Source organism: Corynebacterium sp. ACRPO, from assembly GCF_022347205.1.
Lineage (GTDB): Bacteria > Actinomycetota > Actinomycetes > Mycobacteriales > Mycobacteriaceae > Corynebacterium.
Genome location: NZ_JAKRNE010000008.1, coordinates 57,672 through 101,755 on the forward strand (window position 1 = coordinate 57,672; position 44,084 = coordinate 101,755).

39 protein-coding genes and 2 pseudogenes (1 of these 41 only partly in view) are annotated in these 44,084 nt (G+C 62.1%); 20 read left to right on the top strand and 21 right to left on the bottom strand.

The annotated features are described in order from the left end of the window. From MHY22_RS06990 to MHY22_RS07000, 3 genes are all read left to right on the top strand, one after another. A protein-coding gene (locus tag MHY22_RS06990) for a hemolysin family protein (protein WP_239278681.1) crosses the window boundary here: on the top strand, nucleotides 1–940 show its 3' portion. Its footprint begins 458 nt before the window's first position; 940 of the gene's 1,398 nt are visible here — the last part of the coding sequence; its start codon lies off the left edge, out of view; it ends in the stop codon at nucleotides 938–940. Further along, nucleotides 940–1,998, top strand: coding sequence for a CNNM domain-containing protein (locus MHY22_RS06995; RefSeq protein WP_239278682.1), 1,059 nt, complete (start codon nucleotides 940–942; stop codon nucleotides 1,996–1,998). Before MHY22_RS06990 ends, MHY22_RS06995 begins: the two co-directional genes overlap by 1 nt. A 233-nt stretch (nucleotides 1,999–2,231) precedes the next feature. After that, nucleotides 2,232–3,104: a hypothetical protein gene (locus MHY22_RS07000; RefSeq protein ID WP_239278683.1), complete on the top strand. Its 873-nt coding sequence runs from the start codon at nucleotides 2,232–2,234 to the stop codon at nucleotides 3,102–3,104. 225 nt (nucleotides 3,105–3,329) lie between these two features. Here MHY22_RS07000 and MHY22_RS07005 read toward each other — a convergent pair whose 3' ends face one another. The 3 genes from MHY22_RS07005 to MHY22_RS07015 form a co-directional block, all read right to left on the bottom strand. Next, entirely contained in the window at nucleotides 3,330–5,138 is a 1,809-nt protein-coding gene (locus tag MHY22_RS07005; RefSeq protein ID WP_239278684.1) for a hypothetical protein, read from the bottom strand. A 343-nt stretch (nucleotides 5,139–5,481) separates the two neighbouring features. Beyond that, a complete protein-coding gene (locus tag MHY22_RS07010) occupies nucleotides 5,482–6,162 on the bottom strand; it encodes a hypothetical protein (protein WP_005324183.1) in 681 nt (226 codons plus the stop codon). Between the two features lie 253 nt (nucleotides 6,163–6,415). Further along, nucleotides 6,416–8,248 (bottom strand): long-chain fatty acid--CoA ligase, encoded by a 1,833-nt coding sequence (locus MHY22_RS07015; RefSeq protein WP_239278685.1) that lies wholly within the window; start codon nucleotides 8,246–8,248, stop codon nucleotides 6,416–6,418. Between the two features lie 94 nt (nucleotides 8,249–8,342). Between MHY22_RS07015 and malQ the strand changes: the two genes are divergently transcribed. Then, nucleotides 8,343–10,466: a 4-alpha-glucanotransferase gene (gene malQ, locus MHY22_RS07020; RefSeq protein ID WP_239278686.1), complete on the top strand. Its 2,124-nt coding sequence runs from the start codon at nucleotides 8,343–8,345 to the stop codon at nucleotides 10,464–10,466. A 35-nt stretch (nucleotides 10,467–10,501) separates the two neighbouring features. Here malQ and MHY22_RS07025 read toward each other — a convergent pair whose 3' ends face one another. Next, on the bottom strand, nucleotides 10,502–10,741 hold the full coding sequence (locus MHY22_RS07025) for a hypothetical protein (protein ID WP_150851274.1): 240 nt from the start codon (nucleotides 10,739–10,741) through the stop codon (nucleotides 10,502–10,504). Continuing rightward, the gene (locus MHY22_RS07030; RefSeq protein WP_005324176.1) at nucleotides 10,734–10,949 is read right to left on the bottom strand and encodes a hypothetical protein; all 216 of its coding nucleotides are present in this window, start codon (nucleotides 10,947–10,949) and stop codon (nucleotides 10,734–10,736) included. Before MHY22_RS07030 ends, MHY22_RS07025 begins: the two co-directional genes overlap by 8 nt. A gap of 38 nt (nucleotides 10,950–10,987) precedes the next feature. Here MHY22_RS07030 and MHY22_RS07035 point away from each other — a divergent pair, with 38 nt between their 5' ends. Then, complete coding sequence (locus MHY22_RS07035; protein ID WP_239278687.1) at nucleotides 10,988–12,292, top strand: alpha/beta fold hydrolase; 1,305 nt, start codon at nucleotides 10,988–10,990, stop codon at nucleotides 12,290–12,292. 13 nt (nucleotides 12,293–12,305) lie between these two features. Here MHY22_RS07035 and idi read toward each other — a convergent pair whose 3' ends face one another. After that, a complete protein-coding gene (idi, locus tag MHY22_RS07040) occupies nucleotides 12,306–12,842 on the bottom strand; it encodes an isopentenyl-diphosphate Delta-isomerase (protein ID WP_239278688.1) in 537 nt (178 codons plus the stop codon). Next, a complete protein-coding gene (locus tag MHY22_RS07045) occupies nucleotides 12,839–13,387 on the bottom strand; it encodes a hypothetical protein (protein WP_239278689.1) in 549 nt (182 codons plus the stop codon). Before MHY22_RS07045 ends, idi begins: the two co-directional genes overlap by 4 nt. 190 nt (nucleotides 13,388–13,577) lie before the next feature. Here MHY22_RS07045 and MHY22_RS07050 point away from each other — a divergent pair, with 190 nt between their 5' ends. The 4 genes from MHY22_RS07050 to MHY22_RS07065 all read left to right on the top strand — a co-directional run bounded on the left by MHY22_RS07050 (nucleotide 13,578) and on the right by MHY22_RS07065 (nucleotide 19,491). Next, nucleotides 13,578–15,488, top strand: a complete 1,911-nt coding sequence (locus tag MHY22_RS07050) for an ABC transporter ATP-binding protein (RefSeq protein ID WP_239278691.1) — start codon at nucleotides 13,578–13,580, stop codon at nucleotides 15,486–15,488. Between the two features lie 52 nt (nucleotides 15,489–15,540). Then, nucleotides 15,541–16,671, top strand: coding sequence for a MalY/PatB family protein (locus MHY22_RS07055; protein WP_239278692.1), 1,131 nt, complete (start codon nucleotides 15,541–15,543; stop codon nucleotides 16,669–16,671). 202 nt (nucleotides 16,672–16,873) lie between these two features. Further along, entirely contained in the window at nucleotides 16,874–18,274 is a 1,401-nt protein-coding gene (gene brnQ / locus MHY22_RS07060) for a branched-chain amino acid transport system II carrier protein (protein ID WP_239278693.1), read from the top strand. Between the two features lie 197 nt (nucleotides 18,275–18,471). Continuing rightward, complete coding sequence (locus MHY22_RS07065; protein ID WP_239278694.1) at nucleotides 18,472–19,491, top strand: LLM class flavin-dependent oxidoreductase; 1,020 nt, start codon at nucleotides 18,472–18,474, stop codon at nucleotides 19,489–19,491. Here the strand turns inward: MHY22_RS07065 and MHY22_RS07070 are convergent. Further along, nucleotides 19,488–20,024, bottom strand: a complete 537-nt coding sequence (locus MHY22_RS07070; protein ID WP_179386845.1) for a hypothetical protein — start codon at nucleotides 20,022–20,024, stop codon at nucleotides 19,488–19,490. The two genes, MHY22_RS07065 and MHY22_RS07070, sit on opposite strands and share 4 nt — an antisense overlap. A 202-nt stretch (nucleotides 20,025–20,226) precedes the next feature. On the opposite strand from MHY22_RS07070, the gene MHY22_RS07075 reads away from it, so the two are divergent. The 6 genes from MHY22_RS07075 (at nucleotide 20,227) to MHY22_RS07100 (ending at nucleotide 27,607) form a co-directional block, all read left to right on the top strand. Further along, nucleotides 20,227–20,991 carry a GntR family transcriptional regulator gene (locus tag MHY22_RS07075; RefSeq protein ID WP_239278695.1) on the top strand — a complete coding sequence of 255 codons (765 nt, stop codon included), beginning with the start codon at nucleotides 20,227–20,229 and terminating at the stop codon, nucleotides 20,989–20,991. Between the two features lie 39 nt (nucleotides 20,992–21,030). Continuing rightward, a complete protein-coding gene (locus MHY22_RS07080) occupies nucleotides 21,031–22,611 on the top strand; it encodes an ABC transporter substrate-binding protein (protein WP_239278696.1) in 1,581 nt (526 codons plus the stop codon). Then, nucleotides 22,608–23,576, top strand: coding sequence for an ABC transporter permease (locus MHY22_RS07085; RefSeq protein ID WP_239278697.1), 969 nt, complete (start codon nucleotides 22,608–22,610; stop codon nucleotides 23,574–23,576). Before MHY22_RS07080 ends, MHY22_RS07085 begins: the two co-directional genes overlap by 4 nt. After that, nucleotides 23,576–24,397: an ABC transporter permease gene (locus MHY22_RS07090; RefSeq protein ID WP_239278698.1), complete on the top strand. Its 822-nt coding sequence runs from the start codon at nucleotides 23,576–23,578 to the stop codon at nucleotides 24,395–24,397. The genes MHY22_RS07085 and MHY22_RS07090 overlap by 1 nt, the downstream gene beginning before the upstream one ends. Then, entirely contained in the window at nucleotides 24,394–25,848 is a 1,455-nt protein-coding gene (locus MHY22_RS07095) for an ABC transporter ATP-binding protein (protein WP_239278699.1), read from the top strand. The genes MHY22_RS07090 and MHY22_RS07095 overlap by 4 nt, the downstream gene beginning before the upstream one ends. Nucleotides 25,849–25,915: 67 nt before the next feature. After that, on the top strand, nucleotides 25,916–27,607 hold the full coding sequence (locus MHY22_RS07100; protein WP_239278701.1) for an FUSC family protein: 1,692 nt from the start codon (nucleotides 25,916–25,918) through the stop codon (nucleotides 27,605–27,607). Here MHY22_RS07100 and thpR read toward each other — a convergent pair. From thpR to MHY22_RS07110, 3 genes are all read right to left on the bottom strand, one after another. After that, nucleotides 27,604–28,146, bottom strand: coding sequence for an RNA 2',3'-cyclic phosphodiesterase (gene thpR, locus MHY22_RS07105; protein WP_239278702.1), 543 nt, complete (start codon nucleotides 28,144–28,146; stop codon nucleotides 27,604–27,606). The two genes, MHY22_RS07100 and thpR, sit on opposite strands and share 4 nt — an antisense overlap. 3 nt (nucleotides 28,147–28,149) lie before the next feature. Beyond that, nucleotides 28,150–28,272, bottom strand: coding sequence for a hypothetical protein (locus tag MHY22_RS11555; protein ID WP_255342548.1), 123 nt, complete (start codon nucleotides 28,270–28,272; stop codon nucleotides 28,150–28,152). An 85-nt stretch (nucleotides 28,273–28,357) separates the two neighbouring features. Beyond that, nucleotides 28,358–29,740, bottom strand: coding sequence for a YeeE/YedE thiosulfate transporter family protein (locus MHY22_RS07110; RefSeq protein WP_239278703.1), 1,383 nt, complete (start codon nucleotides 29,738–29,740; stop codon nucleotides 28,358–28,360). 275 nt (nucleotides 29,741–30,015) lie between these two features. Here MHY22_RS07110 and MHY22_RS07115 point away from each other — a divergent pair, with 275 nt between their 5' ends. Further along, nucleotides 30,016–31,848 (top strand): BCCT family transporter, encoded by a 1,833-nt coding sequence (locus tag MHY22_RS07115; protein ID WP_239278713.1) that lies wholly within the window; start codon nucleotides 30,016–30,018, stop codon nucleotides 31,846–31,848. Continuing rightward, nucleotides 31,848–32,228 carry a hypothetical protein gene (locus MHY22_RS07120; protein WP_239278704.1) on the top strand — a complete coding sequence of 127 codons (381 nt, stop codon included), beginning with the start codon at nucleotides 31,848–31,850 and terminating at the stop codon, nucleotides 32,226–32,228. Before MHY22_RS07115 ends, MHY22_RS07120 begins: the two co-directional genes overlap by 1 nt. Before the next feature lie 6 nt (nucleotides 32,229–32,234). Here the strand turns inward: MHY22_RS07120 and MHY22_RS11635 are convergent, their stop codons facing one another. The 6 genes from MHY22_RS11635 to MHY22_RS07150 form a co-directional block, all read right to left on the bottom strand. Further along, nucleotides 32,235–32,888, bottom strand: coding sequence for a response regulator transcription factor (locus tag MHY22_RS11635; RefSeq protein WP_239278705.1), 654 nt, complete (start codon nucleotides 32,886–32,888; stop codon nucleotides 32,235–32,237). Continuing rightward, a complete protein-coding gene (locus tag MHY22_RS07130; RefSeq protein ID WP_239278706.1) occupies nucleotides 32,885–34,096 on the bottom strand; it encodes a sensor histidine kinase in 1,212 nt (403 codons plus the stop codon). The genes MHY22_RS11635 and MHY22_RS07130 overlap by 4 nt, the downstream gene beginning before the upstream one ends. A 66-nt stretch (nucleotides 34,097–34,162) precedes the next feature. After that, nucleotides 34,163–34,828 carry a response regulator transcription factor gene (locus tag MHY22_RS07135; RefSeq protein ID WP_239278707.1) on the bottom strand — a complete coding sequence of 222 codons (666 nt, stop codon included), beginning with the start codon at nucleotides 34,826–34,828 and terminating at the stop codon, nucleotides 34,163–34,165. Next, complete coding sequence (locus tag MHY22_RS07140; RefSeq protein WP_239278708.1) at nucleotides 34,825–35,436, bottom strand: hypothetical protein; 612 nt, start codon at nucleotides 35,434–35,436, stop codon at nucleotides 34,825–34,827. Before MHY22_RS07140 ends, MHY22_RS07135 begins: the two co-directional genes overlap by 4 nt. Then, nucleotides 35,433–36,680, bottom strand: coding sequence for a histidine kinase (locus MHY22_RS07145; protein WP_239278709.1), 1,248 nt, complete (start codon nucleotides 36,678–36,680; stop codon nucleotides 35,433–35,435). Before MHY22_RS07145 ends, MHY22_RS07140 begins: the two co-directional genes overlap by 4 nt. 42 nt (nucleotides 36,681–36,722) lie before the next feature. Then, nucleotides 36,723–38,099 (bottom strand): M20 family metallopeptidase, encoded by a 1,377-nt coding sequence (locus MHY22_RS07150; protein ID WP_005326385.1) that lies wholly within the window; start codon nucleotides 38,097–38,099, stop codon nucleotides 36,723–36,725. 156 nt (nucleotides 38,100–38,255) lie between these two features. Here MHY22_RS07150 and MHY22_RS07155 point away from each other — a divergent pair, with 156 nt between their 5' ends. After that, a complete protein-coding gene (locus MHY22_RS07155; RefSeq protein WP_239278710.1) occupies nucleotides 38,256–39,245 on the top strand; it encodes an HNH endonuclease signature motif containing protein in 990 nt (329 codons plus the stop codon). 132 nt (nucleotides 39,246–39,377) lie between these two features. On the opposite strand, the gene lepA is transcribed toward MHY22_RS07155, so the two are convergent. Continuing rightward, a complete protein-coding gene (gene lepA / locus MHY22_RS07160) occupies nucleotides 39,378–41,228 on the bottom strand; it encodes a translation elongation factor 4 (protein WP_005324118.1) in 1,851 nt (616 codons plus the stop codon). A gap of 18 nt (nucleotides 41,229–41,246) precedes the next feature. On the opposite strand from lepA, the gene MHY22_RS07165 reads away from it, so the two are divergent. Both MHY22_RS07165 and rpsT read left to right on the top strand, forming a co-directional pair. After that, nucleotides 41,247–41,783 carry a type II toxin-antitoxin system PemK/MazF family toxin gene (locus tag MHY22_RS07165; RefSeq protein ID WP_200435326.1) on the top strand — a complete coding sequence of 179 codons (537 nt, stop codon included), beginning with the start codon at nucleotides 41,247–41,249 and terminating at the stop codon, nucleotides 41,781–41,783. A gap of 226 nt (nucleotides 41,784–42,009) precedes the next feature. Next, complete coding sequence (gene rpsT / locus MHY22_RS07170; protein WP_005324114.1) at nucleotides 42,010–42,273, top strand: 30S ribosomal protein S20; 264 nt, start codon at nucleotides 42,010–42,012, stop codon at nucleotides 42,271–42,273. Nucleotides 42,274–42,379: 106 nt separating this feature from the next. Here the strand turns inward: rpsT and MHY22_RS07175 are convergent, their stop codons facing one another. The 3 genes and pseudogenes from MHY22_RS07175 to MHY22_RS07185 all read right to left on the bottom strand — a co-directional run. Further along, on the bottom strand, nucleotides 42,380–43,282 hold the full coding sequence (locus MHY22_RS07175; RefSeq protein WP_239278714.1) for an IS30 family transposase: 903 nt from the start codon (nucleotides 43,280–43,282) through the stop codon (nucleotides 42,380–42,382). 114 nt (nucleotides 43,283–43,396) lie between these two features. Beyond that, a pseudogene (locus tag MHY22_RS07180) lies at nucleotides 43,397–43,579 on the bottom strand (integrase core domain-containing protein); the annotation flags it as partial. Between the two features lie 41 nt (nucleotides 43,580–43,620). After that, nucleotides 43,621–43,959: pseudogene (locus MHY22_RS07185) on the bottom strand (integrase core domain-containing protein); the annotation flags it as partial. Nucleotides 43,960–44,084: the final 125 nt, after the last annotated feature.

Consider the following 44,084-nt stretch of genomic DNA (forward strand, 5'->3'; position numbering starts at 1 on the left):
GATTTTCGGCTGGCTCATCCACTTCTTCGAGTACTCCTCCAATGCCATCCTCAAGCTCTTTGGCATCGAACCGGTAGAAGACGTCGATTCCTCTGCCACCGCCGATGACCTGGAATCCATCGTGGATTCCTCCCACGAGGCCGGCGATCTGGATGAAAATACCTACATGGTGCTCGACCGCCTGCTGGACTTTCCCGAGCATGATGTCGAGCACGCCATGATCCCGCGCTCCCGTGTGGACGTCATTGACCCGGAAACCACCCTTGGTGAGGTCCGTGAGATGATGTCTACCGACCACACGCGCTACCCCGTCATCGACGATGAGCACAATCCAGTCGGCGTGGTGCATCTTATCGACGTCCTGGGAAGCAACCTGCCCGCCGCCACCAAGGCCACCAGCATCATGCAGGAGGCCGTCGTGGTCCCTGAGCTGATGCCGCTGCCGGATGTGGTGGAAGAGCTGCGCGATAGCGACCAGAAGATGGCGTGCGTTATCGATGAATACGGCGGCTTCGTGGGAATCGTGACCATGGAGGACTTGGCCGAGGAAATCTTGGGCGATGTCACCGATGAGCACGATATCGAAGAAACCGAGGAAATCACCGAGCAGGACGATTCCCACTGGTTGGTCGACGGCGATACGCCGATTGATGAGATCGAGCGCGCCATCGGCCACGACCTGCCTGAGGGCGACTTTGAGACCGTCGCCGGCCTCGTCATTGCGCACTCCGGTGCGCTGCCTGAGGTAGGCGAGGAACACACCATCCAGCTCGAGGCCGAGCCCGAGGACTGGGTGGACCACGATGAGGCCCCCGTTCGCTCCCTCCGCCTGCGTGTGCAAGAGGTGGACCGCCACGTGCCGTCCGTGCTTGCCATCGAGCTGGTGGAGGATTACTCCGACCACTCCGATGATGATGCCGCTAAGAAGGAGGATGCATAATGACCGAATCTTGGTGGTTTAACCTCCTCGTTACCCTGCTTATCATCGCCGCTTCCGGCTTCTTTGTGATTATCGAGTTCTCCTTGATGGGCGCTCGCCGCAACCGTTTGGAAGAGGATGCGGAAAACTCCCGCACCGCGCGTGCTGGTCTGCGCTCGCTCAATGAGCTGACCATCATGCTCGCCGGCGCGCAGCTGGGCATTACCGCCGCCACCTTTGTGCTCGGTGCTGTGACCAAGCCGTGGGTGCACCACCTGCTCATGGCACCGCTGGAGGCCGCGGGCCTGCCGCTGGGCATTGCCGACGTCGTCAGCTTCCTCCTCGCCCTCTTCATCGTCACCTTCCTCCACCTCGTGCTGGGTGAGATGGCACCGAAGTCTTGGGCTATTACTCACCCGGAGACCGCCCTGCAGTTCATCGCGGTCCCCGCACGCGGCTTCGTGTGGATCTTCCGCCCGCTGCTGAAGTGGATCAACGTCATGGCCAACAAAATGGTCTCCATGGCCGGCGAAGAGCCCGTCGACCGCGCCGGCGCAGCCGGCTACGACGCCGAAACCCTGCGCACCTTGGTCGAGCACTCCCGCGAGACCGGCGCTTTGGATGATGAGTCTGCCAACCAGATTTCTGATGTCATCGAGTTGGAAAACTCCACCGTTGGCGCCATGGCTCGCGAGCACGGCTCTGAGGTAGTGCCCCTGCCTTCCGACGCCACCGTGGAGGACCTCCAAGACCTCGTCGTACGCAAGAACATCATGCGCGTGCTGGTCTTCCCTAAGGACTCCCGCGTCCCCCGCGTGGTCCACGTGCGCGATACCTTGCTGGCAGAACCAGAGACCCCGGTTCTCGAGTTCTCCCGCCCCGCCCTGTCCGTGTCTTCTTCCACTACCGTGCAAAAGACTCTGGACCACATGCGCGCTCGCAACGAGCAGCTTGTCATGGTGGGCAAGGCCGATAAGGACAACGCCGTGTGGATTCTTACCTGGGACGACATCATGGGCCAGCTATGGCCGCAGATTACCGAGCAGCTAGATAAGGTCACCCCTCCCCCAGCCGTCTAGTTCCTGTCGCGTCCTCGCCCGCGCCCGCGCCCGTGCCCGCTTCATTGTGGCCGGCGCGGGCTTTGCCGTTTTCGCACCCGCGCGCAAGGGCTATTTCCCGGCCTGTGGATAACTGCGTCCGCGACTTTCCCAGCCGCCACTTCGCTCACTCTGCCTTCACGGCCGCCTCGTTATCCACAGCCCCGGCCGGCATTTCCTCGCGCCGGCCGACGGTGTGCCCTTTTCTAGGAGGCATGACACCACCACTGACCAATATCGACTCCATCCGCACCAACCACCCCACCTTTTGGACCGACCTGAAAAACGGCACCTACCTCAAGCTCGCACCACGCATCGCAGTCCAGCGCGATCACTACCATTGCCTCGACTTCCCCTCCCAGCTGCGCCTGCGCGCCATCGCCGCCGCCCGCAGCGCCTATACCGCGGTACTCATCTCCAAGTCCGCCGCCCGCGTGCACGGACTGTGGGTCATCGCCACGGCCGAGGAAAAGATTGAAATGGCCCTTCCCACCAATACGCTTCCCCACAAGGACCGCCGCAATCCCGAGCGCATCTACCGCAAGGCTTCCCTTCCCGAGCCCGTCCTCGTGGACGGCACCCGCTGCGTTTCCAAGGCCCGCGCGGTTATCGACGTCGCCCGCTACCACGGCTTCACCGACGGCCTCATCGCCGCCGACTCAGCTTTGCGCTCCGGCCTCAGCCGAGAAGACCTCAAGAAAGAGTTTGCCCGCATGGGCCGGGTGCGCAATAGCCGCATCGTCCGCGCCGTAATCCACCACGCCTCTTCCCTTTCCCGCTCTCCCTACGAGTCTTTCGCCCGCGCCCTTATCATTGAGGCCGATTTCCCCTGGCCCATGTTCTTCGAGGCGCCGTTCACCGCGCTGCCCGGCATCACAACCGCCCTAGGCATCAACAGCGCCTACCTCATCGACATCATCCCCGCGAAGGCACTTCCCCAGCAGCGTGAGCGCCACCGACGTCTGCGCGAGGCCGGCTTCACCGTCCTCTGCTACACCCCGCGGCAGCTCATCGACCACCCCACTCGCTTCCTGACCGACCTCATTTCCACCATCTCCGCCAGACAAAAGACCGCCCGTTCTGCCTAAGTCCCCGCTTCCTGCCTCCCGCCTTCCCCTGCCCCGCCGCCCTTCGCGCTCACCAGCGGTGCTTTCGCCGCGGAGTCGGCTGCGCCGGTGAGCGCGAAGGGCGGGTAATGGCGAATGCCTTGCAAGAGAACCCACCGAGACTTCGCCCGCAATAAGAAAAAGCCTCCGCGAGCGCATGCTCGCGGAGGCTCTACTACTTCCAGCTAATGCCTCAACAGGAAGGTCTTACTGGTTGATGCGCCATGGGACGCTGTTCTTCGGCAGCATGCCGTGGGTGTAGAGGTAGTCAATGGTGGACAGGATGCCCAGCACCGTGCCGCCGCCTACGAGCGCAGCCAGGAAGGAGAACCCTGCGACGGAAGACATGTCTGCGTCCTTGCCGTCCTTACCGTTGATGCCATCGCGGCCGTCACGTCCGTCGCGACCGTCTCGGCCATCACGTCCGTCTCGGCCATCTTCGCCGTCGCGGCCGTCCTTACCGTCTTGGCCATCTTCGCCGTCGCGACCGTCTCGGCCATCACGTCCGTCTCGGCCATCTTCGCCGTCGCGGCCGTCCTTACCGTCTTGGCCATCTTCGCCGTCGCGACCATCGCGTCCATCGCGGCCGTTCTCGCCATCCTTACCGTCACGACCGTCACGGCCATCGCGACCGTCGCGGCCATCCTGGCCATCCTTACCGTCTACGCCATCCTGGCCGTCCTTACCGTCCTGGCCGTCTTTGCCCGGAACAACCGCAGCTTCGGTAGTGGAAGGTTCGGTGGATTCCTCAGAGGTCGGCTCTTCAGCGGAAGTTTCTTCTGCGGAGGTCGGCTCTTCGGTGGCCGTTTCTTCAGCGGAGGTCGGCTCTTCAGCGGAAGTTTCTTCTGCGGAGGTCGGCTCTTCGGTGGCCGTTTCTTCAGCGGAGGTCTCCTCGGCGGAGGTCTCTTCTGCGGACTCGGACGGGGTGGTCTCCTCAGAGGTAGCATCCTCAGAAGCCGGAGCCTCGGAAGTGGTCTCCTCAGAAGAAGGCTCCTCGGAAGGGCTCTCCTCGGCAGGCTGGTCCTTGGTCTTCTTGCCGTTGAGCATATCGGAGCACAGCTGGCCGGCTGGGGCGTTGACGGCCGCGAGATCGGAAGCTGCGGTGGAGATGTTATTCAGGGAGTCTTCGATGCTCTTCTGCTGGTCCTTGCTCAGCTTCAGGTCGCCGGCGACGCTCGCACCTGGAACCAGGCCGGCGATGGTAACGGCTGCATTAAAGAGCTTCAAGATAACCTTGGTGCCCTTGCCAAAGGCGCCGTCGGCGAACTTAAGCAGGCCGGAGACGGTCTTCTTAGCACCATCCGGGTTGTTCATATCAACGTCGGCATCGGCGTTATCGATACGGCCGATGGCCATACCCTGGGCGCGGGAGAGATCCCAGGTAACGGTCTTGTCCTTCTCGCCTTCCTTGACCAGCTTGGCAATGCCGTCCCAGGTCTTACCGGAAATCTTATCGATGAAATCAGCCGGAACGAGGTCGCCGACAACCGGGATGATCTCCCAGACGGTCTTGAGGATCTTTTCGCCGCCATCGTAGAAGGCCTTAGCCAGCGCAAGCTTGAGGTCGAGCATGTTGCCTTCCTTGTCAGGGGCATCAGTTACCTCACAGACAAGCTTGTCCTTCTTCTCATCCTTGACCACCTTGACATTGACGTCGCCGTTGGAGGCCTCGGTCTGTGCAAGTTCCTCGAGGGTGGTCGGCTTTGCAGACTCCTCAGAAGCCGGAGCTTCGACGGTCTCCTCCGCGCCGTCTACGGCGTACGGGGTGATGGACTCGGCGGCGTCTTCTTCCGCATCGAGTTCTTCCATCGCCTTATCGCCGGCGTTGTTTTCCTCCAGCAGGTTGCCGTCTTCATCGAATTCGATGCCGTTGAGGCTAACGGTATCGTCGGTGGTCTTTTCCTCGACGAAGGTGGTGTCGTCGGCGGCGACGGCGCTGGGTACGACGGTAATGGAAGAGAAGGTGGCTACAGCCACTGCGCTGGCAATGAGGCGAGAAGTTCGGCGTGCGCCCATGGATTAACTCCCTGTAGATGTGGTTAAAAATGACATTGCGCGCGCCGCGTGCGGATGGTGCTGGGTCACGGCGTTCGCATGGACGGGGAATACCCTACAGCGCGTTGAGAGTGTTTTCTACTTAAATTTTAAGGTTAACTCAGTAACAATATCGCTGGACACAGTACCCAATCCACTGAACAGGCATAACAGAAATTATACAGGACGGCCGTTAACCTAAAATTTCCCTAAGTGCCTCCCCGAATTGGAGCTCTCTAGCGCAGAAAACTTCAACGGCCACCGAGAGAGGGAATCTCGGTGGCCGTGAACATCCCCTTGCGTGAAACAAGGAAGTCTATGTGATTTATGCAGTTGTAGCCCGGCGGGCCGCCTCGCGCTTAGCGCGGACCTTTTCCACCACCGCGGCAACGCGGGCGCGCTCTTCCAAGAACTGTGGTGGGTTATGCCCGCGCATCGTGCGGACATAGGCCGGGTGGGTATCAAGCACCGTGTGCTTCCACGCTTGGACCGCAATGAGGGCGGACTCGCCGGTGCGCTTGTACAAGTGCGGCAGCGAGACCATGTCGAGGTTGCGGGCCACGGCGTCGGTTTGTGCAAGCACGTACTCGACTACCTCGCGGAGGTAATCCGCCACGGCCTGGGTGCGAGAGCGCAGGGACTCGGCCAGCTCGTGCACCACGATGGGCTTGGAGATGGGGAATCGCTCATCCAATAGGCGCGGGGTAAGTTGTTCCGGCTCTTCCACGTCATTCACGCCGGAAGAAGCGGCGGAAATAGTACCGGAGCGCACACCGGAGACCAGGGCTTGGCGCAGGCCCATCAGCTCGCCTACACAACGGCCGGAGTCAACGCGAGCGTCTTCGACAATATCGCCCAGCTCAGCTAGGCAATCCATGCACAGCTCTTCGTCCCAATCCTCGATGGCTTCAATGAGGTGCTCGAGATATTCTGCGACTTCGTCGCCGATATTGTAAATCTCTTGCGTAAGCTCGCGGTGGCGCAGCTCGGCGGCGATTTTGTGCATTGGCTTCGAGCCACTCCCTTCCACGGTCCCATTTCTAACCTCTAGTAGAGGTTGAGGTTTGCTGTAACGCCTCACGACTTTATGCGAGATCCACCGCCACGAGCGCGCGACACTCCGAAGCCATTCACAGGTTTATGGCAGGTTCGCCCGCACTGAAGCGAGGATGGTGGGGTGAGCTGCAGAAGGGGGCGTCGGCAAGCAGGGCAAAAAGAAACACCCGAGGGAATTCCCTCGGGTGTACCCGTCGCGCAGCCTAGCGCTTGTACAGGTGCTCGATGGCCGCAGCATAGCGCTGCGCTACCACGTTGCGCTTAACCTTCATGGTGGGGGTCAGCTCATTTTCTTCCTCGGTAAGGTCAGATTCGAGGATGTAGAACTTCTTGATGCCCTCCGCATGGGAGACGGTGGAATTAACCTGGTTGATGGCGTCCTGCAGCTCCGCGCGCAGGGTCGGATCGGTAGCCAGCTCGCGCATGGAGCGATTCTCCGGAATGTTGTGGTCCAGCTTCCAGCGCTTCAAAATGTCCGGATCCAGGGTCAGCAGCACGCCAACGAAGGGCTTGCCATCGCCAACCACCATGGCCTGGGAGATAAGCGGGTGCCCGCGCAGGATATCCTCCATCGGGCCGGGCGAGACATTTTTGCCGCCGGCCGTGACAATGAGGTCCTTCTTGCGGCCAGTGATAACGAGCTTGCCGTCCTCATCAATCTCACCCAGGTCGCCGGTGTTGTACCAGCCATCCTCGAGGGCCTCGGCCGTGGCTTCCGGATTATTCCAGTAACCATGGAAGACGATATCGCCCTTGATGCAGATTTCGCCTTCATCGTTGATGCGGAAGGTCACGCCACCCATCGGCGGGCCAACGGTACCGATGGACTGATCCACAAAGTCCACCGCGGCCGCGGCGGCGACCTCGGTCAGGCCATAGCCCTCATAGACCGGGATGCCGATACCGCGGTACCAGTGCAGCAGGTCATGGCCCATGGCCGAGCCACCGGTAATGCAGTAGTTCACGTTGCCGCCCACGCCTTTGCGGATGGTGGAGTAGACCAGCTTGTCAAAAACCTTGTGCTTGGCCTTGAGGAAGCGGTCCGGGCCCTCCGGCTTATCCAAAGCCTTGGAGTACTCGATGGCTACCTTCTCGGACTGCTCAAAAAGCAAGGTCTTGATACCGGAATCGGCCACCTTTGCGGCAGCAGAGTTGCGCACCTTTTCAAAGACGCGCGGCACGCCCAGAATGACGTTGGGACGGGAGCGGGCAAATTCGATGGAGATGGTGGAAAAGTCCGACCAGTGATTCTGGGAGGCACCACGCATGGCCACCGCAATGGATACCGCGCGAGCAAAGACGTGGGCCAGCGGCAGGAAGGTCAGGGTGTGGCTACCCGGCACGGCGAAGATGCCAATCGGGTTGGTGCACAGGCCACGGGTCTGGGCCAGCCAGTTGCGGTGGGTCAGGATGCAGCCCTTGGGGCGGCCGGTGGTGCCCGAGGTATACACCAGGGAGGCCAGGTCATCGGTGGAGGTGGCCTTGATGCGGGCGTATACCTCGTCGGCGGCCACGCCGCGGCCCTCGAACTTCAAGGTATCGATGGCAGAAGAGTTAATTTCCAGCACGCGGCGCAGCTGCGATGGGGAGCCCTTGAGATTGGGCTCGCCGTCTTCTTGCAGCACCAGGTTTTCTACCAGCTCGGAGTGCTCGCGGGTTTCCGTAATGGCGAGCACGGCGCCGGAGTCCTCAATGATCCAACGCACCTGGGAGGCAGAAGAGGACGGGTAGACCGGCACGGAGGCGGCACCGGCGGCCCAGATGGCGAAGTCCAGCAGGGACCACTCATAGCGGGTGGCAGAGATAAGGGCGACGCGATCCCCCTGCTGCACACCCAGGGCGATAAGTCCCTGGGCTACTTCAAAGACCTCATCGATGAATTCTTTGCCCGTGACATTGACCCACTCATAGTTAGCCGGGCGGGTAAACATGACGCCGTGAGGGCGCTTCTTCGCGGTGTCCATCAGGGCGGTCAGGCAGGTTTCGCCAGGCTCGATAGTAAATTGCGCCGGGGTATGCACTTCTTGCAGGGTCACGCGGTGTCCTTTCGAACAGCTAATTATTAATCTCCGCCTACTGTACCAATCAGTTCCCCAGCAGGCGCGTTGTCCCCGTGGCACAATGTGGCCTGTGACTACCCGCGACTTGCTTGAAGAACTCGCTCAGCGCCACGGCGTGGCCACCAGCTATACCTCCCAGTCTGGTTTCCCCGTCCACGTCGCTGAAGACACTATTGCCTATACCCTGCGCGCCTTGGGCGTGGCCATCGATGACAATCCAGACGATGCGGCGCTAACGCAGCTGCTTTACGACGACTACCTGGACCGCTCCTCCCAGCCCCTCCCCCACTGCGTGGTCGCACCCCAGGGCCAAGAGCGCGGGTTCATGGTCCACGTGCACGCGGGCGATGCCGCCAACGTACACATTGAGTTGGAGGAAGGAGGCACCCGCGAGGTCTACCAAGACCCCAATGACGCCCCGGATGCCAATGTTGATGGCACGTTGTGGGGCGAGGCGAGCTTCCACATCCCCGGCGATCTGCCCATGGGGTACCACGAGTTGGTATTGGAGTCCGGGGGCATCGGCAAGCATGCCTGCCCGCTCATCATTACCCCGGCGCGCCTTTCCACGGCCGATGAGTTTGTGGAGCGCCCCATTAGCGGCGTGATGGCGCAGCTGTATTCGGTGCGCTCGGAGTCCTCCTGGGGCATCGGCGATTTCCAGGATCTGGGGCAGTTGGCGGAGACGCTGGCCCCGCACGCGGATTTCTTGCTGGTCAACCCGCTGCATGCGGCCGAGCCGCTTCCGCCGGTGGAGGACTCGCCGTACCTGCCCACCACGCGGCGCTTTATCAACCCGCTCTACCTGCACATCGAATCCATCCCGGAGCTCAAGCTCCTGCCGGAGGACCTGCAGGATGATGTGCGCGAGCTGGCCGAGGAGTTTCGCCAGCGCAATCGCAGCGCCGAGGAGATTGACCGCGACACCATTTTTGAGGCCAAGCTGCAGGTGCTGCGCGAGCTCTTTAACTACCAGCCCTCCCCGGAGCGCGAAGAGGCCTTCGTGCGCTACGCCCGCGAGGAAGGCCGCGGCCTGCGCGATTTCGCATATTGGTGTGCGCAACAAGACGCCGCCGCACAGTCGGGCCAGCGCCATGCCGAAGGCCTGGACATGGACACGCTCACGCGCTTTTATTCCTGGCTGCAGTTCCTGTGCGATGAGCAGCTGGCCGCCGCGCAGCAGCGCGCGCTCGATGCCGGCATGCGCCTGGGCCTGGTGACTGATCTTGCCGTGGGTGTGCACCCGGGCGGCGCCGATGCCGTGAACCTCACTGAGTATTTGGCGCCGCAGTGCTCGGTGGGTGCCCCGCCGGATGACTATAACCAGCAGGGCCAGGATTGGTCGCAGCCGCCGTGGCACCCGCAGCGCCTGGCCGCCGCGGGCTATGCCCCGTGGCGCGAGATGCTCTCCACCGTGCTGCGCCATGCCGGCGGGGTGCGCGTGGACCACATCTTAGGGCTTTTCCGTCTGTATTGGATCCCGCGCATGGCCAGCCCGCTGACGGGCACCTATGTCTCCTATGATTTTGAGGCCATGGTGGGCATCTTGGCGCTAGAGGCGCAGCGCGCCGGTGCGGTGGTCATCGGTGAGGACCTCGGCACCGTCGAGCCGTGGGTACAAGACGTGCTCGCGCAGAAGGCGGTGCTGGGTACCTCCATCGTGTGGTTTGAGCGCGACGATGATGACTACTCCCCGCTGCCGCAGGACAAGTATCGCCAGCTGGCGCTGTCCTCAGTCAATACCCACGATCTGCCGCCGACCTTGGCGTACCTGCGCGGCGATCATATTTCCCTCCGCGCGCGCTTAGGCGTGCTGACCCGCTCGGTGGAGGACGAGCAGCGCGATGACATTGAGTGGCAGGCCCGCGTATTGGGCGCGGTAGCGGACCGAGGCCTCTTGCCGCAGCGCGATTACCTAGTGGATCCGGCCGAGCGCGCCTCCCGCGGCGCGGAGGAAGACATTTCTGTGGCGCTGCACCGCTATATTGCGGGCACGCCTTCAGCACTTGCCTGCACCAGCTTGGTGGACATGGTGGGCGATGTACGTGCGCAGAATCAGCCGGGCACCACGCACGAGCTTTATCCCAATTGGTGCGTGCCGCTATGCGATACCAACGGCACTGCCCTGCTTATCGAGGATCTTCCCGGATTGGAATTCTTCCAGCGCTTAGCAGCCACCAGCAGGAAGGACTAGCGCTGGGCCTAAGCCTCTGCGCGCAGTGGGCGCGTCTAGGTCCACAGGCCGATGAGGGCAACGACGATGACCAGCGCGATCATCGTCCACAGTGTGAGAGAGACGCGGGATTTGGGCAGGGCGCGCTTGCGCTTTGCCGGCTGGGCGCCGGGCTTAGTTGCCGAGGCGGAAGACTGGCCGGCGCGCTTGGCTTCGGGGTCCCAAAGGCCCTCGCGGGGGTTAGCGCGCAGCTCGGCGCGCTCCTGCCGCGCGCGCTCGTTATTTTCCTCAGCCATGATGGTCTACCTTAGTGCTGCGGCTGCGCTGCTGGGAAATCACTCCGGCGGCCCGATTGGCCACGCGGTCAACCGCCCACATCAGGCACCACGCTATGACCACCATGAGCGGCACGGCGATGGCCACCACGATGACCATTTGAATCCACACGGGCGCCTGCACCAACAATTGCGATAGCGTGCTGCCCAAGCTCGTCAACCACTCCATGGCTACTTATCCTACTTGCTCGCGGTAATCTGGCTGACATGTCGAGCGCCCAGATTCCCGTTACCGTCACCACCGCCTCCGGCCGGATCACCGGCGTGCGCCGCGATGGCCTGCACTACTTCCACTCGGTGCGCTATAGCACCATCCCCAGCCCCTACTCGCCTGCCGAGCCGCTGGATGGCGCCTTTGATCAGGATGCCCGCGAGCCGCGCCCAAATGACATTGCGCTGAGCATTACCGCGCCTGCCGACGCCGCCGAGTGCCCCGTCGTGGTCTTTATTCACGGCGGCCGCTTTGAGCACGGCTCGCACGAGGATCCACGCCTGTCGGGGGAAAAGAATGCCCGCCACGGGGTAATCCAGGTCAACGTGGGTTACCGGGTGGGCTTGGCTGGCTTCGCGCGCTTCGACGGCGACGAGGCGGACCGCTACCGCGGCATCGATGATTGCCTCTTGGCCTTGGAGTGGCTACAGGACAATATCGAGGCCTTTGGCGGCGATAAGACCAATATCACCTTGGTAGGCCAATCCGCTGGGGCAGCGATGAGCTTGTGGCTCGCACGCCGCGATCACTTCCGGGGCGGTTTCCGCCGCGTGCTGGCGCTCTCGCCGGCATTCCCGCGCGACCGTTTTGAGCATCGCATCACCGACCTGCGCCGGGCCCTAGGCGTGCCGGTCACGCGCCAGGCGCTGGAAAAGATGGATCCTGAATCACTGGCCAAGGGCTATGCCAAATTCCGCAAGAAGTACCGCTTCGACGTTGCCTTGGGCCCCGCACCACTGCGCGCCGAAGAATTGGCGGATATCCCTATCGTGGTGACGTCTACCCGCGATGAGTTCTACAACATGCCTGCGGCCCAGCGCATTGACAAGATGGCGCTGGCGGGCTTTATTACCAGCTACTTTTCACCCAAGTTTGGGATTTCGCAGGGGCGCTTCAAGCAGTGGCAGCAATTGGCGCACTACGTCGATCCGCAGCGGCCGATGGGCCGCCTCATCGGTGATGCCGCCGTGCGCCGCTGGACAGCCCAGGTAGCCGAGGAGGCTCCAGGCCCGACCTGGATGATGGAATTTACCCGGACCGAAGCCCCCGCGGTGCACTGCGCCGAGTTAGACCCGCTCTTTGGCGGCAGCGGAGGCGAGGAGGCCGACGCTTCCCCGGCCGGTGAGCTCAACGAGTGGCTGCGCCACTATGCCACCACGGGCGAGCCCGGTTTCCCCGGCTACGGCGATGACCACCAGGTGTTGGAATTCAACCTGGATACGGGAGAGCGTCGGCTAGCCTATGCCACCTTGGACTATGTGGCCGCGGCCTTCTATAACGACGACGAGCTTGGGGTGTAGCGGGCGCCGAAAATTACAACGCGGCGCGCAGCGCGCTATCCGCGAGCTCGTCAATCATCCACGGGCTAAAAACACCAGGCATGGCATCGGCGGCGGCGAAGAGGTTTGCTGGCTCGACCCATTGGTAGGAATCTACCTCGTCGGGGTTAGGCTCCCAGGTGGCGTCGGCAGCAAGCTCAACGGTATATACCGGGCAGATTTCATTTTCTACCGTGCCGGAGGAATCCACCGCGCGGTAGGAAAAGTCCGGCAGAATAAGCCGCGGGGCGGACAGATCCGCCGGCGCAATGCCCAGCTCAAAGGAAGCGCGGCGCAGCACCGCATCCGCGGTCTCCTCGCCGGGTGCAGGGTGGCCGCAAAAAGCATTGGTCCACACGCCGGGCCAAGTGCGCTTCCTCAGCGCACGGCGGGTGACTAACACCTTGCCGCCGCAGGTCAGCCAGGCAGAGAAGGCAAAGTGCAGCGGAGTATCGGTGGTATGAACTTCGGCCTTGGGAGCGGTGCCGATGGGTTCACCTGCGGCAGAGGCCAAGACTACAAGTTCTGTCATAGATTAAGGTCTCCTACCCAGGTCACGTTGCCAATGTGCAAACGCGCATTCCACAGGTTGCCAGGCGTCACGTCATAGCGGTACTGCAGGTTGACCGAAGCGCCCGCGCCCAGCGGATGATCGAGTCCCGGGGGTTCTACGCCCGGAGCGGACTCCTTGTCATAGGGCAAGGAATTGATCTTGGCCCAGCCGCCATTGCCGTCGGCGCGCTCCAGGGCGGGGTCATCGAAGGCGTCGACAGGCAGGGGCACGTCGTTGTCGTTCTTGAGCAGAATGGTCACTACGGTGCCGCCGGAGTTGCTATCGGTATACACGCCCTGCAACTCCCAGCTCACACCAAGGCCCTTATCCTCCACCGGCTCGGCCAGATTAGAAGTAACTTCCTTATCGTCAGTGTCCTTGGCCTCGTACGGGGCCTCTTCGGAGCTGGAGACGGTGATATGGTCCCCCAGCCCGGTTTCTTCCGGCTGGAGAACGCTACATCCGGTCAGGGTCACGGCAAGTACGCTGACTACGCCCGCGCCGAGTGTGTGGGAAATTTTCACCGTGGATGGATCCTTTGCACGTGAAGATTGTTGTATTTCTGCACAAGTACCTTAGCCTAAACCTCCCTGAACTTAAGTATTTACGCTCGTTAACGCCGCATGTGGCATACTGGGCAGTCGCTTAAATCTCTCCCTCCTTTTCCCTAATTCCGCGCACTAACCGCCGTTTCGAAGTGAGTGTGGTCTACTTATGAATTCCATTTTGCGCATTACCCGCAGTGCCTCCGCCCTGTGGCCCTTTTACCTGGGCGTGCTGCTGACCGCCACAATCACCGCAGTCGTCGCACTGGTCTCGCCGTTTTTGACGCGCGAAGCCACCGATACCATCGTGGACGCCCTGCAGAACGACGCCCCACTGAGCGACGCGCTGCGTACGGTGCTGTTGCTGGCAGTGGCGCTTTTCCTTGCCGACGCCGCCAATGCCCTCTTCCGCAATATCGGCGGCTACATCGGCGATGTCATGGTCTCGCGCCTGCGCGAGATTTTGTCCACGCGTTACTTTGCGAAGCTGCTGGCCCTCCCGCAGGGCTATTACGATAACCAGGTCACCGGCACGATCATCGCCCGGCTGGATCGCTCGATTGCCAATATCACGCAGTTCGTGCAGTCCTTTGCCAATAACTTCTTCACGATGATCATCCAGACCCTCGCGGTGCTGGCCATTACCGCGTGGTATTACTGGCCGCTGGCTATCCTGCTCGCGCTGCTCTTTCCGGTCTATATGTGGCTTACCGCGCTGACCTCGAAGCGCTGGCAGAAATTTGAGGCCGTCAAAAACGAAAATATCGACCTCGCCAACGGCCGCTTCGCCGAGGTCATCGGCCAGGTCAAGGTGGCTAAGTCTTTCGTGAGCGAAACCCGCGAGCTCTCCCACTTTGCTCAGCGCTACCGCACCGTGGTCGATACCACCAAGCCACAATCGCGCTGGTGGCACATGATGGATACCTTCCGCGGCCTGGCCATGGCTGTTATCTTCCTCGGCATTTACGGCGTAATTTTCTGGCGCACGCTCGAGGGGCATTTCTCCTTGGGCGATATGGTCATGTTGCTGCAGATGGTCTCCAGCGCGAAGCAGCCGGTCTTTATGATGAGCTGGATTGTCGATACCGCCCAGCGCGCCATCGCCGGTTCCAAGGACTACTTCAAAGTCATGGAAGAAGAGTTGGAGCCCACCGCACCGCGCGAGTTGGTTGCCGCCACCACCGGTTCGCATACCCCGCAGCTCGATCTCACCCCGGTACACCCGCTGGAGCCCACACCCGGCGCGCCGGTCTTCTCCTTTGACCATGTCTCCTTCGCCTACGAGGAAGGCAAGCCCGTGGTGGAGGATATTTCCTTCGCCGCCTCTGAGGGCCACAAGGTGGCGCTCGTGGGCGAATCCGGCGGCGGCAAGTCCACGTTGGTCAACCTCCTGCTAGGCCTTTACCATCCATCTGCCGGGCACCTCGATGTGCTGGGGCACCGAGTAGACGATCTCACCGCCTCGCGCCTGCGCGCCTCGGTGGGCGTGGTCTTCCAGGAGTCTTATCTCTTCTCCGGCACCATTCGCGAAAATATCGCCTACGGCAAGCCGGGTGCCACGGAGGAGGAGATCATAGACGTCGCCAAGCGGGCCAATGCCCATGAGTTCATCCAAGCCTTCCCGGACGGCTATGACACGGTCATTGGTGAGCGCGGTCTGAAACTATCCGGCGGGCAGAAGCAGCGCGTCTCCGTTGCCCGCGCCATGCTCAAGGACGCGCCCATCCTGGTGCTGGATGAGGCCACCTCGGCGCTGGATACCAAGTCCGAGCGCGCTGTGCAGGCCGGCCTGGATGAGCTAATGAAGGACCGCACCACGCTGATTATTGCCCACCGCCTATCTACGATTGCGGATGTGGATACCATCATCACCTTGGATCGCGGCCGCATTGATGAGATGGGCTCGCCGGCCGAGCTGGCGCAATCCGGTGGCATTTATGCCGAGTTGCTCAAGCTCACCCAATCCACCTCGGCCGCGGACCGCCGCCGGTTGAAGAAGTATGGTTTTGTCTCCGGCCCTGCCTCCGAATCCGAAGACGAGGAGGAGGACTCCCGGTGGGCCGACAAGGAAGATGAATAAAAGCGCATAAAAGCGCTGGGGTGGCCGCGGGCTTCGCGTTATGGTTATGGCCATGGAGTTTCCTAGCCTAGAAGAGTTGCAAGCCCGCGGAACCCGCAAGTGGACCGTCTTCGAGGAAGACGTCCTGCCGCTGTGGATCGCGGAGTCCGATTTCCCCACCGCGCCCGCCGTAAAGAAGGCGCTGGAAGAGATGGTGGATAAGGAAACCTTCGGCTATACCCCAGCACCCAAGGCCTCGGGGCTGCGCGAAGCAGTGGCCGATTTCTATGACACACGCTACGGCTGGCGCCCCAACTCCGACCATATTTTCTGGATCGGCGATGTAGTGCGCGGCCTATTGCTCGGCGTGCAGTACTTCACCCGTGAGGACTCGCCCGTGGTCGTGCCGGTTCCTTCCTACCCACCGCTTTTGGAACTGCCACGCACCGCGGGCCGTGAGAAGATCGAGACCAGCTTGGAGCTCGACGATATTGAGCGCGCCTTCCAGGCGGGCGCGGGCTCTATTTTGCTGGCCAATCCCTATAATCCGCTCGGCCGCGTCTTGGACGAGGACTACCTCACCGGCCTGGTAGAACTGGCAGAAAAATATGATGCGCGCATCCTGGCCGATGAAATCCATGCCCCGCTGGTCTATGAGGGGCGACATATCCCGGTGGCGTCGCTTAGCGCGGCGGCCGCGGAGCGCACCATCACGGTAACCGCTACGTCTAAGGCTTTTAATATTGCCGGGCTCAAGTGCGCGCAGATCATTTTCTCCAACACGGCCGATGTACACACGTGGAATGGCCTTACAGGCGTGGCCAAGGATGGCACGGGCACCTTGGGTGTGTTGGCCGCGGAGACCGCCTACCGCGAGTGCGGCGACTTCCTCGATGAAGAAATAGCGTACCTGCGGCAGACCCGCGATTGGTTGGTGGAGGAGCTGCCTCAGCGCATCCCCGGCTTAAAGACCAGCAAGCCGGACGCCACCTACCTGCTGTGGTTGGATTTTGCCGATACCGCTATCGGCGGCAACCCGCAGCCGGCCAAGTGGTTGCGGGAGAATGCGAAGGTAGCGCTTAATGAGGGCGATACCTTTGGCACCGGCGGCCCGGGCCATGCGCGGTTGAATTTCTCTACCTCACGCGAGATCTTAGAAGAGGCACTCGACCGCATGGAGCGTGCCTTCGCGGCTCTCGATTAATCTGGCGCGGCTGGGGCAACCATGTAGCCTGCATCACCCCCACACTTTGATTTCTCACCATGTGGGCAGTAATGTCTCATTACACGAACAGGCGCGACCCGCCACCTCGGACCGCGAGGACGATCCCCACCCCGCCACCACCCCTCGGCGGAACGGGAGCCTCATCGCATACTAGCTGTACATGGAAAATTAAGGAGCCACAATGGCTACCCCAGTTGCGTCACGCACCTCTAAGCCCGGCGCCACCATCGTAATTGCGTCGCTGATGCTGTTTTCGATGTTCTTCGGCGCCGGCAACCTCATCTTCCCGCCCATGGTGGGCGTTTCGGCCGGCACCAACTTTTGGCCCGCCGTCCTCGGCTTCTTGGCCGCCGGCGTGCTCCTTCCGGTTCTAGCTATTGTTGCCGTTGCCATTTCTGGCCGCTCCGTGCGCGATTTGAGCTCCAACGGCGGCGCCCTCTTCGGCTTGGTCTTTTCCGTGATGGCCTACCTGGCCATCGGTGCTTTCTACGCCCTGCCGCGCACCGGCGCCGTGTCCATGGAAACCGCCATTACCCCGCTTCTGGGCTGGGAAGGAACGATGGCCAATGGCATCTTCAATATCATCTTCTTCCTTATCGCTTTAGTGCTGGCCTGGAGCCCAAACACCATCATCGATACCTTGGGCAAGTTCCTTACCCCAGCCCTGGTAGCGCTGCTGATCGTCCTTATCACTTTGGCCGCTTTTAGCAACGGCCGCGATCCCCAGACCCCTACCGAGGATTATTCTTCTTCCCCCATGGTCACCGGCCTGTTCGAGGGCTATAACACCATGGACGCGATTGCCGGCTTGGCCTTTTCCATCGTGATTGTCGGCTCTTTGCGCTCCAAGGGCTTTAAGACCAAGAAGTCCTTGGTTAACGGCACCATCACCGCCGCACTGGTTGCTGGCGCTTTGCTGGCCGCGATCTACCTTGGCTTGGCGTGGGTAGGCCAAACCATTCCTAATGGCCAGTCCTATGAGTCGGGAGCGCCCCTGCTTGCCGACGCCGCCAATCTCACCATGGGCACCATCGGCCAAGCCGTCTTCTCTGCCATCGTCATCCTGGCCTGCATGACCACCGCGGTGGGCCTTATCACCTCCACCTCGGCCTTCTTCGAAATGCTTGTGCCCAAGGTGAAGTACCACGTCTGGGCCTGCCTATTTACCGCACTGTCCATCCTCTTTGCCTTCCAAGGTCTGGATACGGTGCTGTCTATCGCGGTTCCATTCATTACTTTCCTGTACCCGCCGGCTATCTCCCTTATCGTTCTCACCCTGATCCAGCCGGTGGTAAAGAAGTCCGTCGTCTTTTACTGGACCTACCGCCTGGCGCTGTGGGTATCGGTGCTGTGGTCGGCTCTGTCCGTCATCGCCGCACAGGGCTGGGGCGCCGATGCACTCGATCCCATCTTGAGCCTGGCGCCCGGCCAGTCCGTGGACTTGGGCTGGATTGTTCCTACCGCTATCGCGGCAGTCATCGGCCTCGTTGTCGATATCGCCACCAAGGCCGGCGAGAAGCACGCCGCCGCCAACCCACCAGCGGAAGAACCGGCCGAGGCTGAGGCCCTCGCAGAGGCCTAATCGCCTTTCGCCTCTTCCACTCCCCTCCCTCTCTCCGTTGCCCCGCAGCGCCGAGGCGGAGGGGAGATTTCTGTGTGCCTACCGCTCTCCACACCACACTGCCGTATCGCCCCCCGACCGGAATAGTCGGGCGGCGCGTACCGTTGGAAGGAGAGAACTTATTAAGCATCTACCGAAGCAAAGGAAGGCCCTCCACCGTGACCGAACGCGCGCATCTTTCCGCCTTGGACTTCTGCACCATCTATGAGGGCGAAACTCCAGCACAGTCCATCGCCCGCTCCGTGCAATTGGCACAGGAAGCAGAAAAGCTGGGCTACTCCCGCATGTGGTACACCGAGCACCACAATATGAAGTCCATCATGTCCTCTTCCCCGGCCGTGCTCATCGCCCACATCGGTGCGAAGACCGAGCGCATCCGCTTGGGCTCCGGCGGCGTGATGCTGCCCAACCACTCTCCTTATGTCATCGCCGAGCAATTCGGCACCTTGGAGGAGATGTACCCCGAGCGCATTGACTTGGGCGTGGGCCGCGCCCCCGGCACGGACATGAATACCCTGGGCCGCGCGCTGCGCCGCGACGCCCACTCTGCCGAGCGCTTCCCCGAGGACGTCAAGGAGCTCAACTCCTACCTCGAGGGCAAGTCCTATATCCCGGGAGTCAGCGCCATTCCAGGCGCGAATACCAACGTGCCTATCTATATTTTGGGCTCGTCCATGTTCGGCGCCTCGCTGGCCGCCAAGCTCGGCCTGCCTTATGCCTTTGCCTCCCACTTCGCCCCGCAGCACCTCGAGCAGGCCACCACCTACTACCGCGAGCACTTCCAGCCCTCCGAGCGCTTTAGCAAGCCCTATGTCATCGCCGGCGTCAACGTCACCGCCGCCGATACCACCCAAGAGGCACAGGAAGAATACGAGCGCGTGTGCTTCAACCGCGTCAAGGCCTTCGCCGGCCGCGGCAAGCACCTCACCGACGAGCAGGTAGAGCAGATCATCGGCTCGTACCAGGGCCAGCAGATCCTCGACATGCTGAAGTACTCCGCCGTCGGCACCGCCGATGAGGTGGCCGCCTACCTCGATACCTTCCAAGAGCACGCCAAGGCCGATGAGCTCATGGTCTCTCTGCAGTCCAGCTCGCACGAAGAAGTAATCAAGAATATGCAGCTGCTCGCGCAGGGCTGGCAGCTCGATCCGGCACGCGTAGCCGGCACCCCGAGCTAGTCTTCGGCCCGCACCTGGCCCAAGTGGTCAATGGGAACGCCGGGGAACCGCTCCCGGAGCTTTCCCTCGAGTTCCCGCGGGCCCAGGTTCGCCTGCTCCGGCAGGCGGGCCGAATACCGTTGGGCCTCGTCCAAGGTAGAAACGCGCACCCCGCCTGGAATCAGGGCAAGGAAATTCTGATCCGGCCCGAGCGAATAGAACTGCACGCGCTCTAGCTCAGAGGCGGCGAAACTGGTCCGCTGGTGGGGCAAGGAAATCTCCTCGCCGATCCGCAGCACCGGACGTGCCCGGCGCCGCCCGGAGGCCACCACCGCCAGCATGGCGCACAGCGCCCCGCCTAGGGGCATGAGCGCGGCAATGAGATAAACGGAATGCAGGCGCGAATCGGCCGGTTCCTGCAACGCCGAGTAAATAAGCACCCCACCGATAACCAGCAGCGCGACGGCGATGATGACCGCCACCGCTATCGCCTTGCCCAGGCGCGCGCTGCCGCTAGCCGCGCGTACTTCAATCGTTTCGGTGCTCTCGTCCACGGTCACATAGCCTAGCGTGCTCGCCTAGCATCTCGGTGCTGGTCGGACGGCGCGTGGCCTTTTCCTTTTCCTTCCCCTCGGCCAGGCGGGGCACACATGCTCGGTAGCTTTGTTGCATTAGCGCGCCTTTGCAAAATGGAATAACATTACTGTGCTTCGCTCCGCTGGGAAAGGCCCCGGAGAAACTAAGGACAAAGGTTGAATGAGCCCACGCGATAAACAGCAGCATAAGAAGATCGCTGATTACCTGCGAGAGCAGATCAGCTCCGGTGTGCTGCAACCAGGCGATTTCCTGCCTAGTGAAGCAGATTTGTGCGAGAAGTTTTCTTCCTCTCGCGGCCCCGTGCGCCAAGCCGTTGCAGCTTTGCGGGCCGAAGGGCTAGTGTCCTCAGGCCGCGGGCGCCGCTCCACCGTTTTGGCCTCCACCCAGGCAGAGCTGTTTGAATCGATTTACTCCATTTCCAGCTGGCTGAGCGAATATGACGTGGATCCGCAGCAGCACACCCTGTGGCTGGCTCGCCGCCGCGCGCCGCGAGACATCACCCGCTTTTTGCGCGTAGACCCAGAACAAAATGTCGTCTTTGTCCACCGCGTGCGCTATGCCGAGGACCACCCCATTGCCATCGAGCGCATGTATTTCCCCATGGTGGTGGGAAAGCACATCCTGGACTTCGATGCGGATGCCGGATCCATTCATGTGCACCTGCGCGATTGCGGCGTGGACTTTGATAATGTGCGCCGCGAACTCACGTTGGAGGAAGCCAATGCCGAGGATGCTGAAGCGCTTGGCGTGGCTACGGGTACCCCGCTGTGGCGGCTGCAGATGGAGATTTCCAACCACTCCGGCGAACCCGTGGAATTGGCAGTCTACCTCTACCGCGCGGACCGCATGAAGCTGGCGATGAATAGCGTGCGCGGGGGCGTTTCACCCCTAGAAGTTATCCCCACTCCGGGAAATTTTGCATAAGTTTCACGGCAGCTAAACCCACCGGCTACCCTGCTTTCTATGAGAAGATTTCGCGCCAGTAGGGCGCTGGGCAGCCTCGCCATGGCGGCCGCTGTAGGAACCCTCTCGGCGTGTTCCGCGGGCCATACCGCGGTGGTCGATACCACCCAGGCAGGCAGCGACGCCGCACCGTCTTCCCTCACCGTGGCCTCGACATCGGCCGCCACCTCGCTGGATTTCACCACCACCGGTGGCGCCGCCATCCCCGCCGTGCTTATGGACAACGTGTACGAGACCCTCGTGCGCATCGATGAGGACGGCTCCATTACCCCAGGACTTGCCACTTCGTGGGATATCAGCGAAGACGCCCGCACCTATACTTTCCACCTGCGCAAGGGCGTCACTTTTTCCAATGGCGATGCCTTTAACGCTGAGACCGCCGCCTTTTCCATTAACTACGTGCGCGAGAAGTGGACCAACGGCATCTCTGCGGCCATGGATCCGGTAGACACGGCCACGGCAGTAGACGATCGCACGCTTAAGGTGCGTCTCAAGCAGCCGTCGAATGGCTGGCTGTGGTCCATGGGAACAGCCACCGGCGCGATGATGACGCCACACGGCATGGATAACCTCGCCGCTCAACCGGTGGGAACTGGCCCCTATGAGGTTTCCCGCTTTGCACCCTCGGAATTCGTAGAGCTGCACGTTCGCGACGGATATTGGGGAAAGCCCGCCGCACAGGATGTCACGGTGCGCTATTTCCCGGATACCATCTCCTCGGTTAATGCGCTGCAGGCCGGCGGCGTGGACGTGGTCTGGGGCGTGCAGAACCCGGAGCTTCTTGACGACGTCAAAGAGGGCATCGCTACCGAGGTCGGCACCACCAATGGTGAGGTGCTGTTGTCCATGAATAATGCCCGCGCGCCTTTCGACGATCCACGGGTGCGCCAGGCCGTGGCCTATGCCGTGGACCGCTCGGCGGCCAATGACATTTTGTGGAATGGGATGGCTAAGGACACCGGCGGCGCGCCGATCCCGCCAACGGATCCGTGGTTCGAGGACAAGCACTACTACGACTACGCCCCAGATAAGGCCCGCCAGCTGCTCGCGGAGGCCGGCGCGGAAGGCGCCGAAATTACGCTGACTACGCCGACGCTGCCCTACGCCCAGACCGTCGCCGAGCTGCTGTACTCGCAGCTTACTGAGGTTGGTTTTAAGGTGACGCTGGACTCCGCCGAGTTCCCGGCCGTGTGGTTGGGCCAGGTCATGGGCGCCAAGGACTATCAGATGTCGCTCATCTCCCACGTGGAGCCGCGCGATGTGCCCACCCTATTCGGCGATCCGGACTATTACCTCAACTACGATTCCCCGCGCACCCGTGAGCTTTTGGCCCAAGCCGATTCCGCACCCGAGAAGGACTACCCCAAGCTCATGGCGCAGGCCGTGGATCAGATCATGGCGGATGCTGGCGCGCTGACGCTCATGAATATGCCCAATATCGTGCTGACCCGCGCCGGCGTGAGCGGATTGCATCCGGATCAGGTCACTGACGCGCTCATCCTGCGCGACCTGACCTCTGCCGACGCGGACGCAGACGCTAAAACCACCGCCGCAGATAACACCGAAAAGGAGGCCCGATGAGTTCCCTTCGCACTACGGGGCGCGCCATCGTGCGCCCTCTGCTGCGCTTTGCGTTGACGCTCTTTGTAGCCTCCATCATCATTTTTGCGCTCATGCGCGCGGTGCCGGGCAACCCGGCGCGGGTGGCGCTGGGGGTGAATGCGACAGAAGAGGCCGTCGGCAAGCTCAGCTCTGAGTTGGGCCTGGATCGCCCGCTGCTTACGCAATATTGGGAGTGGGTAAAGGGCCTATTTACCGGCAGTTTTGGGCAGTCTTTGTCCTCGCAGCAGGATATTACGCCGCTGGTGCTAGACCGCGCCCAGGTCACGCTCATCCTGATTGGCCTGGCGATGCTGCTGGCGCTGGCCGGGGCTATCCCGGTGGGCATGTGGCTGGCGCTGCGCAACCGTACCCGCGGCGCGGATGTGGTGTCGGCCGGCACGCAGCTGGGCATTGCGGTGCCAAGCTTCCTCCTCGGCATCATTCTGGTGGCCATCTTTGCCGTCCATCTGGGCTGGCTGCCGGCCAATGGGTGGGTGCCACCGAACCAGGGCGCGGGCGAGTTTATCCGCCACCTTATTTTGCCGGTCATTGCGCTGGCCGTGGTGCAAGGTGCGATGCTGACGCGCTACGTGCGCTCGGCGGTGCTTGATGTGCTGCATCAAGACTATATCCGCACCGCCCGTGCGCTCGGCCAGTCACCGTGGGAGGCGCTCAAGCGCCATGGCCTGCGCAATGCGGCGCTACCGGTGCTCACCGTGGCCGGCGTGCAGCTGACCACGATGGTCGTGGGTGCGGTGGTGATCGAATCCGTCTTTGTCATCCCCGGCATTGGTTCCATGCTCTTGGATGCGGTATCGGTGCGCGATCTGACCACGGTGCAAACCCTGGTCATGCTGCTCGTTGCCTTCGCCTTGGTGGTCAATGCCTTAACGGATGTGGCCTACCGATTCATCGATCCGCGCATCACGGCAGGTGAGAAATAATGAAGCTGCGTTGTTCTGGCTGGCTGGGTGTCTTCCTCGTTGCCGCCACGGTGCTGGTGGCGCTACTTTCGCTGGTGTGGACGCCCTATGACCCGACGCTGGCGCACCCGGATGTGCGCCTTGCCGGTCCCAGCGCTGAGCACCTTCTGGGTACGGACCGCTTCGGGCGCGATACCGCCTCCCGCATCATGGCGGGCGCCCAGATTACGGTCTTTGTCGGTCTGGTGGCGGTGGGCATCGCCGCCCTCGTGGGCGTGCCCTTGGGCATCCTGGCCGGCATGCGCCGCGGCACATGGGTAGATGCCCTGGTGATGCGCGGCGCGGATCTGTTGCTTGCCTTCCCCGCGCTGTTGTTGGCGATTATTGCCGGCGCGGTGTGGGGCCCTTCGACGCTGACTGCCATGGTTGCCATCGGCATCGCCGGCATTCCCTCCTTCGCCCGCGTGGCGCGTTCAGGCACGCTGCAGGTTATCACGCAGGACTTTATTTCCTCCGCGCGCATCTCCGCGGTTCCCGGCTGGAAGGTGGCGTGGCGCCATATCCTGCCTAATATTGCGGGCCTGCTCATCGTACAGGCCTCTGTCTACTTCGCCCTCGCCATCCTGGCTGAGGCCGGCCTGTCCTACCTCGGTCTAGGCACCGCCCCACCGGCGGCCTCTTGGGGCCGGATGCTGCAAGATTCCCAGTCGCTGCTGGGCACCGCTCCCCTGCAGGCCTTCTGGCCGGGGCTGGCCATTGCTGCGACGGTGCTGGGCTTTAACCTGCTTGGCGACGCCCTCCGTGACCTCCTCGATCCCCGCCTGAAAGGATCCGCGCGATGAGCCTGCTCCACGTAGATAACCTGACCGTCACCGCCCCCGGGTCCACCACTGCCCTTGTGGGACCGCTTAACTTCGAGCTCGCGGCCGGTGAAAAGCTCGGCATTATTGGTGAATCCGGCTCCGGAAAATCGCTCACTGCGCTATCCATCATGGGGCTTTTACCCGATGGGGTGCGCGCGAGCGGCTCCGTCACCGTGGATGGCCACGAGGTAGTCGGCGCACGCGATGCCCGCATCCGCCCCCTGCGCGGGAAAACCATGGCCATGGTCTTCCAAGAACCGATGAGCGCGCTGGATCCGCTTATGCGCGTGGGCAAGCAGCTGGCTCAAGCCGGGGTGCGCGATGCCGCAACCGCTCTCGAAGAGGTGGAGCTTGATGCCGACATTGCCTCCCGATTCCCACATCAGCTCTCCGGCGGCCAGCGCCAGCGCGTGCTCATTGCCATGGCCATGGCCGGCCACCCCGATCTGCTTATCTGCGATGAACCAACCACCGCGCTGGATGCCACCACGCAAGATGGCGTGTTGCGCGTCATCGAGCGCGTAACCAAGGCTCGCGGCACCGCGCTGGTCTTCATCACCCATGACCTGGGCGTCATTCGCCGTATGTGCCCCAACGTCCTAGTCATGCACCAGGGCGCGGTGGTGGAATCCGGCCCCACCGAGCGCGTGCTTGCCCAACCCGAGCATCCCTATACCCGCACGCTCATCGCCTCCTCGCGGCCGCCGGAGCTTAGCCTTTCTCCGGCCACGGCGGAAGATGCGTTGGTGACGCTACGCGGGGTCAGCAAGGTCCACGGCGCACACGCCGCGCTCGACGCCATCGACCTGCGCGTAAGCCAAGGCGAGCGCCTCGGCATCGTGGGCGGATCCGGTTCAGGCAAGACCAGCCTGCTCAAACTCATCGCCGGGCTCGACCAGCCCACGAGTGGTGACATCGACGTCCGCGGTCGTGTGCAGATGGTCTTCCAAGACCCACAAGGCTCGCTCAACCCGCGCCTGAAAATCTGGAAATCCATCGCAGAGGCCATCCCTGGCAACCCCGGCAAGGCCGACAAGCGCGCTCGCGCGGCGGCCGCGCTCGAGGAGGTCGGGCTGCCATCCGAGAGCCTCGATCGCTTCCCGCACGAGTTCTCCGGCGGCCAGCGCCAACGCATTTCCATCGCCCGCGCGCTGTGCGGCGAGCCGGATATCTTGCTGGCCGATGAAGCCGTCTCTGCCCTCGATATGTCGGTGCGCGCACAGGTGCTGGAGTTATTGGCGGGGGTCATCGCCAAGCGCAAGCTCACCCTGCTCTTTGTCACCCACGATCTCGCGGTGGTGCGCCACCTGTGCGAGAGCGTTGCGGTCCTTGAACGCGGCCGGCTCATCGAGCACGGAGCGACCGACTCCGTGTGGGCCTCGCCCAGCACGGACTACACGCGCCGGCTCATCGCGGCTGCCGACATGTAAAGCGGGTGGCTTCGGGCGTAAGGTAGTCGGGTCAGATAACTCCGCCGAGAAAGGATCCTGCTGCTCCGTGGCCACCCAGCTTGACTATCCCATCCCGCAGCGCCCCAGCACCACCCAATTGCTCACCGCGTTTAATAGCGCCTCGGTGCGCTGGCCTGGTGCCCTGCGCGCGGGCTTGGCGATTCTCTTGCCCGGCGCCATCGCGCTGCTGACCGGCCACGACTACGCCATCCTGCTCATTTCCACCGGCGCGTTCACCGTCATCTTTGGCGAGGGCCACCCTTATCGCACCCGCCCGCGCGTCATGCTCACCGCCGGCACCGCACTCATTACCGTCGCGGCCGTGGGCGTGCTGGTAGGCCACCTCATCTTTGCGCCTGGCCACGGCCATTGGTGGCTGCTGCTGGCGGGCCTGTACACCACGACATTGGCCGCCGTGTGCGGCTTTGCCCAAAATGCCCTGCGCTTGCCGCCACCGGGCACCTTCTTCTTGGTCATGGTCGGCGGCGGTTCGGTGATGCTTGCGCGCACCGATGTCACCGTGGGCCAGCTGCTCTTTTGGGCGCTGACCGGCATGGTAGCCAGCGTCGTGCTCGGCATGGCGCCGGCCCTTATTGACGCCCACGGCCCCGAGCGCCGCGCGGTTGCCGCACTCGAAAAGGCCACGGCCGCCTTTAAGGATGACCGCGACGATTCTTTGGCCCGCCACCACCAGGCGCAGACCGCGCTCTTTGCTGCCTGGCAGGCGCTTTCCGACGCCCACATTATCCGCGGCGGCCGCATCATCGACCCCCAAGGCGCCCACCTAGTGGAGCGCGCCCTCGCAGCCCAGCACACCATCGTGGCGCATAATCGCGCCTTGGATTTGGGCGCCGATTCGGATCAGCTCACCGATAATGTCACCGACGTCGATCCGGATCGCACCGCCATCCCGCACACCCGCCCCACCGGCCGCTACCGCTTGTATCGCGCCGCGGTCCGGGATTCGCACGCCATGGTCACCACCCAAAAGATTGTCCTCTCCGCGGCCATTATCGTGCTGGTGGGCCTTACCCTCGGCTTCGACCGCCCGGACTGGGGCGTGGTCTCTGCTTTCCTCATGCTGCAATGGGGACCCGACCATGTGCCGGGTACCGTCCGCGGCATCCACCGCATGCTCGGCTCTGTCGTCGGCGTACTGCTGTTTTCTATCCTCCATTACTTTGGCATCAGTGGCTGGACGCTCCTGCTCGCGCTGGCCGCGTGCCAATTCTGTGCCGAAATCTTCGTGGCCAAGAACTACGCCATCTGCGTTATCTTCTCCACCCCACTTGCCCTCCTCATGGGCAACTCCGCCACCCGGCCCCTGTGGCCCACCATCCAGGCTCGCTGCGGCGAGATCGTCCTATCCATCCTCGTCGCCACCGCGGTGCTGTGGCTATGGCAGCGCAGCGCCCCCGTGCGCAATCAGGCCCGCCTGCAGGTCCGCGCGATGGAGTCCATGGCCACCCTGCTCGGCCTGCTCTTTGTTAATACCCCAGATGCCGTACTGTCCGCGCGCCGCGACCTGCAATACGAGCTGCTCTCGGAGCGCCGCGCCATCCAGTCCCTCGCCGTGGATAACCCCGATACCGTGCGCCAATTCTGGGCACGGCACATTGCCGTACAACACGCCGGTTACTTCCTGCTAGATTTCTGCACCACCCACCCAGACCGCACGGCCACCCGCGCCGAGCTCGATTCCCTGGTGCACGAAGTCCGTGCGGCCCGCGCCGCCTAAAACAGCGGATACTCCTCCATCACCTCGTAGCGTGGGCCCCCACCACGGCCCTCACCGAGGTGGGATTGCATCAGGCACAGGCGGTCGGCGCGAAAATCCGGTCCCCGATACACCGAAAGTGCGCGCACATAATCCGCCAGTGCCCACGGCTCGCGGGTCCGCAAGCCGGCACGCGCGACGGTGAGGTGGGGGCGGTGATGGCTAAAGGGGACGTCGGCAAGCTGACACTCCGCCATCAACTCCCGCACACCGCGCGCCTGCCCGCCGACGCCCACCCATAGCGTGCGCTGCTCAAAGCTCCCTGCCCCGCTCAAGTGCACATCCAACGCCGCGCGCCCAGCCACCGCGTGGGCTAAGTGCTCGCGCACCGCCGCGGCATCATTGGGCTGCTCGCCATAAAACGCCATGGTCACATGCCAATTATCCGGATCCGTCCAGCGCAGCTCATTGGTAGTTGCCGCGTGGATGGGCCGCAGCGTATGCACCAAATGCTCGCGCGCGGCGGCCGAGGGCAATAGCGCAGCAAAGACGCGGATCATGGCCTAGCTGGCATAGACGTTGAGGCGCAGTTCCGCGTCCAGCAGGTGTTCTTCCTCGCGCTCAAAAACGGCGAAGGCATGCAAAATATCCGCAACAGCGGTGGAATTATCATCAAACTCGGGCATGCGATAACTTCTTTCAAACCACAAAGGAGGCACAAGAATCACGCTCGATTCTTCTGCCTCCACATAGTAGCTGACAATGATGTAATTAGCCGCCCTTGACCACCGTGACCTGCCAGCCAGCATCGCCCGAGCGGTGGAAATCACGAATCTCATGGCCCTCATCGGCCGCCCACTGCGGAATGGATTCGGTGGCCTGGGTGCAGTCAAAGTCAATAACAAGAGCCTCGCCAGTCTCCAGCTCCGCCATGACCTGCTTTGCCTCAATCAACGGGAACGGGCACACCGCGCCAAGGGTATCGAGCGCGTAGCGCCCGCTGCCCAGCGCGCGGGCCTTGTCCTTGGCCTGCGGCTTGGTCTTGAGCGCTACCGCCCCGGTGGCAGTGGCAAAGTTCGGCAGCACCTTATCCTCGGCGGAGACCACCGAGTTATCCACGGATTCCTCGGTGGAGTAGGTCTGCGGCTGCTGCGGCTCACTCTTGGGTTTCAGCCACAGGCGCGCGCCCGCACCTACGCCCAGGGCCATAAAGAACAGCGATACCCAGCCTTGGAAGCTAAACAGGGAGGTCTCCACCATGCCATTGCCCACGGTGCAGCCGCCGGCCAGCGACGCACCGACACCCATCATGATGCCGCCCCAAATGGCACGGGTCGCGGTCTGCGCATCTGGCACGCGCACGCGGAACTCACCTGCGGTCTTTGCAGCGATAAACGCGCCCACCAATAGGCCGATGACCAACAGGGTGCCCCAGTTCATGCGCGCGGAATCACCGGTGGCGGTCCAGCGAACGATGTCCGCGGTCGGCGTGGTGATGCCGAGGCCGCCGTTGCGGCCAGCGTTGGCCGAAAGCACAAAGCCCACCGTGCCAATGATGCCAACGAGCACGGCCGCGATGTTCATGTTCAGCGGCTTGGCGTACCACGACTGACCCAGGTCCACTTTGGGTCGGCCGGCGTCTTTGGCGCGATAGTGGCGCCACAGCAGGAAGGTCACGACCCACAGGACCGCCACCAGGATCCACGGTGAGATGTGCAGCGCGCCGTGGATGGTGGTGACCGGGAGGCTCCACTGCTTGAACCAATCATTCGCCCCGGCCAGCGGGCCCGATTTCATCGCGGCGGCCGAAAGCCCATAAAACAGCAGCGCAATCCACGAGCCGACCAGGCCCTCGGCCGAGCGGTACCACGTGCCGGACGCGCAACCGCCGGACAAGATGATGCCGAGGCCAAAGATGAAGCCGCCCACGATGACGGCTACCGGCTTGAAATCGCTAATCTCCGGCGAAAGCACGCCCGCGCCAGTCAATAGCGCCAGGCCAAAGGCATGCACCGAAATCAAGATAAGCAGGGCGGTAAAGCCGCGCCAGGTCTTGTTGAGAAAGATATCGCGCAGCATGCCAGTTACGCAGAAGCGCCCGCGCTGCAGCACGGCACCGAAGACGATGCCGGTGAGAAGTCCGGTAATAATCACAATTTCTCCTTGTATCGAGTTAAGGGCTTCAGCCTACGACACCTAAGACAGAATTGTCTATCTCTACTGCACAACCCTGTTTCATAGTGTGTCATTTATGCACTACATTTGCGGTTTTTGCGGCAGTGCAGGACAATAAGAGAACCGTCTAGTAAGGCAGGGACAAACCTCTGCCGTGTAAGGAACTCGTGAACTCCTCTCGATCCGCCCGCGCGTATGAGCGCTCCCTTGAACCAAGTGACAAGGGCAGCGCCGTGGGCCTGTACCCCCATAACATGCACCCAGGGCTTGTGCCCGGCATCAGCGTCGAAGACCAGCGCAATAAGTTTGGCCTGGATAAGCCGCTGTTTTTCATCACCGCCATCCTCATCGTCGCCTTCATTATCTGGGGCGTCCTCATGCCCGATAGCGTGGCCAGCGCCTCCTCCTCCGCCTTTGGCTGGGCCATTACCAACGCTGGCTGGCTGCTCAATATCACCATGATGCTGGCCATTGTCACCATGGCCTATATCGGCTGCTCCCGGTTGGGTCGCATCAAGCTCGGCACCGATGACGAGGAGCCCGAGTTCAGCTACTTCAGCTGGGTGGCCATGATGTTCGGCGCCGGCATCGGCGTGGGCATCTTCTTCTACGGCCCGTCCGAGCCGCTCTCGCACTACCTCACGCCGCCGCCGCACACGGTGGACGGCAATACCGTCGAGGCCCTGCACCAATCCATGGCCCAGGCCCACTACCACTGGGGCATATCCCCTTGGGCGGCCTACGCGCTGGTCGGCGCGGCAATTGCCTATTCCTCCTATCGCCGCGGGCGCGTGCCTTTGGTCTCTTCCATCTTCAAGCCGCTTTTCGGCTCCCGCGATACGGATGGGCCAGTGGGCAAGCTTATCGACGTCCTCGCGCTCATCGCCACCCTCTTCGGCACCGCCGCCACCCTGGGCCTATCCGCCATCCAGATCGGCGAAGGCGTCACCATCATCCGTGGTGCTGGCCCTATGACGAATACCGCGCTCATCATCATTATCGCCGTGCTCGGCTGCGCGTTTATCCTTTCTGCGGTCTCCGGCGTGGCGCGCGGCGTGCGCTACCTTTCCAATATCAATATCTCACTGACCTTAGGGCTGGTGCTCTTCGTCTTCCTTGTCGGCCCCACCTTGCTTCTGCTCAACCTCATCCCGGCCGGCATTGTTACCTACATCGATCAGCTTCTGCCGATGATGGCCAAGGGATTGTCCTGGGGCGATGAGACCATCGAGTTCCAGTCCTACTGGACCGCCTTCTACTGGGCCTGGTGGATTGCCTGGACGCCGTTCGTCGGCCTCTTCGTCGCCCGCATCTCCCGCGGTCGCACCATCCGGGAGTTCACAGCCGTGACCGTCTTCGCGCCTACCATCATTCTTATTCTCGCCTTTACCATCTTTGGCGGCACCGCGATTTCTTTTAACCGCGAAGGCATCGCCGGCTTCGACGGCGAATCCTCTAATGAGCAGGTGCTCTTCGCCATGTTCCAGGACCTGCCTTTAGGTTCCATCACGCCCTATATCCTGCTGGTGGTGCTGGCCGTCTTCTTCGTCACCTCGGCGGATTCGGCCTCTGTGGTGATGGGAACGATGTCTTCCAAGGGTGATCCCACCCCGAATAAACTCGTGGTTATCTTCTGGGGCGTGTGCATGATGGGCATCGCCATTGTCATGCTGCTGACCGGCGGCGAAGACGTGCTAACGGGTCTGCAAAACCTCACCATCCTCGCCGCCCTCCCCTTCTGCCTAGTGCTTTTGGCCATGATGGTGGCCTTCATTCGCGACCTGCGCTCGGACCCGATGTTTATCCGCCGCACCTACGCCCGCACGGCGATGGATAACGCGATCATGCGCGGTATCGAAGAGCATGGCGATGACTTCGAGTTCACCGTTCAGCACGCCGAGGGCGACCGCGGCGCCGGCCACGATTTCGATTCCTCCGCCGAGCGCTATACCGAGTGGTACCAGCGCACTGATGAGGAAGGCGAGAACGTCGACTACGACTTCGATACCGGAGTCTGGTCCGACGGCTACGACCCCAAGCACGATAAGAACCACCCTGACTTTGAGGGTGAAAAGAAGGAGAAGTAATGGGCATTCCAGACGACGTCGTCCTCGATGGTTATACGCTCATCGAGCAACACGCAATCGACCACGAGTTCCTGCTGCGCGGCTCTCCGCTCGGCACCGAAACTCCCCTCCTCTTCGCCCTGACCATTGCGGGCGTCCTGCTGGTTGCGGCGAGCTTCTTCCTGCGCGGTGGCGCGCGGGTGGCAGCCGGCCTGGTGGGCGCGATCCTGGCGCTGAGCAAGCTGTGGTGGATGCCCTTCGCGCTCTGGCAGCACTTCGATGACGGCCAAGTATTCGGCTACACGGTCAAGTACTTCCCGCAGTACTGGCCGGTGGCGTCCCTTATCGTCGGCGTCATCGCGCTGGTAGGCCTAGGCTCCGCCATTTTCCGCCGGCCCTAGCCACGCCTAACCGCCGAGCACCGCAATCGCGATATGCACCCGGTTGGTGCCATCGATTTTGGCCAGGATGTGCTTCATATGCGTCTTGACCGTGGTCAAGGAGATGAACAGCTGCTCGGCAATCTCGGCGTTGCTCAGCCCCTGGGCCACCAGCTGGGCAATTTCATTTTCGCGCTCGCTCAGCTCGGTTAGCCCGCTGGGCTGAATCATTTCCTGTTCCGGCGGCGTTGGTGTGGCCGCCAGCCCCACCAGGTTTTCTAGCACCTTCGGGCTAAGCTGTTGCTGGCCTTGGGACGCCGCTCTTACCGACGCCACCAGCGCCTCCGGCGCCGTCGTCTTCAACAAGAATCCCACCGCCCCAGCGCGCAGGGCGTGCAGAATGAATTCGTCGGTATCAAAGGCAGTGAGCATCACCACCGGGATATCACGCGCGCCGGCGAGCGAATGCAGCTGCGCCGTTGCCTCAATGCCGTCCATGACCGGCATGCGGATATCCATCAGCACCACATCCGGTTCCTCGCCCAAGATAAGCTCGATGCCTTCCTTGCCGTTGCCGGCCTCGCCAATGACGCTGATGCCCGGCGCGCCTTCCAAGATCATGCGCAGGCCATGGCGCAGCAGCGGCTCATCATCGACGAGCACCACACGAATCTCACTCACTGTACTTCCTTCCTGGGCAGGCGCAGCGTCCACGAGAAGCGTCCTTCCTCATTGTTTACCTGCAGCGATCCGCCCACAACACTAGCGCGCTCGCGCATGCCGACGATTCCATACCCACCACTGTTCCCACTCCCCTTCTTCTCGGCCCGGGTGACGGGGTTGGACATGGTGATAGACAGGGCGTCGGCAAGCGCGGCGATGGTGATGGTCACCGGCTCGCCCGGTGCATGCTTGCGGGCGTTGGTCAGGCCCTCCTGGACCGCGCGGTTGAGCGCGTGGCCGGCCATGGTGCTCAGCTCCTCCAGCGATTGCGGCCCCGCGCCCGCCTGGTAGCGCACCTCCACTTTCATGCCCGCCTGGCGGGAACGCTCCACCAGAGATTCCACGCCCTCGCGCGGATCAATACGTCCCTCACTGCGCAGCGAGTGCAGCGCCTCACGCAGATCCCCCACGGCGGCCTCGGCTTCATCGCGAATCGTGCGCGCGGATTGCCGCGTCTCTTCCGGATCTAGGTCCTTGCGGTAGGCCAACCCGCCGGCGTAGACCGCAATCATGCTCAGCCGATGCGAGAGTGTATCGTGCATATCCCGCGCGATCCGGTCGCGTTCTTCCTGCCGCGCAAAATTCTCCCGGGTGGTCATTTCCTCATGCGTGAGCTCCGCCTGCGCCTGCAGCGCAATCGTGCGCTCTTTTTGGTTCGAGCGAACCAACCCGACAACTAAAACCACTACTGCTGGGAGGATGATGCCAGAGAAAAATCCCAACTTCCCGGGCGCACTAAGCCCTTCGCTTCGAGATATATCAAAATCGACCAACTCCGAGAGCACCATGGCCGTGCATACCAGCGCCATCCACAACCGGCTGCGGCGCGAGGCCGCAGAAAACGCCGCTATAAATACCGAAGGCCGGAACTCAGCAATCGTCACCGTCGCCGAAATAATGGTTGCGGCTACCAACGCACTGCGCGGGCCGGGCTGTGTGCTGCGCGGGTCACGCTCCCGCGCAGCATGCCGGAGAGCAAAGGGCAATAAGATCCACGTGCCGATCATCACCCCGAAAAGAATAAACAGCCGTCCGGACGAGCCATCGGTCTCGCTAAACCGGGCGGCGACGACCATAAAATCGCCTATCACTGCCACCGCGGCGATGACGAGCTTTTGCCACAGCGGGCGCTGCAGCATCGCGTCGGACTTTCGGAATAACTTCATAACGCGCACCAGTTTAAGCCGGCCCGCCGCCCGCGCGGTATCCCCCGCAGGGAGGATACTTCGGCCCTAGCCGCGCGCTTCCAAGACCATGATCGCAATATGCACGCGGCTCGTGCCGCCGATCTTTTTCAAAATGTGCTGCATATGAGACTTCACCGTGGCCATGGACACCACGAGCCGGTCGGCAATCTCCTGATTATTCAAGCCCTGGGCCACCAGCTCGGCGATTTCGCGCTCGCGGGAGCTAAGCCTACCTAGGTGGTTGCGGGCGGTGCGGGCGTGGTGCGAATGGGCGTCGTCAAGCGCGGGGCTTTGCATGCCCACCAGCTTGTCGACGACCTGCGGGCTCAACAACGGCTGCCCCGCCGCGGCCGCGCGCACAGCCGCCATGAGCGATTCCGGCGGCGTCGATTTCAACAGGAACCCAGCCGCCCCGGCGCGCAGAGCCCGCAGGATGAAGGAATCGGTATCGAAGGCCGTAAGCATAATGATCGGCACTGCGTGAACGGACAAAATCTTCTCCACAGCCGCGATGCCATCCATGACCGGCATGCGAATATCCATCAGCACCACATCGGGCTGCGCGTCGAGCACGGTAGCCACCGCATCTCGGCCATTGCTCGCCTCGGCCACGACCTCGATATCCGGCGCGTTGGATAGCAGCAGGCGCAGGCCGCTGCGGACTAGAGCCTCGTCATCAACGAGCACTACACGCAGGGCATCGGCCATCATGCTCCCTTTCCCACTGGTTGATTCCACCGCGCGCGCCACAGTTGCGATGCGACGGGCGTATACGCCACTGTAACCGCCACCACTGCCGCAAGCGCTATCGGCACGATCCCCACGTGGCCCGCCACTACGCCGTTGAGGAACGAGGGCACGAGAATATCGTTTAGCTTTTCGAAGATTTTGGGGAAAAATTCGATGACTAGCGTGGCCGCAATGAATGTCAGCGCAGTCTGCAGGAGCAACGTCCACAGACTTATCCGGTGCAGCTGCTTATCGATGTCCGGCTTCCCCACCGCCGCAAACAGCACCCTCGCGCCTTGCCCGCGAAACTCCGGCACGACGTAACCGCAGCGCTCCACCAGCTCGATGCGGTCGGCGTCTTCGGGCGCATTATCGTCGCTGTGCCCGCGCAGGAATTCCACGCTATAGGCCGAGTCATCGGTATCGGTATAGCTGAGCTTGCGCGAAGTTCCGTCAACGGTGGAGGTAAAAAGACTGCGCTTAAAGTCTAAGTACTGTCCCGTCCATCCCTCGCGGGCCGTGGTGTCTTCTAGGTCGATGCGCATGAGCCCGTATTCGGGATGGCGCAGTTGCCAGCTCATCTCGCTCATTGCGCAGCCTCCTTGTGCGCTAGCGGTAGCTGGATACTCCATCCGAATTCCTCGACTCCCTTTCCTTCTGGACTTTCCTGGTTAGCCGCGATGCTCATGCGCCCGCCAGAAAGTTCCACACGCTCGCGCAGGCCCACCAGTCCGTAACCACCTGAGGTGTCCGCGCCATTGCCCGTGGCGGCTCCTGGGGTCCCGCGCGACACTGGGTTTCGCATCTCGATGTCCACCGCGCCGGACGTCTCGCGCACCGTGATGCTTACCGGCTGGCCGAGCGCGTGCTTGCGTGCGTTCGTCAGGCCTTCTTGTACTGCGCGGTGCACGGCGTGCTGCGCCATCGTGGACAACCCAGTAAAAACATCCGGGCCGGCACCGTCAGCGTAGGTCACCGTCACTTCCGTGCCGGCCTCGCGCGCGGCCGCGACCAGCTCCTCCAAGCCGCTGCGTGGATCCTGGGAAAGGTCTTCGCGCAAGGCGCTTAGGACGGTGCGCAAATCCTCGACCGCGTTCTGGGCCTCCGTGCGGATGGTGCGCGCTGCATCTGTGAACTCGGCCGGCACGCCCTCACGCGGATAGCTCAGCGCTCCCGCATGAATGGCCACAAGGCTCAGCCGATGCGAGAGCGAATCGTGCATATCCCGCGCGATGCTCTCGCGCTCCTCTCGCCTTGCATGCTCCACCTTGGCGCGCATCTCTTCGCGGTTCATCCGGGCTTGCTGCTCTACCCGCCACCTCTTTTCGCGCTGATTGCCGCGTTTTTGGCCTGCAAGCAAGCCCGCGACCATCACAACCACGACGAAGATGGCACCAACCCATCCGATCTCGTCCCAACTTAGGTACGGGTTGAAGCTCGTATCTATCGCAAACGCCAGTACAAAGCATGCCACCGCGACCACCGAGCGCGAGGTCGAGCGGCGTGAAACCATAGAAATAAAAGCCACAACTCCGCTGACCGCGCCGAAATAGGAACTAGACGCCAGCAGTACGATGCACCCGGCGATGAAGCTGCGGGTGGAGCCGGCATAGTCGACGTCGGAAAGCTCGCGCGGCTGGTGCTCCAGGGCAAAGGGCAGGGCGAAAATACCCAGCACGCCCATCGCAAACCCGGTGCAGATATAGGGCCCGTACTCCTCAAATGTCGGCGAGTACTCCTCAATATCGAGGTTCATCAGCACCATGCCGACGAGCCAATTCCCCACCGCGCAGGCGGCCACGATGCCCGCCGTACTCCACTTCGTTCTGACCATGGCCCCAAGCTTAAGCCCGCGGCCATAGTACTTAGGGATGATTTATTTCTGCACCCCGGCCGCATCGCGCATGGCCTTCGTCTGCGCGGACGGATGCTCGTTCTCGGTAGCCAGGCGCTCAAACGCCACGGCCGCCAGCGCGGCGGCCTGCATGCCGAGTACGGAATCATCAAAGCGCATCATCGGCGAGTGATTCCACTCGCGCTGATTTTCGGGCTTTTCCGGATTGGCCGTGCCCATCCACATAAACGTGCCCGGGACCTGCGAGAGGACGTAGCCGAAGTCCTCGGAGGCCATCATCGGGGCGTCAAAAGGCTGGACGTTCTCGGCGCCAAACATCTGGCCCCACAAGGTGGCGGCGAACTGATTCTCGCGCGCATTGGTCTTGGTGGTGGGGTACAAAATCTCGAAATCCACCTGCGCGGTGCAGCGGTGCGAGGCAGCGACGGAGCTGGAGACCTCCGTAATCATCTGCCGCACGGCGTCGATTTTCTCATCGCGCAGCACGCGCACCGTCGCGCCCAAGGCCGCACGCTCCGGGATGGCGTTATACGCGCCGTCGCCCGCCCACAGGTTGGTCACAGTAATAACGATGGGCTCGAGCGCATCGAAGCGGCGGGTCAGTGCGGTCTGCAAAGACATCTGAATCTCCGCCAGCGCCGCCACCGGGTCGATGGCATCGTGTGGGCGAGAGCCATGCCCGCCCTTGCCCAGCACAGTAATGGTCAGGTTGGAGGAGCTGGCCATCATCGGGCCTGGCACATAGTGGAAGGTGCCGCGGTCTTGAGGGCCGACGTGCAGGCCGTAGGCGGCAATGGGGCGTCGGCCAGCGGCGTCGAGCACGCCTTCTTCAATCATCGGTAGCGCGCCGCCCGGGCCTTCCTCGCCGGGCTGGAACATGAAGGTGACATCGCCGTGCAGCTCCTCGCGGTGCTCGCACAGAATCCGCGCCGCGCCCACCAGGCCGGCGGTGTGCAGGTCATGACCGCAGGCGTGCATATAGCCATTCGTCGACGCAAACGGGCTGCCGGTCTGCTCGCGCACCTCGAGGGCGTCCATGTCCGCGCGCAAAAGCACCGACACCGGCCGCTCGCCGCGCTGGCCGCCGCGCAGCACAGCCACCACCGAGCTCAAATCCTGGCCCACGTGAATCTCCAGCGGCAGGCCCTCCAGCGCTTCTAGGACCTTCTTCTGCGTGCGCGGCAGGTCCAGGCCGATTTCCGGGTTGCGGTGCAGGTCACGGCGGAAGTTCTGCAGCTCCTCGAGCATGCCCTCGCCCATTTCCTGGAAAACCTCGGTGGCCACCCGCTCACCAATGCGCGCCCGCGTCACCGGCAGGGGCGGCAGCTGCTGGGCCTGGCGCGGGGCGGCCAGGCGTCCGGGGTTGGTGGGGCGAATCCGCTTGGTCGGGTCAGTCATGGGGAGCTCCTTTCTCGCTTTCCTATTCGAGGGTACCGCAGGTTATCCACAGGGCGCCCGGCGGGTTCGGGGTTGGTGTGACGGGTGGGGCGAGTTATCCACAGGCGGGCGCGGGTGGGCTACCGCGGGCTTGCGGGGTGTCTTAGGCTCGCCGGCATGACCCGCTTGCAGGACTACGCCCGCCAACTTGCCTCGCCGATGGAGCTTCTCGGCGAGGTCTCTGGCGCGCGCGAGGCCGACCTGCGCCGGCTGGGGCTTCCCCGGCAGGAGGCACGGAGCCTGCTTGCGCTTGCCGACGTCTACTTTGGCCCCACCCCCTTCACCCGCCGGCAGCGCTCGTGCCGGGCGACCAGGCATTGCTTGGCGACGTTGAAGATTATCGAAAAGTACGTCTCGCGCACGAAATCCAAGCGGGATGCGTGGGCGCTGCGCGCTGAACTATGCGCGACCGACCAGGACGTGGAGCGGCTCGCGCGCACGCGGCTGAAGGAGCTATATCCGCCGCGGCAGCCGGAGAAGGGTGTGCGGATGACGCGGCGCAAGGGCGGCCCGTCGACGCTTTCGATTACCGGCGATTCCGATTTCATTGCTGACCTGCACGCCAGCATCAGCGAGGAAAGGCCGCTTGATTCCGTAGAGAATATCTTCTTCCGCGGCGGGGCTGCGGCGCGGCCTGCCGCGACGACGAATATCATCATCCAGCTCGATGAATTGGATGAAATCTTGAGCGGCGGAGGCGAGGAAATCACGCTGCGGCTGACCAATGGTGCCGAAATCAGCGGCGCGAAGCTGGTGGAAAAGCGCTTGGCCGAATGCGGGCTCGTCACCCTCGTCCATCCTTATGAGGGAGCGGTGAACCTGTATCGCACCTCGCGGCATGCCTCGGAAAAGCAGCGGCTTATGGCGGGTGCGGAAAACCCCACCTGCCCGTGGGCCGAGTGCAACTATCCGGCGGATAAATGCCAAATCCACCACCTGCAGGCGTGGAAGCACGGCGGCGAGACCAATATGGCAAATCTCAGCGTGGCGTGCCCGTATCACAATGGCGTCAACGACGACGATCCGCACGCGCCGCCGGTGCGCGGCCGCCTCGAGCGGCGCCAGGGCCGAATAGTCTGGGCCCCACCCTGGGCCGATTCAACCTAACTACTCGCCTGAAGCCCCAGCCCCAACCCTCCTGCGCGGACCGGGGCGCTCAAGCCTGCCGTGGAATCCGGCAGCTGACAACCTCGCAACCACGGCGCGGCTGCGAGGTGAGTTCGACATGCGTGGAGTGGATTAATCGTCGGCGTCGGTAGACAGCGCGGCCACGAAGGCCTCCTGCGGCACCGAGACGGAGCCCAGCGTCTTCATGCGCTTCTTACCGGCCTTCTGCTTCTCCAGCAGCTTGCGCTTACGGGAGATATCGCCGCCGTAGCACTTCGCCAGCACGTCCTTGCGCATGGCGCGGATGTTTTCGCGGGCGATGATCTTCGAGCCGATGGCCGCCTGGACGGGCACCTCGAACTGCTGACGCGGGATGAGCTCCTTGAGCTTTTTGGTCATCTTATTGCCGTACCACTGGGCGGAATCGCGGTGGACGATGGCGGAGAAGGCGTCGACTGGGTCGCCGTTGAGCAAGATGTCGACCTTTACCAAATCCGCGAGCTGCTCGCCGGCCTCTTCATAGTTCAGCGAAGCGTAGCCCTTGGTGCGGGACTTGAGCATATCGAAGAAGTCGAAGATGATTTCGCCGAGCGGCATGGTGTAGCGCAGCTCAACGCGGTCCTCGGAAAGGTAGTCCATGCCACCCATCTGGCCGCGCTTGGACTGGCACAGCTCCATGGTGGGGCCGACGAACTGCTCGGGCACGATGACGGTCATCTTCACCACGGGCTCATAGACCTCGTTGAGCTTTCCTTCCGGCCAGTCAGACGGGTTGTGGACCCATTTTTCCTCGCCGTCTTCAGCCACCACGCGGTAGGTTACCGAAGGCGCGGTGGAAATCAGGTCGAGGCCGAACTCGCGCTCCAAGCGGTCGCGGGTGATTTCCATGTGCAAAAGTCCCAAGAAGCCGCAGCGGAAACCAAAGCCAAGGGCGACGGAGGTTTCGGGCTCGAAGGTAAGGGAGGCGTCGTTAAGCTGCAGCTTTTCCAAAGCATCGCGCAGGTCCGGGAAGTCGGCCTGGGAAATGGGGAAAAGGCCGGAGTAGACCATCGGGTCCGGATCCTTGTAGCCCTTGAGTGGGGTCTCGGCGCCGCCGTTGGACCAGGTGACGGTATCGCCCACCTTGGTCTCACGGACGTCCTTTACGCCGGTAATAAGGTAGCCCACCTCGCCGGGCCCTAAGCCCTCGCACTTTTGCATCGTGGGCGACACAATGCCGATTTCCAGCAGCTCGTGGTTGGCGTTGGTCGACATCATGGTGACCTTCTGGCGCGGGGTGAGCTTGCCGTCCACCATGCGGATATAGGTCACCACGCCGCGGTAGGTGTCATAGACGGAGTCAAAAATCATGGCGCGGGCCGGTGCATCGGCGTCGAATTCAGAAGACGGCGGCGGAACTAGCTCGCAGACCTTGTCCAGCAGCTCGACCACGCCCTCGCCGGTTTTGCCCGACACGCGCAGCACCTCTTCCGGCTCGCAGCCGATGATATTGGCGATTTCCAGCGCGTATTTTTCTGGATCAGCGGCCGGCAGGTCGATTTTATTGAGGACCGGGATGATTTCCAGGTCGTTTTCCATCGCCAGGTAGAGGTTGGCGAGGGTTTGGGCTTCGATGCCCTGGGCGGCGTCGACAAGCAAGATGGCGCCCTCACATGCCTCGAGCGCGCGGGAGACCTCGTAGGTAAAGTCCACGTGGCCGGGGGTGTCGATCATCTGCATGACAATCTGCTCCCCCTGCGCGGTGCCGGACTGGGGCACCCACGGCAGGCGCACGTTCTGCGCCTTAATGGTGATGCCGCGCTCGCGCTCGATGTCCATATTATCGAGGAACTGGTCACGCATATCGCGCTCCGCAACCACCTTGGATAGCTGCAGGATGCGGTCCGCCAGCGTCGACTTGCCGTGGTCGATGTGAGCAATAATGCAGAAGTTTCGGATTCGGGCGGGATCCGTAAACGTCGTGGCCGCAAAGTTTTCAGACATACGTCTACAATAGTCGACATGAAAAGCGCCATGCTCACCCGTCTGCGCCAAGCGCTGGGAATCAGCGAGCGCGAGCCGATAGACACCGGCCTGAGCCGCATTAATTCCCGGTTGGGACTGGATAGGTCGGATGAGTTCCACGAGCCACGCAAGGCTGCCGATATCCAGGTAGAGGCCACTGCCTCCCACCCCCGGTCCATATTTTTCACCCCCGATATGGACGGCCAGGCTGATTCCGGCGAGGTGGTCTGGGTGTGGGTACCGGCCGAAGGTAAGCAGGCACCACCGCGCGAGCGCGCCATTTTGGTCGTCGGCCGTACCCGCACCACGGTAATGGGCTTACTTATCTCCCCCAACCCAAAGCACGCGCTTGACGACGCCTGGCTGGAAATCGGCTCCGGCGAGTGGGACGAGTCCGGATGCGATTGCTGGGTGCGCCTCGACCGCCTGCTCGAAGTGTCCGAGGAGCAGGTGCGCCGGCAAGGCACGCTTTTTCCGGAACGCAGGTTCGAACGAATCGCGAATAGGTTGCGGGCGCGCTACCACTGGGCCTAGCCGACGCGCAGGCCGCGGCCGCGGGGAGGGTTTTGGCAGGTCGGGTTCGGTACTGCTATTGTGTGTTGGTTACTTACTTGCCGGGCGCGCTGGTCGGGGCGGGCAGGACCTTGGGTTCGCTCTTCGAATACCAGCGCCGAGCGCGCCAGTGATTGCTGGCCGCGGGAGTAGTCCGAGTAGGTCGGTTTCTACGTCAATCACTTTCGATTACTAAGAGGTATTTTTCATGGCAAATATCAAGTCCAAGCAGAAGCGCGTTATCACCAACGAGAAGGCACGTCAGCGCAACAAGTCCGTTCGCTCCGCCGTCCGTACCGAGATCCGCAAGTTCCGCGAGACCGTTGCCGCTGGCGACAAGGCTGCTGCTGAGAAGCAGCTGCGCGTGGCATCCCGCGCCCTGGACAAGTCCGTGTCCAAGGGTGTCTTCCACCGCAACACCGCAGCCAACAAGAAGTCCGGCATGGCTTCCGCGTTCAACAAGATGGACTAAGAGCCATTGCACAGATCATCCCCCGGTCGCGCTCTACGGAGCGCGCCGGGGGATTTTCTTAGCTTACTTTGGCGGCGGATTCTAGGGGTCGTTGCAACGATGATGGTTAGTTTGGTTTGATGCTACCGGTTTGTGTGAGGGCGTTGGTCATGACTTCGGCTGGGGTGCGCCAGTTGAGTGCTTTGCGTGGTTTGTGGTTGTGAATGTTGGCGATCATTTCTAGGTCCTCGGCGCTGTAGATGGACAGGTCGCTGTTTTTAGGAAGGTTTCTTCTGAGTCTTCCGTTGGTGTTTTCGTTGCTGCCGCGTTCCCATGGTGATCCTGGATGGCAGAAGTAGATGGGAATGTCAGTGGCCATAGTAAAGGCTTTATGGCCAGCCATTTCGCTTCCTTGGTCCCAGGTAATTGATGACCAGATAGCTTTATCGATTCCTGCAACTGCCTTGTGCAGGGCTGTGAATACTTCTTTGCTGGTATGCCTTCCTGGTAGGTGGCCAAGGACAACAAATCGGCTAACGCGTTCTACTAGCGTGATTACCGCTGATTGGTTGTTTTTACCGAGGATGAGGTCGCCTTCCCAGTGGCCTGGCAAAATACGTTCACTTACCTCATCTGGCCGGTCGTCTATGAGGATCATGTCGTCGACGAAGCGTTGCTGGGCAGGTGTGCTGGAGCGGGTTTGACGTTTCTTGCGTTTCTTTCTACCTGTCGGCAAGTCCAAGCCAAGGTCTTTGAGTCTTCCTTTGGCCTGCAGGTAAAAGGCGTCATAAATCGTTTCGTGACTAATGCGCATGTCCTTATCAGTGGGGTAGTCGATGGGCAGGCGATTAGAAATCTCCTCAGGTGACCATTGTGCCCGCAATTGTGCGCATACATAGTCCCATAGTCTTTTGTTGGCTAGTAGTTTCGGTATTTTCGGCCGCAATCTCCGCGCACAGGCCTTTAACTGGGCTGTTTCCGCACGATACGGGCCTTCAACACTGTGGTTTCTGCGTACTTCACGCTGAATTGACGATGCACTTCGCCCTAAACGGGAGAGTGTCCGATTCTTTGTGTGCGGAGGCTTGGTTTACAAGTAATCTGCGAATCGGTTTGAAGCGTCCTGGGTTTAGTTCCGCTTCTTTTACGGCCCTGTGTTGATGGGCTGGGTGAGATAGTACTCGGTTTCTACTTCCTGTGGGGTGGCGTAGTCCAATGCTTCGTGAAGTCGCTTAGTGTTCCACCAATGCACCCACCGCAAGGTGGCCAGTTCGACTTCTCCGACCGACGTCCACGGGCCCTGGGCATGAATCAGTTCCGCCTGGGGTTGCCCGCAAATCGTGGACACGTAGTGGGGCTACCTAGTGTTTAGGCAGCTATTTCTTTTCTACTGGTGGTTAGACCAATGTGGTTTTCGAAGTCGACGGGACTGACCATTCCTAGTGCAGAGTGCCGGCGCCGACGGTTGTAAACGACTTCCATCCAGTAGGCAACGGCCTTGCGCGCGGCATCACGGGTTGGCCAGCGCTTGCGGTCGTAGAACTCGGTTTTAAGCGTCGACCAGAACGACTCAGCCATCGCGTTATCAAAGCACACACCAGTACGCCCCACAGACTGAGCAATGCCCAGGTTATGGCAGACTTCCCAGAGCTTCTCGCTGGTAAATTGCGTTCCGCGGTCAGCGTGGAACACCAGCCCATTAGGAACGTCCGGAGAGTGTCTGATGGTTTGTGTGTGGGTACCTAACCCGCATGAGGAGATGGACCAGAATGACTACTGTGGCACGACGAGATCCGGCTGATAAGGCCAAGATTGATGCGATTGAAAAGAAG

Bases quoted from the DNA above. Each gene is read 5' to 3' on its own strand.
- MHY22_RS07085 (WP_239278697.1), top strand. From the start codon at position 22,608: ATGAGTTCCCTTCGCACTACGGGGCGCGCCATCGTGCGCCCTCTGCTG.
- rpsT (WP_005324114.1), top strand. From the start codon at position 42,010: ATGGCAAATATCAAGTCCAAGCAGAAGCGCGTTATCACCAACGAGAAG.
- MHY22_RS07030 (WP_005324176.1), bottom strand. From the start codon at position 10,949: ATGGAGTGGTTGACGAGCTTGGGCAGCACGCTATCGCAATTGTTGGTG.
- MHY22_RS07150 (WP_005326385.1), bottom strand. From the start codon at position 38,099: ATGACTGACCCGACCAAGCGGATTCGCCCCACCAACCCCGGACGCCTG.
- MHY22_RS07090 (WP_239278698.1), top strand. From the start codon at position 23,576: ATGAAGCTGCGTTGTTCTGGCTGGCTGGGTGTCTTCCTCGTTGCCGCC.
- thpR (WP_239278702.1), bottom strand. From the start codon at position 28,146: ATGATCCGCGTCTTTGCTGCGCTATTGCCCTCGGCCGCCGCGCGCGAG.
- MHY22_RS07055 (WP_239278692.1), top strand. From the start codon at position 15,541: ATGGAGTTTCCTAGCCTAGAAGAGTTGCAAGCCCGCGGAACCCGCAAG.
- lepA (WP_005324118.1), bottom strand. From the start codon at position 41,228: ATGTCTGAAAACTTTGCGGCCACGACGTTTACGGATCCCGCCCGAATC.
- MHY22_RS07000 (WP_239278683.1), top strand. From the start codon at position 2,232: ATGACACCACCACTGACCAATATCGACTCCATCCGCACCAACCACCCC.
- MHY22_RS07115 (WP_239278713.1), top strand. From the start codon at position 30,016: ATGCACCCAGGGCTTGTGCCCGGCATCAGCGTCGAAGACCAGCGCAAT.
- MHY22_RS07095 (WP_239278699.1), top strand. From the start codon at position 24,394: ATGAGCCTGCTCCACGTAGATAACCTGACCGTCACCGCCCCCGGGTCC.
- MHY22_RS07075 (WP_239278695.1), top strand. From the start codon at position 20,227: ATGAGCCCACGCGATAAACAGCAGCATAAGAAGATCGCTGATTACCTG.
- idi (WP_239278688.1), bottom strand. From the start codon at position 12,842: ATGACAGAACTTGTAGTCTTGGCCTCTGCCGCAGGTGAACCCATCGGC.
- MHY22_RS07140 (WP_239278708.1), bottom strand. From the start codon at position 35,436: ATGAGCGAGATGAGCTGGCAACTGCGCCATCCCGAATACGGGCTCATG.
- MHY22_RS06995 (WP_239278682.1), top strand. From the start codon at position 940: ATGACCGAATCTTGGTGGTTTAACCTCCTCGTTACCCTGCTTATCATC.
- MHY22_RS07025 (WP_150851274.1), bottom strand. From the start codon at position 10,741: ATGGCTGAGGAAAATAACGAGCGCGCGCGGCAGGAGCGCGCCGAGCTG.
- MHY22_RS07120 (WP_239278704.1), top strand. From the start codon at position 31,848: ATGGGCATTCCAGACGACGTCGTCCTCGATGGTTATACGCTCATCGAG.
- MHY22_RS07005 (WP_239278684.1), bottom strand. From the start codon at position 5,138: ATGGGCGCACGCCGAACTTCTCGCCTCATTGCCAGCGCAGTGGCTGTA.
- MHY22_RS07050 (WP_239278691.1), top strand. From the start codon at position 13,578: ATGAATTCCATTTTGCGCATTACCCGCAGTGCCTCCGCCCTGTGGCCC.
- brnQ (WP_239278693.1), top strand. From the start codon at position 16,874: ATGGCTACCCCAGTTGCGTCACGCACCTCTAAGCCCGGCGCCACCATC.
- MHY22_RS07010 (WP_005324183.1), bottom strand. From the start codon at position 6,162: ATGCACAAAATCGCCGCCGAGCTGCGCCACCGCGAGCTTACGCAAGAG.
- MHY22_RS07155 (WP_239278710.1), top strand. From the start codon at position 38,256: ATGACCCGCTTGCAGGACTACGCCCGCCAACTTGCCTCGCCGATGGAG.
- MHY22_RS07165 (WP_200435326.1), top strand. From the start codon at position 41,247: ATGAAAAGCGCCATGCTCACCCGTCTGCGCCAAGCGCTGGGAATCAGC.
- MHY22_RS07135 (WP_239278707.1), bottom strand. From the start codon at position 34,828: ATGATGGCCGATGCCCTGCGTGTAGTGCTCGTTGATGACGAGGCTCTA.
- MHY22_RS07080 (WP_239278696.1), top strand. From the start codon at position 21,031: ATGAGAAGATTTCGCGCCAGTAGGGCGCTGGGCAGCCTCGCCATGGCG.
- MHY22_RS07145 (WP_239278709.1), bottom strand. From the start codon at position 36,680: ATGGTCAGAACGAAGTGGAGTACGGCGGGCATCGTGGCCGCCTGCGCG.
- MHY22_RS07035 (WP_239278687.1), top strand. From the start codon at position 10,988: ATGTCGAGCGCCCAGATTCCCGTTACCGTCACCACCGCCTCCGGCCGG.
- MHY22_RS11555 (WP_255342548.1), bottom strand. From the start codon at position 28,272: ATGCCCGAGTTTGATGATAATTCCACCGCTGTTGCGGATATTTTGCAT.
- MHY22_RS07130 (WP_239278706.1), bottom strand. From the start codon at position 34,096: ATGAAGTTATTCCGAAAGTCCGACGCGATGCTGCAGCGCCCGCTGTGG.